The organism is Trichocoleus sp. DQ-U1 (assembly GCF_039961925.1).
Classification (GTDB): domain Bacteria; phylum Cyanobacteriota; class Cyanobacteriia; order Cyanobacteriales; family FACHB-T130; genus FACHB-T130.
Genome location: NZ_JAMPKB010000041.1, coordinates 1 through 54331 on the forward strand (window position 1 = coordinate 1; position 54331 = coordinate 54331).

Below are 54331 nucleotides of genomic sequence, written 5' to 3' on the forward strand. Positions count from 1 at the left end.
AAAATGGTTGATACTTTGCTTGCTACTGCACTTGATTTAGTCAATCCAAAACACCTACGCAACTGGTTCACAAACTGCTGCTACTGTACTTCATGAACTTGCAATCTGCTGTATTGTCGGCAAGCAGCAGAAGCCACTTGCAAAATTCCTTGAGCGTGTTGCAAACCCTGCTGAATATTTACTACTTGTTGCCCAATTCCACCTAAACGCTGGTTAACATCAGCTAATCCTTTTCCTGTAACAGCAGCGTTAGCTACTGAACCAGCCAAACTCCCTCCAGAGAAAATAAGGTTGAGTAAATTGGGAGAAGAACCAGTTGGCGTTGGTATTTGAGAAGAATTTGCTCCCACGTCACGCAACCATGTAACAACGTGTTTCGTCCCCACTTCCCGGATCACACCCCCAACGCGCTCAAAGGTTCCATCTGCAAGTCCTTTGGCGATCCAGTCAGCAAGCATAAACGTTACTGTAACTGTTAAACTCATGATTTTCTCCTGGTTTCTAAAACTTAAGAGGCGCGATCGCATTCTTTCTCAGTATTCCCACGACACAGCTAGCGCTAACAATTTAGATGCATCACAGAAAACGAGCGATCGCGTCCTTACACGCTAAACCTGACAGAAGCAGAGTTCAATAGTCCGCGCAGGCGGACTTTGTTTGTGTAGCCGCGATTTCCAATCGCCAGGTATTATTTGCTTTTCCTCATCACTAAAACGTTGAACAATTCATGGACAGTAATGCTTTCAGGCGTTCAGCATCGTGGATAGCATGACCATCTGGGTCGTTGTTGAAATACACGTACACGTCAATCTTTTGTTGAAGAAATGAGCGGATATGGGAAGCCCAGGTAGACAATTCTTCATCGCTGTAGCCAACGCCCCATTGCCCACTGTGCATCCGGATATAAGTCCAGGGCGCAGTCAAACGAATATCTAGCGGAACCGTGGGACTGACTGGCAAACAAAGGGCTGCACCCGCACGTTCTAATAGTTCGTACACCTGTGGAATTAGCCAACTTTGGTGTCGAAATTCAAATGTATAACGTTGTTCTGGATAAGAAGAAAGCAATTCTAAAAATGGCTGAAGGCGCTCCATATTAAGGGGCCAAGTATGAGGAAATTGGAACAGAATTGGGCCTAGTTTTTCTTGCAAACCGCCCGCTCGTTCCATTAAGCGAGATAGCGGTTCATCTGGCTCTTTTAACTTTTTCATGTGGGTAAGGTAACGGCTACCTTTCACAGCAAAAAGAAACCCTTCAGGCGTTTGTTCTCGCCACGTTTCAAATACAGACCGCTCTGGCAGACGATAGAAAGAAAAGTTAATTTCTACAGTCGGAAAGTGCTGTGCGTAAAATGGTAGTTGTTGGCTTCCAGGCATTTGCGCTGGATAGAAAATGTTCATCCAGTGCTTATAAACCCAACCGCTAGTACCAATTTGCAGCAGCGGAGCTGCCGTAAAAGGTTGAGATTCCTGCTCTTGTTCTTCACTCATTCAGTTGTTCCATTTGAACTAAATCATTATCTCTGGTAAACCACCAAGCCCAAGTGACTAAAAGTGCTTGAAAAGGAAGCCGCAACCAAAGTCATAGCTACTATTGCGAGTCACATTTGCCAGCCGCATTTGCCATTAGCTTAGTTTGAGTACGTCCCAACCGTGAGACTTATTCATAAGTTCCAAAGTTTTTGGTGATATGTTTAGCCAGTGTCAGCGCGATCGCCTATTATTCCCCAATATTATTCTCCAAGTACCTTATTGGCTTTCAGAATCAGAACGCAGCTTGGTGCATGAGTGATTACACTATCCATGACCATTTGCACCGCTTCACTTAAGGGAATCCGAACTGTTTCTATCGTTTCTGTTCCTTCTTGATGGGATTGCGTGAATGTTAATTGCTTTGCTAAAAATAGACGCACCGGACAGCAGACAATTGATGTATCTAAGTCAAAAACTCCGAGATCGAGCCATTCCGAAGCCTGAATTCCCAGTTCCTCTTCAATTTCTCGTTGTGCAGATTCCAGGTGCGGTTCATCCTCCTCAATAGCACCAGCGACAACTTCAATGCTTTCTTTGCCAAGCGCATAACGAAATTGCCGGGTAAGATAGACTACGCGATCGCTATCTATTGGCAAAATAGCAACGCCAGATTTCATTGTGACGGTAGCATACGTACCCGGTTGTCCATCAGGTTGGAGAACTTGGTCTTCACGAACATTGATAAATGAATTTTGGTACTTTCGATTTGTTTCTTGGATTGTCCAAGGGCCATGTTTTTGTGTCATGTTGCGTTCTCTCCTATTTGAGTTGTCAGATGCGAGATCAGATACCCGACTTCTCCAAGAAGTCGGGTATCTTGCGTTCAGGAATCATTTATGATTGCTATAATTTCCCGTTGACATAGGAAGGTAAGATTTCTCCCTCCCCCTTCACGGGTAGGGGTGGGGTTCTAAGTTGCATATACTCGACTCTAATTACTCTAAAGCTGGTTTAATCCGCTCATAAGAGGAGAGAAATAAACTAAAGAGAATCGCAAAGGTAAGGTCAATGACACCCGGAACTAAATAAAATGGGTGAAGACCACCGATCAAGGTGTGATAAGCCAAAACGATAAAGACAGAAACTTGGGCGCAAATTCCAAATCTTATAAGATCGTGATTTCGAGAGATATCCTTACCAACCCACCAATAACCAATCCCGATTGTAAATACCAATGCGCCAAACAGATGTAAATATTCAGGATTGGTGAGCGGTTCTTGACCCAGGATTTGGCGAATCCATTGGTCAGATAACAACAAAGCTACAGATTCGACCCAGTTAATGATAGCTTTGGTTTGAAATACGTACTTCCACGTTATTGGATTGTTCATCATTGCAAATAGTGTGTGAATTCTTGTTTGCTTAGCTTGCTGGTTCTTGACTTAACTGGGTGTCCTATACACTCGATCCCCCCTCTCCCCAGAGGGAACCCCGAATCCCCCTTAAAAAGGGGGAAAATGCTTATAACCCCTTTTTAAGCGGGGGACATTGCCAAAAATAGACACCGTAATTACTGGCTTCTTGTCACATTTTTATTAGTGCGGTTGTGAAACTGCTTCATCAACCAGTTGCACCATCCGCTGGCGTAGGGTCTCCAAACCTAAGCGTTGAGTAGCTGAAATAAACACAGCTTCGGGATACTGTTGTTGAGCGAAGGCTAGCGTTTCGCTATCTACTTGATCGACCTTGTTAAAGGCAATCAAAGCTTTACCTGGAAGGGCAGGCATTTCTCCAAGCACTTCCATGACCGACTGGATGTGGCTTTCCCAAGCGGGATGGGATAGATCGACGACATGAAGCATGGCATTCGCCTCCGTTACTTCCTCCAGGGTGGCTCGGAAGGCATCCATGAGCGGTGGCGGGAGTTCGTGAATAAACCCGACCGTGTCTGTCAGAAGAATCGTCCGCCGCTCTTGGGTTTCGGGGTTTGTAATGACTAGCTTTCGAGTTGTGGGGTCGAGGGTGGCAAATAGTTGATCTGCCGTATAAACTTCGGCGTGGGTTAACACGTTCAGCAGGGTGGACTTCCCAGCGTTGGTATAACCAACCACGGCAATCGAGGGAATTTCTTGCTCTTGCCGTTGTTGTCTAATCCGGGAGCGATGCGCTTGTAATTGGTTGACTTCCTGCTGGAGTTGGGCAATTCGGCGCTGAATGGTTCGCCGCTCTGTTTCTAGCTTGGTTTCACCCGGTCCTCTCGTACCAATCCCGGCTCCTAGTCTGGACATTTCCCGACCCCGACCCCTCAGCCGAGGCAGCATATATTCCAGTTGCGCCAATTCCACTTGCAATTTACCCGCTTGGGATTGAGCGCGTTGAGCGAAGATATCGAGAATTACTTCAGTCCGGTCTACGACAGGGATACCGATCTCGGTTTCTAGGTTACGAGCTTGAGAGGGAGAGATATCTCGGTCAAAGACAATGATATTGGCTCCCAGTTGATGAGCGCGTTGTGCAATTTCTTCAACTTTTCCATGACCAACGACCGTTTGAGGATGAGGACGCGATCGCTTTTGTTGCATTGTCTCTAATACCTGTCCTCCGGCACTTTCAACCAAGCGAACGAGTTCCTCCAGACCATCTTGAAACCGCTGGGGAGAGACGTCTTCTGTCATCAACCCAACCAGCAGAACGCGATCGCCTTTTGAGTTATTCTCGTGGAATTGCGATGTTTCAAAGCCTGACTCGGAGAACTCACTCTCCCATTCATCTACTAAGTCGTCAAAGCCTTGCTCTGTCAGGTCATCTAAGCTAAGGGGACGAGAAATAACCCAGGGCTTTTCTGCTTCGGGAACCAGGTGAGCCAGATAAGCTTCCTTGACATCGCCTGCGGCTTCACCATTTCGTCGCGCTCCATCGCCCTTTGGAACTAACACTGCTAAGGCGTCTAGGCGCTGCTGTGCCATTGCCCTGAGTGCCGCTGTATCTGGTGGATCGGATTTGAGTTGAGTGGCAAGACAGCGAATTCCACTCAAGTGTTCGCCCTTATGCCGGGGCAACTCTTGGGGCGGAATTTGCGTTTGGCTGGGAGTACCGACGGCGATTCGGATTGGGTGTCCACGTCGATTGATGTAACAGCATACAGGGTGATGAATGGACGTACTAATTTCGGCTAGCGCTTGAGCGAATTCCGGAGTCGTCAGGCGATCGCTTGGTTGGCGCTGTTCGTAAAGCCGCTGTAGTTGCTTGATATGGCTCGATTGTAATCCTTGAAGATTTCCGTAAATAGTTTGCATAAGACGCGCTAAAAAACTGGCGTATTGAATCCTTTGCTTCAATATTTACTAATCTTCTTTCTTGACTTAATCTTCCTTTTGGACTAAGTCAAGGTTAAGAACGGCGACTGGCAAAAATGGGAGATGGGCGGACAAGTGATTTACAGCGTCTACGACAAAGGCTATCGCTTAAAGTTTGAGCATGAGGATAGCGGCGTTGGAGTTTGCGATCGCTAGTTATCTTGTCGGCGCTCTTGAGGTAAAAAATGCAACATTGACAAGGGTTTAAGGTAGAACGACAAACACTTTCTTCAGGCTATAAATAATTTAGTTCGTCCGTTTACTGAATAAGGAATAGATTATTGAGTTTTATCCTAATCCCCAATTACCAATTATTCACAAATTCTTGTTTAGGCATAAAATAGGATTGCCTCCGCTATTTTTCTGCTTCCCAAAGTTCAAACTTGTAGCCTTTGAAAGCTATTTTTAAGTTGTAACCCTGTGTTTTCTCAAGTTGGTTTCGTAAAGTATCTGAGGAATCAAATAAAAATATCTCGCTGAAACCATCAGCAGCTAGAAATGTTTTTGGTTGGCTCACCAACTGTAGCTGTACTTTCGGACTGAGTAGGCGGCTGAGAGATAATACACTTCCCGGAATCTTAGTATCGCTAATCACAAGTGGATGAGAAGCTTGGTTAACGATGCGAGCCACTTGAGGATTATAAGTGTCCATAAACTTGTTCCACCATACGTCTGCTGGAAAGCTGATTGCACAGGACAAAACTCCGCACGAAAGTAGAACAACTATCACAAATTGCCACAGTTTTTGTTGCCGGATGGAATTGAAATTCCAAGTAATTTTACTAGCCAGGAGGTAAGCAACAGCTATCTGGATTCCTAAATAAGATGGGATCAAATATCGCGGTGCTGTAGATAAAAATCCCCCAGTCATTAAGTCTCGTAGCATGAGGGGGATAACCGCAATCCCAGTAAAAGTAAAAATAAATAGCCAAATTTTCGCTGGGGTATGGCGATAGAGAAAATAAATCGAATAACCAACTAAGATTAAACTAAGAGGAATAGAAAAAGGATCGTCATAACCAATCGGATCGAACCAGTAACCGCTAGGATCTACATCTAAGAAAATGTTGCTGAGATTCCGAGTCCACCATTTAACTAAAGTAAATAAATTGGGTGGTTTTGGAGCTGATGCCACTCTGTCAATGATGCGATCGCTACTCAAAACCACCCAAACCCAGGGTACGAAAGTTAGAAATGCTGCTATCGATGCCAGTAAATAAGCAATAACTGTTTTATTTTCTCGATGGGCTTTAGTTAAAATGGCATAAATCCCATGACCGATTAAAGTCAGCCCAAAAAATAAGTTTGAATAGAGTCCCAATGCCGCAGTAACTGCATAGATCGCCCAACTTAGCTTAGTTTTAACCCGGATAGCTCGTAGCAGTGCTGCACTCGATAGCAAGACAATTGCCGTCCACAAGCTATACTGCCGCGCTTCCTGCGCGTACAGTACGTGTAAAGGTGAAATAGCGATGATAGCGATCGCTATCCATCCCGTCAACGATGACTCAAATAATTCTCTGCACAGCCAATAAATGCCAGGAAACGCTAGTAAACTAATTAGGGCACCCAAACTTCTTGTCACTGCCACCGAGCTGCCAAAACACTGCACCCAAAATCGTGCCATCACGTAATATAGCGGCGGATGTTCTGGGTATTGCGCTAGCACCTGCATGGTATCGATTAAGTCTTTTTCTGGATTGGGACGCTGATACCTTTGTAAGTCTTCAACACTGATGACACGACCATCAAAAAGTTGCTGTTGCACTTCTGGTTTGGAATAGCCAGAAATCCGCATTGAGGTAAAAGCTTCGTCGTGTTGGTAAACTTTTCGATCCAAATTTGCAAATCGAAAAAATATGCCTAAAACCAGTACGCTGATGACTAAAAATTGTAGCCAAGTTGGAGGAAGTTCCCAGGAGTAGGAACCTCGGCTATTTAGTTTAGTATTAGTTTTAGCCTGAGTCCCAGTTTTTGGCATATAGATTTTCCTATATCCTCTTCCAATCCACAAATATCAAGTACTTAAACCCAGTTTCAAAAGGCTCTATGTTCTTTTGATTAGCCTCTGCACGCTTTTCAGAATCACAAGCCATCTAATTTTGTAGATGAAAATTTAAGGTTCTCGTAAAAACACGTAACTTGTGGAAATCAGTTTCTTGCTCGTTTTGTATATATAAGCCAAAAATTAAGTAAAAATACCCAGCTTCTTAGGAGTGCTTCCGCTATATCCTAAGCAATCCCTAGGGGAAATACTGACTCTCCAGAGAGTCTTTACAGAATCTTTACAGAAAATTCATCTTTTCCTAGCAAATAACAAAGACTTAGTGAAGTGTTGTCTAAGCTACAGGCAGGTAAGGGATTTAGCAGTATGTACGCCAATCCATCTTTTATTAAATCTCAGTAATATTACGGTTTAGCGTTGAAAAAGTGGAAGTTTGATAGTGTTTAATTGAAGATACTGCTAGTTTTACTGAAGCCCTAGCGACTGGAAGCCACGGCTAAATAAACTAAGTCCGGCTTGCGGGGACTCATGGAATCATAAGTTTTGAACCGGAGAAGGGAGGTTTTGTCTGTATCGCGGTGGTTTCAACCGCTAAGCCAATCTTAAGTTGACACCTGACGGGTTCTGATATTAGACCGAATTTCCGCTTTCTTCCAAAATGGCGCATTGGCAACCTAATTCTGGATGGCACGACCGAACCGGAATTTTAATCATGAACTCCGCCCCCTGTCCTGGTGCTGAAATACACGTCATCTGACCACCATGTTTGTTGACTACAATCTGGTAGCTAATCGATAATCCCAAACCCGTACCTCTACCCTCTGCTTTCGTCGTAAAGAAGGGATCGAATAGGCGATCGCGTACTTCCTCTGCTATACCGGGGCCAGTATCCCCAATCCAAATTGTCACAAACTCATTGTCCGTTACTTCGGTGCGAATCCGAATCGTACTGCGGCAAAAGAAAATCTCCTCAGGCGATCGCTTTTTGTCATACTCCTCCAAAGCGTCAATTGCATTCGCCAGTAGATTCATAAACACCTGGTTGAGTTGACCTGCATAACACTCCACCAGAGGCAGATTGCCATATTCTTTGACAAGTTGAATACCTGGATGGTTAGCGCTATCTTTGAACCGACTATGCAAAATCAGCAGCGTGCTATCTAGCCCAGCATGAATATCCACAGGCTTCATTTGGGTTTCATCCATGCGGGAAAAAATCCGCAACGACAAAATAATCTCGCGGATGCGGTCAGATCCAATTTTCATCGAACTCAGCAATTTGGGCAGGTCTTCAATTAAAAATTCTAAATCTATTGCCTCAGCGTGTTCCTTAATTTCAGGTGGCGGTGCAGGAGTGTACTTCATATAGAGGCTCAAGAGGTCGAGCAAATCTTGGCTATAGTGATGGGCGTGAGTGAGATTCCCATAGATGAAGTTAACGGGATTGTTAATTTCATGGGCGACACCCGCTACCAGTTGCCCCAAACTAGACATTTTTTCACTATGAACCAGTTGGCTTTGAGTTTCTTGAAGTTGGCGGAAGGAAAGTTTAAGCTGATGCGCTTGTTCTCGATAGCGTGCTTCTGATTCTTGCAAGGCTGCTTCAGTAGAGATGCGCTCTTGGATCTCCTGTTGCAGATGCTGATTTGATTGGGTCAACAGCTGATTGGATAGGAAAAGTTCAGCCGTCCTTTCTTTTACCCGCCCTTCTAACTCAGATGTAAGTTTTAAAAGTGCTTTCTCTGCCTTAGTTCGCTCTTCAATCTCCTGTTCCAGATGCACATTTTGTTTCTGCAATCTTTTAGTCAGATTTCGCAAGCTTAAATGGATTTTGACTCGGGATAAAACTTCTTCATGTTGAAGCGGCTTAGTAATGTAATCAACCGCCCCAAGATTCAATCCCCGGATTTTATCCACAGTCTCAGAAAGCGCCGTCATAAAAATTACGGGGATGTCTTTCGTTGATTCCTTCGCTTTCAATTGCTGACAAGTTTCAAACCCATCTATACCGGGCATGAGTACGTCTAATAAAATCAGATCGGGCGGGGAATAATCAACCTGAGCAATTGCATCCTCGCCATCCTGCGCTACCAATACTTGAAAGCCTGAATTCACTAAAAAATCGAACAACACTCCTAAATTTGTAGGGTTGTCATCAACGATTAAAATTACCCCATTTTCAATATTTGAAGGATTCATTAATTTTTTCCTACAGTCCTTAAAAATTCGCGGATCTTTTTAACTTGAAAGCTTTTAGCTAATTGACGCAATTCGCCTGAAAAAGGTGCATATTTAATATCTAATTTTTCTAGTTGATCGCTTCGCTCTACAATGCCTTTGAGATCGCCCTTCATTGCTAAATCAAATAAAGCTGCAATTTCCTCTGCTGATGGAGTAGCTAATGAATGCTGATTGCTTCGGTTTTTGGGCTGATAATTTTCTTCTTTATAGTCTTTTTCTAGTTGATTTTCGTTTTCTTCATAAACCCACTCCAGCCCTAAGTGAAGTCGTAACTTTTCTAAAAGCTCTGGTATTCGGATTGGCTTGGGCAAAAAATCATTGCAGCCGGCTTCCTTACTTTTGTTCTGATCGAAATCAAAAACGCTGGCAGAAGTTCCAATCACTATCACATCTTTTAGTTCGGGCGATCGCCTAATACGCCGAGTCGTTTCAAAGCCATTCATTTCAGGCATCATCAAGTCCATTAAGATGCAATCGGGATTAAATTCAGCCGCTTTCTTCAGGCAGTCTTTGCCATCTATCGCTTCCAAAATTTCAAACCCTAAAGGCAATAGCATCTTGAGCAAAATTGAGCGATTTTCTCGCTTATCGTCTGCTACGAGGATTTTCCGCTTATAGCCTTTAAATCCTACGATATTTTTTTGATCTTGTTTGACACCTTCAGCATATTGAAAAACTTCAGGCAAATCTAAATCAAAGAAGAAAATACTGCCTTTTCCTAAAATACTTTGGACTTGAATTTCGCCACCCATCATCTGAACTAATTGGCGGGTAATTGCCAATCCTAATCCGGTTCCCTCAGATTTGCGATGGTTTTCTCCCACCTGCTGAAACGGCAAAAATATCTCTTCTAATTGCTCTGGTGCCATGCCAATTCCTGAATCTTCCACATGGAACCGGATTTTGCCTTTGTAATAGCCGACTTTAAAAGCCACGCCTCCAGTTTCAGTAAATTTGACAGCATTGCCGAGTAAGTTTAGCAAAGCTTGCCGCAATCGTTTCTCGTCAGCCCTAACACCTGTGGGAAGTTGAGTAATCTGCTCGTAAATTAAAGAAATGCCTTTTTGTTCGGCACGGATGTTACAGATTTCGGCAATGCCTTCTAGAAACTCTGGAAAATGAAAATCTGTTGGGTGAAGTTCCATTTTCCTGGCTTCAATTTTGGAAAGGTCTAAAATGTCATTAATCAGGTTTAGCAGATGGTCGCCGCACTGGTGAATAATACCTAAACCATCTTTTTGTAAATCAGTTAAACTTTTGTCTCGCTTGAAGATTTGGGCATAACCTAAAATGCCATTGAGCGGTGTCCGCAATTCATGGCTCATATTTGCGAGAAAATCACTCTTAGCACGGTTGGCTGATTGAGCAATTTCCTGGGCTTTTTGCAAATGGACATTTTTTTCTTGTAACTCCAGGGTTCGCTCTTCTACTTTCGCCGCCAGAGTATTGCTGTATTCTTCTAGTTGTTGGTTGGCAGATTCTAAATGAGCATAGAGTCGTGCATTCTCTAGAGCGATCGCAGCCTGTCCCGATAACATCCGCAATACTTGCACCCGTTGCTGAGTGAAAGCTCCCACAACCAGATTATTTTCTAGATAAAGAATAGCAGCGAGCTTACCTTGATTGAGAATCGGAGTACAGAGCAGTGACTTGGGTTGATGTTGGCTAATGTAGGGATCGGCGTTAAAGATTTGCTCGTGGCTGGCATCATTTAAAACAACATCTTTTTGGGTTCTAGAAACATAATTCAGTACCGAAATAGGCAACTGCTGACTGGTTAATTGTGCCTGGGATTCCAGCACTTGTATCTCATCTTTAGTCCCCAATGCTTCTAGGAAGAATTGACCGTCTCTTGATAAAATCAACGCTCCAGTTTCTGCACCAGCATTCTCTATCAAAATTTTCATCAACTTATCGAGCAAGTTGGCTAGCACAATTTCGCTAGAAATCGCTTGGGATGCTTTCATCACTGTTGCCAAATCTAGAACCTCTGAAACACCGGAAGTGCTAGAACTAATGGTTTTTTGGCGCGTCTGTTTAATCGTAGTGCCTGTCTTTTTGCTCAATTTTTGGTTAAGGACAGAGGCGAGTAATTGGGAGTAGTGTTTTGCTAAATCCTCAACTTTGGCTGTTGCTCCCCAGCGCATATAAGCGTAGTAGGCATTTGTCATGTAAGTTTGAGCAATAGTTTCTTTACCCCATGACAGATAGAATTTAGCAGCTAGTTCGTGAGCCAATGCTTCTTCGTTGATATACTCGTTTTCTTTAGCGAGTGCGATCGCCCGATCGTACATCTCCATCGCTTCTATTTTTCCGCCTAAAATCCGAAGCCGCTCTGCCTCTACTAGATAGAATTTGTGCAGATGATTGATTGGGGCATGATGCGCCCATTTTTGCATTTTTTCTTGATTAGCTTGTACTCGATTAAGAATATCCTGTTGTTCAGACTGTGAATCAGAATATACAGCTAGCCGTACTAAAGAATCATAGAAATAGAAGATAACAACAGTTAGCTGTCCTGTAGACGAACCGAAAGAACTTTCTATCTGAGGAATAGTTTTTAAAGCTTCCGCGTAATTTTCAAAAACATAACTAATCGCAAGCTTGTGCAAGTATAAGTAATGAATTGCTAGTTGGTTGTTGGTTTGCTGATATAGCGGTAGCATTTTATCTTCGTCATAGGCTTCCCCCTTTAACTGGTATACATTTTGGGTTATTCCCATCATGTTTAAGACGGCTTGCCAACAAATTTTTGTATTATTAAGTGCTGTTTTTTGGCTAATTTTATGAAGGGCATCCGTGTAAGTTGCTATCTCTCGTTCGAGTTGCATTAGTTCCTTGCCAACAAAAAACGAGTAATGACTCCACACCATGATGGCATAGCCAGCATATTCTAAATCTCCGGTTTCCAACCCGCTAGAGAAAGTTGACAGGAAAAGTTCTAGAATATTCCTGACGTGTTCCTTCCAATGTTGAACGGCAGCATAGACCAAGTGGCACGTCTTGGCCTCGATTTCTTTAGCATTTAACTTAGATACTAAACGCAAAGCTAATTGACCGAATTCATAACCCCCTTCAATATCTCCTACAGCCCCGCAAAGAAGAAGACTATATACGGCATATGCAAAGGGAGACACAGAAGCATTGCCATATTGAACGGATAAATCGACCTGTTTACATACTGTTAAAGGCACCAGTGAGGGCATCGCAGAATAGCAAGCAGAAAATATACTTGACAGAATCCTTATCGCTGCTAGTTGATGAGGATCGGTCATTTCAGGGAGATCGATTAATTCCTCAGTTCGCTTTCCGCTCAAAATTGCCGCAGTTTCCCCCAGCGCCTGCCCAATATCAGACGGGTTTGGCGAGTCAGGAAGCTCTACCCCCAAATGCTTTAAGACTTGCAGCCCCGTATTCAGTGCTTCTAGCAGCTTGTTCTGCCCCATATAAGCTTGAATCTGGACTTCGGATATCTTCACTTTGTCCAATAGCGTTTTGGCGCAGTTTTGCACGATTTCAGCCAATCTCTGCATTTGAGCAAAGTCACCGCTTAAGTATGCTGCTTCTGCTGCTTCGGTATGCAGCGCTAATGTTAGGTCATACTGACTCTTCCAGCTAGAATCTGCCAACAGTCCCAAACCTACGTGCAAGTATTTAACAGCCGAGTCATACGCTGTAGCTGCTTTGGCTCTCTGACCTGCAATCAGGTTGAGTTGGGCTAGTTCATATTTTTTTGCTTCAGTTTTTAGTAAGTCAGTACCGTAATTGAGTTGGTTAACTAAAGCGAAGATATTTTCTTTTCGTTCTTCTGGCGTTGTGGAGTGTAGCAGTAATTGACCAATCCTCAAGTGTGTTGCTTTCTTCTCTTCATCTGGAATCAAAGAATAGGCAGCTTGCTGCACTCTGTCATGTAAAAACTTGTAGTCAACTTTGACATCAGTTAAAGTAAATTCCCCGGATTCTTCTTGACTAAATACCAACGGAATTTTGTACTCATTGCTCAAAGGTAAAATTAAACCAGCCTGAAGCGCTGACCACAACTGTGCCGCTGTAACCAAGGAGGATTCTTCATTGATAACGCTCAAAACTTCTAAATTAAAAGTGTTGCCAATACAAGCAGCCAGTTTTAACACTTTCTGGGTGTCTGAATGCAGCTTGCGAATATTTCTAGCGATCAGTTCGACAACATTATAATCGGTGATGCCGATCGCTTGAATTTGCTTAATATTCCAGCGCCATGTTCTAGAATATAAATCATAAGTTAATAAATCTTCTTGATAAAGGGTTTTGAGCAGTTGATTTAAGAAGAAAGGATTTCCCTGAGTTTTGTTGAAAAGTAGAGAGGCTAAATTTCGCGTTTCTACTGATTCATTTAAAGTATCGGCAATTAATTCTTCGACATGAACCAGGTTTAAGGGTTGAAGGACAATATCATTTACTGCCGCCCCAGTTTTGCGAATCTTGTCAATCGTTTGAATTGTTGGATGCGTGGGGAAAACTTCGTTATCTCGATATGCCCCAATCAGCAATAAATACTTGTTATCGGTATCGATCATTAGCAGTTCGAGCAATTTCAGCGATGCTGAATCCGCCCACTGCAAGTCATCTAGGAAGATAACTAGGGGATGTTCAACAGTTGTAAATACGCCTATAAATTGTTTAAATACACGGCTGAAACGATTTTGAGCTTCAGTCGCCCCTAGTTCTGCTACGGGTGATTGTTTGCCGATAATCAGTTCAACTTCGGGAATTACATCAACGATTATTTGCCCGTTAACGCCTAAAGCACCTAAGAGTTTCTCTCTCCAAAGTTGAATTTCTGCTTCGCCTTCGGTTAGAAGTTGTTGAGTTAAGGATTGGAATGCTTGAATCAAGGAAGCATAAGGAATATTGCGCTTAAACTGATCGAATTTACCTGCAATAAAATATCCCCGTTGTCGAACGATAGGTTTGTGAACTTCATTGACTAAAACAGTTTTACCAATGCCGGAATAACCGGAAACAAGCATCATTTCCCCAGTACCATCGGAGACGCGCTCAAAGGTATTTAACAGGGTAGTAACTTCCGCCTCACGACCATAAAGTTTTTGAGGAATCAGTAATTGACCTGCTTTGTCAGCACTACCGGGAATAAAGTCAGAAATTCTTCCGGTAGTCTGTAGCTTCATTAGACAGATTTCCAAGTCAAACTTTAAACCTTCTGAACTTTGATAGCGGTCTTCAGCATTTTTAGCTAACAGTTTCATTACAATATTGGAAATTGCCTCTGGAATTTCCGTATTTAGTTGATGAGGTGGAAGTGGCATTTTGGCGATATGGCTGTGTACCAATTCCAGAGGCTCGCTAGCATTAAAAGGCAATTCACCTGTGAGTATTTCATAAAAGGTGACACCTAGAGAATAGAAGTCGGTGCGGTAGTCAAGTGACCGATTCATTCTCCCGGTTTGTTCCGGTGACATATAGGCGAGAGTACCTTCAAGTAAGGCGGGGTTGCCAAGGGTTTGGTTTTCTCTTTCTAGACGAGAAGCAATGCTAAAGTCGATTATTTTAACTTGCTTTGTCTCTGGATTAATGATGATATTTTGAGGTTTAATATCTTTATGAATAATTTGGGCTAAATGCAGTTGAGCAAGTGTGGATGCTAGCTGAATGGCTATGTTTAAAAGTTCGCTTAAGTCTAAAGAGCGATCGCTAATATAATTTTTTAGCGAGATTGCCCCAAAATCTGACAAGATAAGTGCTAGACCATTCTGATAGTTTTCTAAAGCTAGGGGCTTGACAACTCCTTCTATATCTACTAGCGTTTCTAAAATTTTATATTCATGTTTTAGCCGGGTCAGCTCTTCTAAGGTGGGATACTCGGCTTTGATCGCTTTAACGATCGTTGGTGTTTTATCCAACTTCCTAGAAGCACGATAAATAACGGTATCGGTGCCTTCATGTAGGGCTTCAACGAGTTCGTAACCGGGAAGGGGAAGAATCATTTTTATAAGAGTGTGGGTAGCGTTAATTGGGAATAAATTTATGGGAATCCCTAAAAATAAGGATAATTCGCCAGTCGATTTATCGTTCCCAAACCCCCCTACAAATTCTCGAATCCTAAATAAAGCTCAATATTCAGACATACAAGTTAGTATTTCCACACTACCCAGCTTGATGACGCAAGGGATTGGATAAGATGAACCATAAAGCTACTCAGACATTCAGGAAACACGAAGTTCTTCAGCTTGGTGTCTGAGTGCCTTTGTGGTTTAAAAAAGCAATTTTTTGGCAAAAGGATTTAGAAATGGAGTTTCTGCTCGCTTCTAAGTCGTTACTTTACGTAGCAGAGTTTACCGCCATAAATACAAATCTCAGTACAAATACTCCAGCTAAAATCCACACAGCTAAACTGACTTCGTGCGCTTTTCCTTGAAATGTTTTTACCAGTGGATAAGTCATAAAACCAATTGATAAACCTTCGGCAATTGAGTAAGTCAAAGGCATCAGGAGAATCGTCAAAAAAGAGGGAATTGATTCGGCAGGATCGTCCCAACGAATTAGACGGACATTTCCTGCCATCAAGACGCCAACAACGAGCAGTGCGGGTGCTGTAGCAAAGGCGGGAATTGCTGCCAACAAAGGGATAAAAAATATTGACAGAGTAAATAAGGCGGCGACGACAACGGCAGTAAACCCGGTGCGTCCCCCTTCCGAGACGCCAGCGGCTGACTCGATATAGGTTGTGACGGTGGAAGTTCCCAGAATTGCCCCCACAGTGGTTCCCACGGCGTCTGCCATCAGCGCTTCACTCGCGCGGGGCAGTTCCCCATTTTCATCAATGTAGCCTGCCTGGATGCCGACACCGGCGAGGGTGCCGATGGTGTCGAACAGATCGATGAACAAAAAGACAAAGGTGACAGCGATCAAATTCCAGATATTGGTTTGATTAATCTGACTCAACCCCTGGAAAGCTTGACCGAGCAAAGCTCCTGGCCACTGGGGAAGTGCGATAATTCCAGAGGGCGGGGGTGTAATGCGAAGAATCCATCCCAACAAGGCAGTGGCGAGAATTCCCCATAATAGCGCTCCTTTGACACGGCGAGCGACAAAAGCAAAGGTGATGAGAATCCCCGCGATCGCTACCAGTGTTTGCGGCTGTTGCAAGTTTCCCAAGGCGGTTTTCGTGACGGGGTTCGCCACAATAATCCCCGCACCCCCCGTTTTCGGATCGCCAGCCAAGCCAATATAAGCGATAAATAAACCAATTCCCGCCGCTGTCGCTTGTTTGAGGCATTCAGGAATGGCGCGGATAATTTGGCTGCGAATACTTGATAGGGTCAAGGCAATGAAAATTAGCCCCTCGATCAAAACGGCGCTGAGGGCAACTCGCCAATCAATTTTCAGTGCCAAAACGACAGAAAAGGCAAAAAAGGCATTGAGTCCCATTCCCGGTGCCAAGGCAAACGGATAATTAGCCGTTAATCCCATCATCAAGGTCGCAATGGCGCTGGAAATCGCGGTTGCGATCGCCAACTCCCCAAATAAATCTTGCGGTTTTTCCAGAAAAATGGCATTTGACAAAATTCCCGGATTGACTGCCAGAATATATGCCATTGTCATAAACGTGGTCACGCCTGCCAACACTTCGGTGCGAAAGTTGGTGTGGAATTCCTCAAATTTAAAAAATCGCGCGATCGCACCCTGCCACCCGGTCGGCGGGGGCGAAGATCCTTGACTGGCAACGACTTCAGTTTTGCTCAACTCATCCTTGTTCATTTTTTTGTCTGACACGCACTCTACTCAGAGTAAAGTTTTATTGAGAAATTTTTGGGATGATGCTACACAGTTTGGAAATGCCTTGAAGCGTTTGAGCAGGTTTTTATGTTCTTGTTTAACAAACGTTCTATCAGCCAACGGTGGTTCTGGATTGGAATGGCTGGCGTATTCTTGGTTTCGCTTGCCCTGCGTTTTTGGGGGCTGGAACGATTTAATACTTTAGTGTTTGATGAAGTTTACTATGCGAAGTTTGCCAACAACTATTTAACCCGGACTCCCTTTTTTGATGGGCATCCCCCTTTGAGCAAGTACATCATCGCCGTGGGGATGTGGATAGGCGATCGCTTACCCTTCGGGAAAGATACGATGAACGGGCTGACGGGTTCTCTGCATTCGCCTTGGAGTTACCGTTGGCTAAATGCGCTGACTGGCTCATTTATTCCCTTAGTGCTAGGGGGAATTGCCTATCAACTCACTTATCGGCGCAGCTATGCGTTAATCGCTGCTATCTTTGCTGCCGCTGATGGTTTATTCCTTGTAGAGTCGCGCTATGCCCTAAATAACGTTTATCTAGTTATTTTTGGACTGATGGGGCAGTGGTTTTTCTTATTAAGTCTCGCGAATCAAGCGATGCAACGCTGGTTTTGGCTAGCGCTCGCCGGTATTTTTTTCGGGGCGTCCGTGGCTATCAAGTGGAATGGCTTGTGGTTTCTGTTAGGTGCCTACTTTATGTGGGGTTTTGCCTGGGCGCTGCAATGGGCGCAACAGGTATTCGATAAAAGGAGCAAAAAAACCGGAGAACCTGGGACTCAAGGATCGGAGGAGCAGAGGCGATTTTTTCCTGATTCCTCAGTCGTGACTCCTGACTCCTCAGTCCTAAATCCTAGCTCCTCAGCCCTGACTCTGACCCCGTTACAAAACCTGACCCAGCTAAATTTACTTCACATTTTAGTGAATTTAGCAATCATCCCATTCCTTTTTTACGCCGTTATCTGGATTCCTCACATTCAACTCAACCCAGAATTTGGATTTTGGGAGGTGCAAAGGCAAATTCTGGCATACCATCAACGAGTGGGTGATGGGCCGACAATTCATCCTTACTGCTCCAGATGGTATACCTGGCTGTTGATGCTGCGCCCGGTGGCGTACTTTTACCAAACGGCTCAAAATACGAACACGATGGTACCCGCACTTCCGCCTTTACCGAAAGGGGTGGGTAACGTGATTTACGATGTCCACGCGATGGGAAATCCAGTGCTGTGGATTCTTTCAACGGCGGCAATTTTACTGCTGCTGTTTTTGCTAGCTCAATACTTCTTGACTGGGAAAGGATGGAAATTTACTCCAAGCGTTTCAACTTGGATTGCCTTGTATTTGGTTCTAAACTGGCTGGCGAATGTGCTGCCTTGGGTGCGGGTAACTCGCTGCACGTTCTTATACCATTACATGGGAGCGTCTGTGTTTTCGGGGTTGGCGCTTGCCTGGATTGTCGATAGGTGGCTGCAAAGTCCAGCGCGTGAATTAAGAGCGATCGCACTGACGGTAATTTTTGCGATTTTGGCAGCTTTTGTGTTCTGGATGCCAATCTATTTAGGTTTGCCCTTATCTCCCAGAGATTATCAAATCTTGATACCGCGCTTCAATATTCGGTCTGTGCCACCTTGGTTACGCCAGTGGGTGCCGAATTGGATTTAGGAAAGTCTGAAAGGTTTAGGGTTGAGTAATGAGTTTGAAAATGCTCTCTTTTTCTAATCATTAAAAACTCAACCCTCAAAATTCAAATTCTGATAAATAAAGAGCGATAAACGGGTTCGCCGCGAGAAAGAGTAGTGATTTCGCGTTCGGTTGGCACTGGCAGGGGATTCGTGTCTAACCAAACGTCACCTCCCTGTCTTTGGAAAGCTGGGGAAGAAGAGAAGCGATCGCGCATTTCCACTGCGATCGCCTCAACATCTGACTGAACAAAAACCACTCCTCCAGTAACCAGGTACTTTGCCAAAACTTCGAGCATTTCTGGCTGCACCACGCGGCGTTTGGCGTGTCGATTTTTAAACCACGGATCGGGAAATTGAATGGTGACGCGCTGCAAGGTGCCGACTGGCAAAGAACTCAAAATAGGATTTAATGAGTTATTGGCATTACAAAATAAGTAGTGAAGATTTTCTAATTGCGCCTGCTGTTTCCATTCATTGGCTTCTTCTACTAAGGTTTCTCGAATTTCCAAACCCAGATAATTCCAATCGGGTTCTACCGTCGCCATTTTCAATAAAAACCGCCCCTTAGCACACCCAATATCTAAATGCAGCGGCTTTGTCGGATCGACATAAATAGTCTGCCAGTCGGGAGGATTTACCGGCGTTTGATACTTGGCGGAAAGTGGATTAACGTGTTGGCGAACTCGGACGGGTGACAATATGAAACTCCTTTTTTGGATGTTAGCGATTTAGTAACTAATATCATTCAACACAAAGTTTTTCCCTCTCCCTAACTCTCTCCTACAAGGAGAAGAAACAGGCATATTTTAGCCTCCAGAGCGCATTTCGCTCCCTTTCCTGGTAGGGAAGGAGGTTGGGGGTTAGGTTTTGATGCGAACTTGGCGCACTAACTGCTTCGCGTGCGGAAGAGAATGTACCAAAGGTTATGATCGACGGGGATTGCTATTATCACATTCCCTCATCCATTTTTGCGTTGGCGCTATGAGTCTCAATTTTCGTTTTGCTGTCATCAGCGACTTACACATTGCACTTCCTGACACGATTACGGATCATCCCAGCCGTTTTCACATGGTAGAAGTCAGCATCCCAGCATTGGAGATTGTACTGAGACATCTGGAACAACTTAACTTAGATTTTCTGTTGATACCGGGAGACTTAACGCAGGATGGGGAACCAGAAAATCATGCTTGGCTGCAAAAACGCCTCTTGAAGCTCCCTTTTCCCGTCTACGTGGTGCCGGGGAATCATGATGTACCCAGTTTACTCCCTACTGATAGCGCCATTGGACTCCAAGAGTTTCCCCGCTATTACCAACAGTTTGGCTACGAGCATCCGGAGCAACTGTATTACACGACTCAAATTCTACCCGGAGTGCGTTTAATTGGGCTGAATTCCAATAATTTTAGCGATCGCGGGAAACAGATAGGGCGTTTGGATGATGCTCAGTTGGCATGGCTGCAACAACATCTCAAAGAGGTTGATGATGAGTTAGTGATGGTGATGGTGCATCACAACGTCGTCGAGCATCTACCCGGACAATCCACCCACCAGCTAGGGCGTCGGTATATGTTAGAGAATGCGCCAGTGCTGCTGCAAATGCTCCGCGAGGCGGGGGTAAATCTAATTTTTACAGGGCATTTGCATATTCAGGATATTGCTTGCGATCGCGGTGTTTATGAGATCACCACAGGTTCTCTGGTTAGCTATCCTCATCCCTACCGGATCTTGAACTTCCGCACCGATAAGCAAGGCAAAAAATCCTTGCAGATTGAGTCGCATCGGGTGGAATCTGTCCCCCATTTCCCAACGCTGCCACAATTCTCACGAGATTGGATGGGCGATCGCTCGCTTCCCTTCATGCTCAAGTTGCTGACTGAGCCACCCTTAAATATCCCGATGACAGAGGCAGAGGGACTCGCCCCCAATTTACGCTATTTCTGGGCAGATGTTGCCAAGGGGGATGTTTTATTTGATTTCTCCCACTTCCCCCCAGTCGCAAAGCGTTATTTCGAGTCATTTGGCGCGATCGCTCCCGATGGCACCCCCGCCCTCATTGACAATTACACAACTTTATCTCTATAACCTAATTCATCAGCTCTTTGATCTATCTTTAGTAAGATGCTGTTCAATCTTTACCTTCAGTAAAGTGTCTCTAAAGTGCCATAGCATTGCTTAAGCTCATTCTCAGTCTAGATACAAGTCTCTAAATCCACGCTCTACATCGTGACCTTAGTAGTAGACCAACGAAACTGGATAGAAGAAAGTCGTCATAGCCATCGCGGAAGTGCCATGTTGTTTGCACCGATGGTGGAATTCAATGTGATGGCTGAAGTTGGAGATACTCCTCCTTAGTTAAGGCGGTTTAGAGGCGAAGCCAGACGATTAGGCGATCGCAGTGAAAAGAAACTAAGCTAGTTTCCTAAAATTTTCAGGATTTTAGTAAGCATAAGTGAAAATTTTGCTTGCTCATAGTAACTATCTTTAAAGCCTATAGCTTAGGCTTCTAAGCTTCCTTGGGTTTGGGGGCATTGAAACTAACACGAGTAAGAGTCTGTTGTATCGAACGGGCATTACTTTTGAAATGACTGTAAGTTAACAACAACTCCAGCTTTTTCATAGAATTTTACCTCTGCTCGCTACCTTAGGTTGATGGCTTGAAGTCAAAGACAAGCTTGCTGAAGCTGTACTGATTTCGTTCAAGAGATAGTTACTCCTACAAATCATCAAATGTTAGTTTTCCTTAGGATGATTTTGGAGTGCATTTACCATGACTAACAACATAAGTACTGAAAAATTTCAATCTTTATCACATTCCCGGTGGTCGCGGATGAACGAATTCCTCTTAATTACCTTAATAGGAGGAATTCGGCGACCGTTGGGTACGATGCTGCGAAGACTACTCTACCCAACAATTTTAGGTCGGGTAGGTAAAGCTCTATACATTCAAAGTGGAGTTGAATTGTTGAATGCTTCTTCTATTGAAGTTGGAGACAATGTCAAAATTCTTCGAGACGTTCGCCTAAACGCTAGCGGCGAAAACAGTAAGATTTCTCTGGGAGATTTAGTATGCCTCGATCGAGGCGTTGATATTAATGTTACCGAACGAGGTAACTGCAATATTGTAATTGGGGAACGAACGCATATTTCTCCCTATACCTGTTTAGGCGGTCCAGGTAATATCAAAATTGGCAAATTCTGTTTAATCGCATCACACGTAGGAATTTATGCCAACAATCATAACTTTGCAGATCCTACAGTTTATATCTGGAAGCAAGGTATCACTTGCAAAGGAATTGTGATTGAAGATGACTGTTGGCTAGGCAGTGGAGTCAAAGTCCTCGATGGAGTCACCATTGGGAAGGGAAGCGTCATCGGCGCAGGCGCGGTTGTAACCAAAGATATTCCCCCTTACTCAGTTGCAGTTGGCGTTCCTGCTAGGGTTATTTCTCAGCGAAATAGCGTTTGCGAACGCGAAATAAAACAGGAAATTTTAGTTGCGGACTCTTAACAATTTAATAGAGAATGCTATTTTAAATAGTCTTCCTGCTGCTGAGCAAAAACTCAATTCCTGTTACAGATCGCTTGATATCTGTTATTACCAAAATCAGATTTGACAGAAACAGCCATGGACATTCAAAATTACCGCTATCCTTCCCAATGGAACCGTCAGAAAGAATCTTTATTCATTACATTTTTTGGGTGGTTCCCCTTATCAATCGGTTTAAGACTGCGAAACTTTTTTTATCGGAGTATTTTAGGACGTATAGGTAAGTCTGTTCTGATTCAACCAGGTGTTGAGTTTATTCGCGCTTGTTGTATTGAAATTGGAGATAAAGTTAAAATTTTTCGGGGAACTCTCTTAGAAAGCGGCGATCAGAATAGTCGAATTTATCTTGAAGAGGAGGTGTCCCTAGGCAGAAATATTTATTTATATGCTGGTGGTCAAAACAGTAAAATTTGTCTGAAAAAGCGGGTTAGGCTCGACCGTGGCGTTGATATCAAAGTTATGCCTGGAGGTTGCATTGAAATTGGAAACAATACGTATGTTGGTCCATACACTTGTTTATCTGGCAGTCAAATCAAAGTTGGCAGAGACTGTTTAATTTCTTCGCATACCACCATTTATGCTAGCAATCATAACTTTGCCGATGCCACAAGTCCGATTGTCAGCCAAGGTGATACCTGCAAGGGAATTGTGATTGAAGATGATTGTTGGCTGGGAAGCAAAGTAACCGTCGTGGATGGAGTCACGATTGGTAAGGGTAGTGTCATCGGTGCAGGCGCAGTCGTAACTAAAGATATTCCTCCTTATTCGGTTGCTGTAGGTGTACCGGCTAAGGTTGTTTCCAAACGCAATGGTACGGCTGAGAATTTAGTAAAAGTTGGGGGTCTTAAACTTACCGATTCCAGCAACATTTAATCTAACTGTGCCGGAATTGTGAAACAAATAGTTTGGGAACTGGTAATCGGTAATTGTTTTTTCAGGAATTACCTGTTCCCCGTCTTGAGGTATAAAGTTTCCAAACTGTAATCAATTTATTTTTGGCGACAAATACCAAAGACTGAAGTGTATCCATGCAGGAAGGTACTTCCTCCTACAGGGCCAATTTCACCATTACAGAAGAAACCCGCCAGGGGGATGTCTTTTAGATAGCGACGAAATAGCTCGGAGTCAAAGTTAGGCTGCCCATAAAGCCCTTCTCCTCGCCCCAGGCAGGAGAACATCAAAGCACCGGCAGATGGAGAATCGTTAGGTGCCTGTTTTTGATAGCGCTGGAGGAGGAGTTCTAAGTCTTCTGCGGAGGTTAGGGCGTCTCGGAGGTGGAATTGGATGCGCTGACCGGGGCGGACGCGATCGCCAATTGCGATCGCCCCCACTCTAGGATCTACGCCCAGTAAGTTGCGGATCAAAAAATCTCCCGGCTCCAGGTTTAACTTAAATTCATCCCGCACCAAGCCTACAAACAGCGAATGCTGTGCCAGCTGTCGGTCTGCCTCGCTCAAATTCTCGATTAATTCCTGTAAGATTTCCAGAGGCGTCCCAGACTTTCCGGCACAGTCATTCACATTGGCACTATCCTCTTGGGGAGTCAGTTCCAGAAGAATATTTCGTTCTCCTTTCGTGATTCGATAAGGCTTCCCAATCGGGCGACAGCCCTGTGCCACAATTGTTTCCATTACAATATTGCCGCTTAAAGCGACGCCAACCGTTCCTTCGCGGTAGAGCTGGTAGTTACAAAATAAACCCGTATTGCTGCCCAAACTGCCAGCGCTAGCCAGTCCTCCCACTTTCACTGACCCTGGATAAGCAAAATCCAGTCCTTGAAGTAAGTCATTAATCTTGGAAGAGAAAGGATCGGCTAACAAAATGAACTGGGGTTCATCAGCCGGTGATACGCCAATCAGGTCAACCCAATTATCCGGTGAGCTATCTAGGTCGGGCAGAGCATTGCTAGAAATCTCAAATGCGCGAACATTGACTCCAGGAAGATGAACCAAGCTAAGGCTTAATGCGGGTTCTTGTTCGACTTCTTCCACTTCGTCCTGCGAATTCATGCCAATGATGCCGCCGCCACCACAGCCAATCAGCGCTTTGATATTAAGTTGTTCTTGCAACAATGGCATCAGCCGTGAATATTCACTCGCATAGGCAGACGAGATGAACACCAGCCCCAAGTCAGCCGATGCCTGCAACGCCAGAGTCGTACGTTCAACCACTTCTGCCACTGCCGCTTCCAAAGACGGACGGGTTGATAAGGCGTTCGTCCACTTGATCTGCTTAGCCATAGGGATTACACAAAAATGCGCTTTTGTAAGCCAATGCTCTTGGGCGGATTGGCAGGGTATCAAAGCCTTATCATTACCCTAACACTCGCAAGGCACAGGTTGTAGAGTCCCTTACTTCAACCCTAGGGGAGGAGTTGGCGAGTGGCAGTAGCGCCTTAACATTAGTTAATATGGTGAAGATAACCATAGATTAGCCGGTTAAGTGTATACTGGCACCTCGGTGAGTCAGAAACGACCAAATCTTAAAAGATAAAGATCGATCCTGTTCAGGTGCTGTCACTTGCTGATATGACAAAGAAAGAACGACTGAAAACTTAGAGTCAGCGAGCAGAACACCTGATTGGAGATTACCGATAACGGTCGAAATTCACCAGGTTTCCTGAATTAAAACAAGAAACGGGGACGAGAATTATGAGCAACATCCAAGACCAAATTGAACAAGAGCGCGAGCAAGCCCGGACTGTGTGCGATACAAAGGGCGCAGGTTCCGGTGAGTGTGCCGCTGCCTGGGATGCCGTTGAAGAATTGCAAGCAGAAGCATCCCATCAGCGGGAAACCAAGCCGAAGAATTCTCTGGAGCGGTATTGTGACGCTAATCCAGGAGCCGATGAGTGCCGGGTCTACGAAGAATAAACTTAATTCAGTGCTAAATGCCGCCAGTCCAAGCTGGTTTTCGCTGCACGAATTCACCGGATAAATTTCTGGCACTTACAAGCAACAAGAACCTGATTGAAGTCGTTCGAGTTGCTTGTTTTTTCGTTTTGCGTAGCTATCTATACCGATATTTGTTTTGATGCGACAGATGCGATCGCTCTGAAGCGGCTTCTCGCGTAAGCCAAAAAAGTAGCGCAGGGGTTTCCCTACCCCTACTGAGCAATCGGGAAACGAATCTAAGCTCCCTGCCCCCACAAGTGAAAAAGAAGCAGTTTTGGAGCGGGAAAGTAAAGATAAGGGAAAGAGAAAAAATTCCCTTTCCTCAAGTGTAGGGAGCTGTTGCAGGCAATTAGAGCAACGAGATTCGTTGAGTGGCAGTTGCACCTAGACAGTTAAAATGAGTGGGTAAAATTCCCCTTTCTGCCATACACAGCCAATGGACAATGACAACCTCTGGTTTCGACCGTTAGTTTGGATGGACTACCGACTAGCGCTACTATTTACTGTTATCATTCCGCTGATTCTGCTGATCTGGGCTTTTATCCAGAAAGCCGATGCAATGGTGCGCTTGTTAATCATCTACTGGCGGGTTTCTAGTCTACTGGCGATTACAATTTACTTGATGATTGCTGGATGGCCTATTTCCTACGTGTCGTCTTTCTTTGCCCGCCTGTTGATTCCCATATCACTCTGGTTTTGGGTAGATATCAACGATGAAATTGACGATCAACCACTGCGTCCTCTAAAGCTAGTGCTAACAGCGTGGCGTTGGGCTGTCAGTGTTTATTTAACATTGGGCGCTTTAGCTTTCCTTCCTTTCCTGTCTTGTGCATTTTCCCCAGGAGCAATCCAGAAACCATTTTGTGACGTTTGGTTAGAAGCACCTAGGATGTACAAACAGTATTTCCATCCCAGTTATACACCTCGATTTTTAGGCTTTTTGGCGATGGTGGGATTGGTGATTTATGTACTTTACTTGAGTTATTTTGTCTTGATCCGGCTGGGCAAGGAGGGACGCTCAGCAATGGAACAGTAAAAACAATTAAAAATTAAAAATTAAAAAATATTGATTTTTTAATTTTGGCTTTTTAATTGTTTGTCCTTAACCTTTTACACCCCGCATCAAATATGAGTAATGCTGTTGGGCAGCGTCTAGAGCGATACACCGCCAAGCGCCCTCATGAAGTCCTGGTTGTCACGGCTGAAATTGCTGGAGAAGAAGACAAAATTGCCATCTTTAAAGGATATTCTAGTTCTTTGATGCGCCCAACAGCGTTCGATCCGGATGTGCCGGTGCTACCAGATAAGGCATCGATTATCTCTATTGATAGAGTTCTTTCCCCTTACAATCCGGAAGCTCCCCATTATATAGAGCAAGGATTAACTTGGGAGGCAATTCAACCCTTGTTGTTAGAGGCGGGAGTTTAATCAACTAGTTAGTTTAGGTTTGCGAAAGCTAAGGAAGTAGGTAAGAAATAAACATTAGCGGCTTAGGTCAGACAAAATCTAATATTTATCTATTGTTAGATTAAATATTTTTAAGGGAAAACTATCATTGAGTATCCCACTGGAATTTCGACTATGCCATCTCCAGACGCTAGCTTTACCCCACACGAACGGGTCGTTGCTGCTAAGTCTGAGCCACAAAGCCAACTCAGACCCCCAGAACCTTCTCCAGACTGGGCAAACCGATTGCTCCATCGTCTCAGTATCCGAAAGAAAATTGGTTTTGGATATGCCCTAACTCTGGCTGTGGCGATTGTAGGAACCGCCATAGGACGTACGGTAGGAGATTATTACTATGAAGATCAATCTAGGGAGAATCTAGAGAGGGTACATAAGGAAACACTTCTTTTCAATGACTTGAGGTTTAACGTCCTAGAGGCACGAAACCACCAGCAACAATTTATTTCTTTAATATCGCAACCAGAGGTATTTAGGGAACACTATGCTCATTTCATGGAGCATAAAGCGGAGGTTGAGAATCGGCTATCTGAAATCAGAGCTTTAGCAGATAGGACTAATCGCCGGGATTTGAAGCAATTTCTTCAAAATAACCAGAATCCGGTAGAAAGTTACTTTCAGCAAGTAGAATCTCTCCTTAAAAAAATTAATGAGTTGAATTTAAAAACGCAGGATGTTTCAGCCGCACAGCAGGTACTGATCGCTTTTACGAATAATAAAGTAGCTACTGAGTTTGACAACTTTTCAGAAGACGTAGAAATCTTAATTACAAACGCTCACAAGGCAGAAGAAGAAGCCTATGAGGGTCTAGAAAAGGCAGAAAAGGTAGGAACCCAGGTTACGATCGCTGCCATGCTACTGTCGAGTGCGATCGCAACCGCGATCGCCATTTATACCAGTCGCGCGATCGCTCATCCGATTGAAGCAGTTACTAAAGTAGTGACTCAAGCGAATGAGGAAGCTAATTTTGACCTGCAAGCTCCTGTCCTTACTCAAGATGAAGTTGGAGTATTAGCGATTTCCTTCAACACCCTCATTCAACGAGTTGCAAATTATACTCAAGAATTGGAGTTCGCTCGCCAGACTTTGGAAAGACGGGTAGCAGAACGGACTGAAGAACTAGAGGGCAAAAATGAGCAGCTAGAAGCAGTTCGTGCTCATTTGCAAGAACTGAATGCTGAGTTAGTGTCTCAAGCTGGTGAACTCAGCCATACTTTGCACGATCTCCGGCAAACTCAAGCCCGTTTGATTCAAACGGAAAAAATGTCTAGTTTGGGTCAAATGGTAGCAGGAGTGGCTCATGAAATTAATAATCCAGTTAACTTTATCTACGGCAACTTGAGCCACGTCAGCGAGTACACGCAGGATTTACTCGCTCTGGTCGATCTTTACCAGCAACATTATCCCAACAGCGCCCCGGAAATCCAAGCTCAAATTCAAGCATTTGACCTGGAATTTGTCGCTGATGATTTGCCGAAAATACTCTCTTCGATGAAGATGGGAACTGAGCGCATCCGTCAAATCGTGCTGTCTTTGCGAAATTTCTCTCGCCTAGACGAAGCGGAAATGAAACCTGTTGATATTCATGAAGGAATTGACAGCACTTTATTGATTCTCAACCATCGCCTTAAACGCGGCATTGAAGTAACTAAGCAATATGGAGAGTTGCCTTTAGTTGAGTGTTATCCAGCACAACTTAACCAAGTATTTATGAATATCTTGAGCAATGGAATTGACGCCTTGCTTGAGCAAAGCCAGCAAACCAGCCCGCAGATTTTGATTCAGACGGAAATAGAAACAGAAAATCCCGGGTTTGTACGAGTGCGGATTAGAGATAACGGTCTCGGTATTCCCCCAGATATTCAAAACAAACTGTTCGATCCCTTCTTCACGACTAAGCCTGCGGGAAAAGGTACCGGGCTAGGACTGGCAATTTGCGCCCAAATTATGGAAAAGCATCAAGGCAAAATTGAGGTGAATTCGCAGCCGGGGAAGGGAACTGAGTTTGCACTAGTCTTGCCCAGCAAACATCCGAATGCGATCGCACTCAGCAGCCGCCTTGAGCTAGAGCAAGCCAACGGCAGACCCTAAGAGAGGTTTGGGTTATTCCGGAAGGTGCTATCCTCCACTGTAAGTGTGTTGTGTGTTGGAGTGGTTTAAAAATATGGTTTCATCCCCAAGCCGTCCTCAGCTCTCTAGTCCTGTGACTGAGGTAGAGCAACCAGGCATCCGGATTGGTAATAATCCTGCTTCCAGTTTCCTCGCGTTGCCAACGACTCCCCTGTTTGGCACCGATGGCATTCGCGGAAAAGCTGGAGAATTGCTGAGTGCATCCCTAGCCTTGCAAGTGGGCTTTTGGGCAGGTCAAGTGCTGCGGGCATCGGCAACCACCTCAGGGCCGGTGATTTTAGGGCAGGATTCTAGAAACTCCAGCGATATGCTAGCAATGGCGCTTGCCGCTGGTTTAACGTCAGCGGGACTGGAAGTGTGGAATCTAGGGCTATGCCCGACTCCCTGCGTGGCTCATCTCACCAGCGCCTCCCAAGCCGTAGGCGGGGTGATGATCTCTGCTAGCCACAATCCGCCAGAAGATAACGGAATCAAGTTTTTTGGATCGGATGGTACAAAGCTACCCCCCGCGTTGCAGCAGGACATTGAAGCGGCTTTAAGAGGAAGGGCGAATTTCGCCACGTTGAATGGTAGCTGGGGACAGCATTATCATCGACCGGAGTTAGTGACAAATTATCTGGACTTGCTGAAGCGATCGCTCGCACCAGGGATCGGGCTAAAAGGGTTGCGAGTCGTGCTGGATCTGGCTTGGGGCGCAGCGGTTCATCTAGCACCAGCGGTGTTTCAAGAGATGGGGGCAGAAGTCATCTGCTTGCACGATCGTCCCGACGGCGATCGCATCAATGTAAATTGCGGTTCGACTCACCTCAGCTCCCTCCAGTCAGCCGTCAAGCAGCACGGTGCCGACTTAGGCTTTGCTTTTGATGGAGATGCCGACCGAGTCATGGCAGTCGATGCCCAAGGTCGCGTCGTTGACGGCGACTATATCCTCTATTTTTGGGGCAATACCCTGAGGCAAGCTGGACAGTTGCCTGGAGATTTGATCGTGGCGACCGTTATGGCGAATTTGGGCTTTGAACGCGCCTGGAAACAGCTAGGCGGTTCTTTCGTGCGGACAGCCGTCGGCGATCAGTACGTACAGGCGGAAATGCTCCGGACTGGAGGAAAGCTGGGTGGCGAGCAATCAGGACATATCCTCTGCCACCATTACAGTCTCACTGGAGATGGCTTGCTGACCGCTTTACATATAGCAGCACTGGTGCATAGCACTGGGCAATCCCTCTCGGAACTGATCGATGGAAGCTTTCAGACTTATCCGCAGCTGCTGCGAAATGTGCGGGTGGAAGACCGCGAAAAGAGACGGCGCTGGCAAGAGTGCGACGCAGTGACAAATGCGATCGCTCAAGCGGAAGCAGCGATGGGAGACCAAGGAAGAATTTTAGTTCGCGCCTCTGGCACCGAACCCGTCATCCGAGTTATGGTGGAAGCCGCCAGTGCCGACTTAACAAATCACTGGACAGAACAGCTGGTTCTCGCCGTCGAACAACATCTGGCGTGATTTTGAGAAAGAGATGCGTGGATAGGTGGATGCGATCGCTAATCCACGCATCTCAAATCATGTATGCCAAAATCGATGGGTACCGGCAGCTTCAAGCTCCCCCATGCCGAAATCAAAGCTAAAATCCAAAAAGTCTAAAAATACAAAACAGCAGTCTCAAACGCCAACCCTAAGTCTTAAGGAGCAGTTAGCCCAAAAGCGCAAGGCGCAGCAGGCGCGAAAAGAATTCACTCAATTTGCCTTTGCCAGCGTGGGGATTGCCGCCGTTCTTGCTATCTTCCTATTTCTCGCCGCTGGACCAAAAGCAGCCTTAGCCTCTTTAGCAATTCCGGCGCTGGGGTTTTCCTACAAATATCCCCGCAAAGCCCTATGGGCATTCCTCCTTTACCTACCGATTAATGGCACCGTCACCTACTGGATTGGTGGCGGAAATCCTGTATTCCAGCTGGCTAAAGATGGAATCTATATTCCCGCATTGATTGCTCTAGTAAAGGACTGTCAAAGGAAAAAGCTACCCATCCTGATTTCTAAAGAGATCAAGCCGAGCTTGTACATTCTGTTAGTCTTTTCTGGGCTGACGCTGTTTCTTGTTAACGGCTTCCTACAATTTTCGGGCGGTAGGTCGGGACAACCCTTTTTGCAGGGAGTTTTGGGTCTAAAAGTTTTTCTGGGGTACGTTCCCCTGGCTTTTTGTGCCTACTATCTGATTCGGACAAAAAAGGAATTGCTCTTCCTGACACGAATGCATCTGGTTCTCGCCATCATCTGCTGTATCCTTGGCTTTATTCAGTACTCGATGCTGACTAGCGGTAGATGTGCTGGTACCAGAGGACTGGTTGCTGATGCTTTGTTTAAGGCAACCCTGGATGCCAAGTGTTTTGTCGGTGGCGCTTTGGTTTACAGCCCGGAAGTCGGGATGATTCGCTTACCAGGTACGTTTGTCTCTCCTTGGCACTGGGCATGGTTCCTGATTTCCAACGCCTTTTTTACCTTTGCAACTGCCTTCTGTGACACTTCGTTTTTCTGGCGGATTGGTGGTTTAGTCGGTATGGCACTTGTCTTTGCCAATGCGGTGATTTCCGGTCAAAGAATTGCCCTTTCGCTGGTTCCCGTCGTCTTCGTACTGCTGCTTGTGCTTACAGGACAAGTAGCGAACCTCAAACGGTTTATCCCCGTTGGAGTCGGGCTAGGTGTGGTGTTGAGCATCGCCGCCGCCGCTAACCCAGCTTTAATTCAGGAGCGGATCGATAGTTTTGTCAGCCGCTGGAATGCTTCACCTCCCCAAGCATTTATTGTGGAGCAATTTAATTGGGCAATGAAGAAACAGCGGGGATTTTTGGGACGCGGTTTGGGAACGGCTACCAATTCCACCCGAATTTTTGGTGATGCAGCGCTGGTTGAAACTTACTACCCTAAGGTTCTATACGAAATTGGCCCGGCAGGCACGTTGGCGTTTCTAGTTTTCGTGACTTGCTTGACAGCGATTACTTTCAAAATTTACCGCTCGGTGAAAGACAAAAGTTTACGCAGTTTTGGTGCCAGTTTTTGGGTTTTGATTTTAGTGCTAAGTTATAACACTTACTGGTATCCCTTGGATACCGAGGTGGCAATTTATTACTGGTTTTTTGCCGGTGTTATTTTTAAATTGCCAGAAATAGATAAGCAGGAACAAGAGAAGCGATTGGCAGAGGAGGAAAATGATGAGGCTAAAACGAAGAAGAAAGGACGCCGCAAATCATCTGGAAAGCGTACTGTCGGCAAAACAAGCCCGGTACCTGCCACATAATTAAGGCAGCGATCGCTCACTATTCAATTGCATTTCGGAGCAGTAAACCGTGAAGCCTTTGATTTCGGTTATTATCCCCACTTACGGACGTGAAGAACCTTTGCGAGACACGCTCAAAGATGTCTTGCTGCAAGACTACCCAGCCTTTGAAGTGCTAGTGGTCGATCAAACCGCCACGCACCAGCCCGAAACTCAAGCGTATCTTGAGGAGTTGGCAAACAGCGGTAAAATTCGTTGGTTTCGCGTAGATTGGGCAAGCTTACCGGGTGCCCGAAATTATGCGGTACGGCGGGCAGTTGGGGAAATTGTGTTATTTCTGGATGATGATGTCCTGCTAAAGCCTGGATATTTAGAGGCTCATGCTCGCAATTATTTAGAGCGTCCGGAAGTGGGTGCGGTGGCAGGGCGAGTATTTGACCGGATGAAGTTGGAAGATTCCGGCAATAAGTTGACGATTGAGGATTTGCCCCCAGAAGCGATGGACCCTGGAATTGCCTGGTACCACATTGACTTAGTGCATACCGTGAAGCCGCAGCGCGTTCTGACTGCCAGAGGCTGCAATATGTCTTTCCGGCGAGAAATTTTTACGAAGCACGGACTGCATTTTGATGAGCGGTTTCGAGGGAGTGCGGTGCGCGAAGAGTCAGATTTTTGTCTAAGGTTGCGGCAGACAGGGTATCAGATTTGGTACGACCCCGATGCTGATTTAGTTCACCTAGGAGAAGAAACTGGCGGCTGTCACGATATTAGTACGCGATCGCTCCAGTACCAACTTACCTTCTATCACAACCACTTTCTATTAGGCTTCAAAAACCTCACCCCAGCTCAATGTCTGCGATTCTTTGCCAAGCTATTTGACTGTCACGTTTTAGGTCATCCCCCTTGTTACAAAAGCGGTTCTCCCATCAAAATCCTTAGTCGCGGTGTTTCCTACACTCTCGGATTCTTTAAAGCATTGGGTACAGTTATTCAATCTAACTGGGCAGATGGTCAAATATACACCCAGCTCGACAAAAAAGAGGCGTAGCTATGGAAAATAAAACAACACCCGATCTTCATGTGCTTCCCCTTTTTCTAAAAGCTTTGCTCATTCTCTCTTTGGTTTTAGGCATTTTTTTGAGGTTTTATCACCTCGACCAAAAAATTTATTCAAATGATGAGACTTTTAGCACCACATACATATTCGGTCAACGATTCTTAGCGGTTGATGATTCGGTAGTTGGAGTTGACGAGCTACAGAAGTATCAGTGGATAAATCCTGATATAAGTTTCAATCAATCTATTCAAAGATTGGTAGTAGAACCCTATGTATTTCCACCTGTTTTTTCAGTGGGAATGCGAATCTGGTCAGAATTGGGAACCCATATATTTAGTAATCCGTTAATCATTCAAAGAAGCTTTTCAGCATTTATTAGTCTTTTTGTTTTAGTAGGTATTTATTGGCTATGTTGGGAATTATTTGAATTTCACCTTGCCGCCTGGATCGCCACAGCTCTAGTCGCTGTCTCTCCATTTCATTTACAATATGCTCAAGTGGTGCGACCGTATAGTTTACTGGCAGTCGTCACTTTATTATCCAGCGCGGCTCTTTTGAGAGCGATGCGAACCAAGACAAAACTTAGTTGGGTAATATATGGAATAACTGCTATTGGTGGTTTATATTCTAATGTACTATTTGGATTTGTTTTAATTGCACACGGGGCCTATGTTTTTCTTACCGAAAGATTTCGATTTAACAGAAATTTAATATGTTATCTACTTGCCTCGGCTTGTAGTGGATTAATTTTTTTGCCGTGGTTTTATCTTTTTATGGCATCGGGTATGTCTTCGTATTCAGTCGATCAGGTATCAAGCCGCATCCCTTTGCTATCACTGATTAAGGTCTGGATAGACAATATAGTAACTACTTTTGTTGATTTTTACGATCCTTGGGCTGGTCTTACTCAAAATTTACGATATTTACAATTATTTTTTACTCCTTTAATCTTAATAATTACTGGCTTTTCTTTTTATCTACTTTTCAAAAAAAATCTAGAACGGGTATGGTTATTTATTTTGACATTAATTGGGATGACAGGAGTCCTACTAATGCTCAAGGATATAATTACCGGAGGTTCTATTACGACCCGTTTTAGATATTTAATCCCTACCGTTTTAGGTTTAGAAATAGTAGTTTCGTACTTTTTAGCTAATTGGTTAACTTCCAAACAATCTTGGCAAAGAACATTTGGAAAAGTAGCAGCATCAGCCGTACTTCTAAGCGGAATTATATCCTGTGTAATTATTGCTCAAACTCCTTCTTGGTCGGCTTTTGGCAGCCCACACTATCCAGCGGTAGCTCGTACAATCAACCAAGCAACTCGTCCTCTAGTAATTACTGATAATTTAGGCCGTGCATTCACGCTCAGCTATCTACTAGATTCAAAAGTACAGTTTAAAATACTGACTAAAAAAGCTAGCTCAGTCAATGTACCAGACGGTTATAGCGATGTTTTTTTATTGGAAGTGTCTAAAGGACTGCTTCAGAAACTAAAGCAAGAGCAGAACTATAAAATAGAACCTGTTTTGGTAGCACAGAATAATTCACCTAAAATACAGGATATTTGGCGTTTAGAAAAAAACTAAAGCTAATAGCCGAAATCTAAACATTCAAAAATAGTTCTTGATATTCGCAATGAAAATTTTAGTTGCCAGTCACACTTATATCGTTGACCTCAACTGCGAGAAACTAAGGGCGTTAGCTCAACTGGAACCCGGAATTGAAGTAACTGTAGTCGTGCCGCGCCGGTGGCAGCCTGGGGGTGTCCAAAATAAGACGATTGAAACTCAGCTGCGTCAAGAAGGCTCTTTTCAAATCGTGCCAGTTTCTAATTTCAGCCAGAACAACCAGGGAATGCTTACCTTTGGGGCTGACTTGATTTCATTGTTGCGCCAGTTTCGACCCCAGATTATTCAAGTGGAACAGGGTTCAAAGGCTTTAGGGTATGCTCAGCTGATTACGCTTAATCGACTGTTAGGGCTGAAGGCCAAAAATGTGTTTTTTACCTGGTGGAACTTACCCTACGAACTAAAATTTCCTGTTTCCTTGCTAGAAGCTTATAACCTACGACACACTCACGGAGTGATTGCCGGAAATCAAGATGGTGTGGATATATTGCGGCAGCGTGGCTACGACGGCCCTAGCAAGGTGATGCCGCAGCTGGGTGTAGATGAAAGATTGTTCTCACCAACACCCCAGCCAGAATTGGCAGCAAAACTGGGGATTCAACCGGATGAATTTGTGGTCGGGTTTGTGGGGCGGTTTGTGGAAGAAAAAGGTCTGCTGACGCTGTTGCAAGCGTTGAAAGGCTTGCAGTCACGCCCCTGGAAATTGCTTTTACTCGGTCGCGGCCCCTTGCAATCGGTACTACTAGAACAAGCCGCTGAGGCGGGGATTAAAGATAAATTGATTTTGGTGGAAAGCGTTCCTCATGACGCAGTTCCCTGCTATATCAACCTGATGAATACGCTAGTGTTACCTTCAGAAACAACTTATAAGTTTAAAACTTTGACTGCCGCTGGTTGGAAAGAACAGTTTGGTCATGTGCTGATTGAAGCGATGGCTTGCCAAGTTCCTGTAATTGGTTCTGATTCCGGGGAAATTCCGCACGTCATTGGAGATGCGGGGTTAATCTTTCCAGAGAAAGATGCAGTAGCTTTGCAAAATTGCCTGGGGCAATTGATGGAACAACCAGATTTAGCCCAGAAGTTGGGTAAGCTGGGTTATGAACGAGCGATCGCGCAATATACAAATACTGCATTAGCTAAGCAGCAATTAGATTTTTATAAACAGTTAGTCAAGAGTCAGTAGTGCTTACAATTGACAACTGACAACTGACAAACAAAATGAAAATTTTACAAATTGTCCCTTCAATTTCTTTAGTTTATGGGGGTCCCAGTCAGATGGTTCTGGGGCTATCGGAGGCACTGGCGTCTGAAGGGGTGGAGGTGACGGTACTAACAACAAATAGCAACGGAGATGTCGGTCAGCCGCCCTTGGATGTGCCTCTCGACCGCCCGTTGGAACAAAACGGCTATCAGGTGCGTTATTTCCCCTGTTCCCCGTTTCGACGCTATAAGTTTTCCCTAGATTTGTTGCGCTGGTTAGCGGGACACGCGACTGAATTTGATTTAGCTCATATTCATGCTTTATTTTCGCCTGTAACCACAGCAGCGGCGACTGTGGCGCGATCGCGTCATTTACCGTATTTAATGCGTCCTCTGGGGACGCTAGACCCCTCAGACTTACGCAAGAAGAAGCAGTTGAAGCAGATTTACGCGGCACTGCTAGAACGTCCCAATTTAGCAGGTGCGGCGGGAATTCACTTCACCAGCCCCCAAGAAGCTAAGATTTCCGAACGCTTCGGAACTTCAACGCCGGACGTGGTGATTCCCTTAGGCGTAAAGCAGCCAGCAATCCTCCCGAAAGGTCAAGCTAGAAAGGAATTAGGCATTCCGGAGACTCAGCCTTTGCTGCTGTTTATGTCTCGGATTGACCCGAAAAAAGGGCTAAATTTACTGATTCCAGCCTTGGAAAAACTTTTAGAAGAGGGTGCTGATTTTCACTTTGTGCTGGCAGGTGGAAATCCGCAAGATCCAGCTTATGAGAACAAAATTCGAGAACAGTTGCAAGCGTCACCTTTACGCGATCGCACGACTATAACCGGATTTGTAACTGGTGAGTCGAAAACTGCTTTACTACAAGATGCCGATTTATTTGTCCTCCCTTCTTACTACGAAAACTTTGGCATTGCTGTAGCCGAGGCGATGTGTAATGGAACCCCAGTGGTAATTTCTGACCAAGTTTATATCTGGGAGGAAATTCAACAAGCGGAAGCTGGCTGGGTTTGTGCCTGCGATGTAGGTAGTTTAACCGAACAATTGCGCGAGGCGCTGGCTGATGCTTTGGAACGACAGCGACGGGGAATCAATGCCCAAGAGTATGCTTTGAAAAATTACAGTTGGAAAGCGATCGCTCAAACAACCATTAAAGCTTACCAACAAATTCTTACAAGCAAAAGTAGTAGCGCGTCCAGTCTAGTTTAGTGGGCTTACTCAGGCCTGAAAAGCTTGAAATGTAAGTTTTCGGACATTTATTTAACCAAGCATTCTAGCCTAGACGCGCTACTACTAATAAGCGGCGTGACCTAATGCCAAACCAGCAACTAGCATTCCTAGAACTAGGAATGGTTGAGCGCTTGCCTGATATTTCACATCATTTTTCAAGGGATCGCGCAGAAAATACATATCCTGAAAAGTGATTTGGGGGATGATGAGTAATATCAAGATTGCCGCATAAAGATTTTGGTGGATGCTAATTAAATACGCGGCAATTCCAGCTTGAAAGATATCAATCATCAGCACGCATATCCAAGCAGCCGTGCCAACGCCAAACATCACCGGAAGCGATTGTAGACCAAGTTGGCGATCGCCTTCAACGCTTTTGAAGTCATTCACCACCGCAATTCCCAACCCCGCCAAACTGTAGAACAGGGTCAGAAGCATAATTGTAGGGTTTAACTCGCCAAACAGCGCGTGACCAGTCCACCAAGGCAGAGCAATGTAACTGGCACCCAGAGCGTAATTGCCCAGCCAGCCATTTTTCTTCAGCTTCAGCGGTGGCGCAGAGTAAATATAGGCGAGAAACGTACCGCCCAAGGCAATGCAGGTGATGGTAGGAAAATCATGCCCCGCCCATCTATCTAAAACGTAGGAAAGCCCTAACCCCGCAAATAACAGTACCAAAATTTGCGTCACCACTTGGGGAACAGAAATGGCACCAGAGGGAATCGGACGGTAGGGTTCGTTAATCGCGTCGATATCGCGATCGTAAAAGTCATTTAAAGTTTGGGTATACCCAACTAAAATAGGTCCCGACAGCAGCATACAAGTAGCGGCTTTCAGGACATTTTCCAACGTCCAAGTGTATTCACCCGAAGAAGCCGCACCGCAGACAACGCCCCAAATCAAGGGAATCCAGGTAATCGGCTTCATCAACTGCAAGCGAATTTTCCAGATAGAAGTCTCGCCAGGAGCCGCACCTTTCATGCCCAGCAGTTGCCGAGTTTTCGCACTCCGCTCAGATGGGTTGTTATCGGTTGTTTGTTGTTTGTCGGTTGTCATTTGCTAATGGGTAATAGGTAATAGGTAATGGGTAACGGGTAATGGTCATTATCAAGTACCCATTACCCATTACCAATTCTCAATGACCAATTAGAACGAAATCGCCAAGTAACTATTTTGAAATTTAGCGCCTTTGACGGGTTGACCGCTCAACTGGGGGGGCAATGAGATATTGCGCCGCTGATCTCCGGCTTCGATAGTAACTTCAGGGCCGTACTGGGTGAGTTTTACCTGCTTTTTATCAAAACCAGGCAAGAATAGACGTACCTGACGACCTGGAATGTCAATCTCGATAGGTTTGGGCAGCCCCGATACTTGGCGCAAATCTGGGAGGGCGTCTATCAGTGGTTGCCAATCACCCGATGGCGAGCTGGGAAGGGCACTGACCGCAAGTGGAGTAAAGTTTTCCGAAATACCTTCTGCGACCGATTCTTGGTTGAGCAGAACACCTCCTACGGTCAGCCCGACTTGTTGGGCACTGCCCCAAAAATACTGGGCGGTGGCAACAGCAGTTGGCGCACCCGTCGTTACCAAATAGGCGGCAACGCGGTTGGGGTCAGCGACTGCGGCTCTCCCTCGCTCTAGCAGATTGTTCACCTCATTGGTGGGCTGTTGGGCAAAGTTATCCCCAGTCCATGACACATTGAGAACAGCGCTGCTAATGGGTTGAATAAAGGGCGAAACGGTTCTCCACAGGTCGGAATCTTCCACGACTTTTCGGAACCGGCGAATATACCAGCTGAGTATCTCTGGCATCCCCAGCATCCGTAGGGTAGTCTGGTCGCCGCTGCCGTCGTAGATGATTACGTCATACTTGCCACTGGCTTCGTACTCGCGGATGGCGTTGAGAGCCAAGGCGCTGTCCATCCCTGGCAGAACGCCCAACTCCTGACCGTAGACATTTTTTAGCAGAGGCGTCCGTAGATACTGCGCTTCCAGTTTTTTGACTTCTTCCCAGCTGCGTTCGAGTAGCACGGCAGACTGGAACTGTACTACCTGTAAATTTTGAGCCAGTTCCTGGGGATCAGGGCTAGGGGACGCCCCCAGGAGCAATCCGAGGGTGGGGCCGGGGTCTTGTCCGGCAAGTAGCACTCGCGCTCCCTTGCTTGCCAGTTGTTTGGCGGCGGCGATCGCGACTGTGGTGCGACCCGTGCCGCCTTTGCCCAAAAACGTTAAAATCAGGGCCATCTGTTCTTACTGTACGGGTTTCAGTTCATCTTCAAAAAACCAAGTGGTCGAGTTGTCGTCAAATTGCACAACGACCCCAACGCCACTACCATCCGTCATTTTGTAGCCTTTGATGGTGCCGACTTTCCCCAGTTTATTAGCAACAGCGGGAGAAACCCTGTCTCTGAGGCGGTATACTTTAACTTTTTGACCGATCTCCATTACTGCTCCGATGCAAATGAACCATTCCGAATCATTCCACAGTTTAGGGCAAAACCTCGCAGATTGGTTTGATCGAGCAGTGGCGAACCGAAGGCCGTCCTCTTAGGACATCGCTTTCTTCCGGTTCAGATGACTTCTGAATCTACGCCCAGGGCAGGTATTTAGACCCAAACTCTTTGCTCTACCGCTTTGGCGTAGCACCAAGATGACTTTGAGGTTGCTAAGCTTTACCTTGGCAGAAGCTGTCACTCGTGAAACTTCTGCTTGTATTGCAGCAAATTTCCTATATCATCTTTAACTGAATAGACTAGACTTGTTACAAAATCCAACAAATGCCAAAAATCGACAATGGGAACTCTAAGGTTTGACTCAGCTTCATAGGAAAAGGTGGCTTCGTGGTTCGGTTGTGAGAGAGTAGCGGGATTTGTTGAAGTCGATGAAAGCAGTTGTTCGCAAGGCTGGCAGGGTGAGGCGTTGGCTTCCGGTAAGTGACCTGTGGTGGGCAAAGCTAGATTTGTTGAGAACCTTAGTGCGGCGGGATTTAGAAGCGCGATATAAGGGTTCGATTCTGGGGAATTTGTGGCCTTTGGTCAATCAGCTGTCGCAGTTGCTGATTTACACCTATGTTTTCTCGATTGTCTTGCAGGTAAAGCTAACTTTAAAGGGTTTGCCCGCGAACAATATTACCTATGGTTTATGGCTATTTGCGGGGTTGCTTCCCTGGATTGCGTTTAACAGTGGACTTACCCAGGCAGCGAGGTCAGTGATAGGGCAACCAAACTTGGTCAAGAAGGTAGTGTTTCCGCTAGCTTTATTACCGCTGGTGCCGATTTTATCGACGTTTATTGAAATTTCGCTTGGCTTGATGGCGTTGATTGTGTTGGTGGCGATATCAACTGGAACTCTACACACTACATTGGCGCTGTTACCTTTAGTTTGGCTACCACAGTTGTTATTGACAGCAGGGTTAGGCTATTTAGCGTCAGGTCTGACAGTATTTTTGCGGGATATTCCTCAGACACTGACAGTTATCTTAAATCTTTGGTTTTACATGACACCAATTATCTATCCAGCTTCAGCAATTCCAGAACAATGGAGATGGGTGTTTTGGCTGAATCCTATGGCAGCGTTCGCCGAAGTATATAGAGATTTGGTGTTGGTAGGAGAGGTGCAGCACTGGCGAGAATGGATGGTCGTCACAGTAGTTTCTGGTGTGATATTTTCGGGAGGGTTATGGATATATCGAAGACTGCGTCCAGCGTTTGCTGATGTACTCTAGACTCGAATGGAATCTGGGATTTTTGGTGTTGGCAGTAGTAGTGTGATGAGTGAAATTGCCATTTCTTTGAAGAATGTATCGAAGTGTTTTAAGCGTTATGTACATCCTGTAGATCGATTAAAAGAGATTGTGTTACCAGGTCGCACTTATGCTCAAGAATTTTGGGCTTTGCGAGACATTAATCTAGAGGTTCTCAAGGGACAAACTGTTGGGATTATTGGTCGGAATGGCTCTGGGAAGAGTACCTTACTGCAAATTATTGCAGGCACTCTGACTCCAACTTCGGGCAGCATTGAGGTAAATGGCAGGATTGGTGCATTGCTAGAATTAGGCAGTGGCTTTAATCCTGAGTTCACTGGTCGAGAAAATGTATTCCTCAATGGAGCTATCCTGGGGCTGAGCCGCCAGGAAATGGAGCAGCGATTTGATGAAATTGCTGCTTTTGCTGACATTGGTGATTTTATAGATCAGCCAGTTCAAACCTATTCCAGCGGTATGGTAGTACGGCTGGCTTTTGCTGTGTCTGTCAATATAGAACCTGATATTTTAATTATTGATGAAGCGTTAGCTGTGGGCGATGCTGCTTTTCAGTTTAAATGCTTTGAAAGATTAGAGCATTTAACTCAATCTGGAGTCACAATTCTATTTGTTTCTCACGATATTGGAGCTGTTAAGCTGCTTTGTGAAGATGTGCTTTATCTTGTCAATGGGCAAGCGAGAGGGTTTGGCTCCCCTGATGATCTGGCAGAGTTATATTTTTTAGATATGCGCGATGAGCAAAGAAAATTGCTCTCAGGAAGCTCACCCGTAAAGAAGAAACATTCGTTAGCTGGCGATAAAGGAATTGCGTTTGGTACAGATGAAGGAAGAATTATACAAGCAGAGTTTATAGATATAGACTGTTTACATGGCACTTTCACACTGGGAGATGAAATAAAAGTTAAATTACAAATAGAATTTTTAAGTTCTCTTAATCATCCTTCTCTTAGCCTATTTGTTCAAGATCGCAAAATGCTTCCTATTGGAGGTCAATATTTAAGACTTTCAAAAACCAATCAATCAGAAAAAATAATTAGGCAAACTGTAATATTTTCATTTAAAGTATCCTTAGCCGCAGGAAATTACTTTTTAACAGCACTTTTAGAAGAGCGTCAATCAGATAATCACTTTTTTCCAATAGACAAACAGTCAAAAATCCTAACTTTTGAAGTTTTACCATCTGGCAGTAAAAAGTTTTTAGGGATTGTCGATTTAAAAATGAAAATCCTGGAAGTATCTGTGGATGAAATTGAATCATAAACCTAGAGAAAAAATTTTATTGATAACTAAGAAACGTTCGATAACAAAAACATATTTTCGCTTAGGTTAAAATTTAAAATTTAAAAAAATAGAGATATCTATGTGGAACTATCAACAACTAATAACCAGATTTATTCAAGTAGAAAACGACACTCCTTTGATAACAAGTTTGACGGCAATTGATGAAGCGATAAAACTGATAGAGCCTGACGAGCATATTTTGGCAGATTGGTTTCAACTTTATGCGCGCGGGCATCGAATGCGGCTAGCATTTGATATTGATTATTTAATGCAGTATGTACCTCAGGAGCATAATATATTAGAAGTTGGATCAATACCGCTAATACTAACTAGCGCATTAAACAAATTTGAATACAATATTTATGGAGTAGATATTGCGCCTACTCGCTTTCAAAGTGCGATAACTAAACTTAATTTAAATATAAAAAAATGTGATGTGGAATTGGAGAGTCTCCCTTTTCCAAATAATTTTTTTGATGCAATTTTATTTAATGAAGTTTTTGAGCATTTGAGAATTAATCCGATTTTTACTATGAATGAGGTTTTAAGAGTTTTAAAACCCAATGGCCTGTTATTCATATCGACGCCAAATTTAAAATCTTTAGAAGGAATTATTAACTTTAATTTTCGAGCTAAAGCTTATTCTTGTGCTGGGAACGTTTATTCAGAATATGAAAAACTCCAAACTCTCGGACACATGGGGCATGTGCGCGAATATACTACATTAGAAATATCTCAGTTCATCCAACAGGTAGGCTTCAATATTCAAGGTTTAATTTATAGAGGACAATACAAATGCAATCCTAGATGGAAACGTATAATTACTAAAATGATTCCTAACTTAAGCCCATTTGTAACAATCATCGCTACTAAAAGTTAGAAAAATAATTAAAATTTGTGTTAGTTTAAAAGCTTTAAATTGTAAATAATAACCTTAGTAATTTAGAGGTTAGCTGATTTTTTTATTAATACATAAAGCTTTAATCACATCTTGAACCGTTCAACCAAAAGAAATGAATTCCAAATAAATCTAGGCTTTACCAAATAAAGTTGTTGATGAGATGTTTCATCAAAAATGTTTTTTTGAATTAATAGTGATAAAATTCATAAAGCACAGTTTTAAATTGATTAAACTACTCAAGTGAGTAAGCTGATGTTTTTTATATTGAGTACAGGTAGATCCGGAACAACAACAATTGCTAAAACGCTTTCTACGCTAAGCGGCTGCGTATGTCTACATGAACCACATCCAGAGTTGATTGGAGAATCATCTGCCTATCGCTATGGACTTGTCAAGGGTGAGGAAATAAAAAAAATTTTGTTAGAAACTCGTAATCTTACAATTAATAATTCTATATATTGTGAATCCAATCAGACCTTATCTCTAATTATTCCAGTTTTAGTAGAAGCATTTCCTGAAGCCAAATATATATGGTTAATTCGTAATGGATTAGATGTAGTGGCATCAACATATCAAAAGCAATGGTATACTGGTCACTCAGAAAATCACGATCATTATGAGAAATGCTCACTAATTGAGCAAGCATGGATAGACGGTCGAATTGAAGGTGATCGCTGTGGCGATATGAGTCCTGATGAATGGAGCCAACTCGATCGTTTTGGACGTTGCTGTTGGTATTGGAGCTATGTTAATCGGATTATTGAAGCTGACCTAAACGAACACGCTGCTGAGCGCTTTAAAATATTACATTTAGAAGAAATTAACTTAAAATTGCCAGAAATTATCGACTGGATAGGTTTAAAAACGGCTGTTATTCCCCAAGCTAAACGTCATAATGTAGCCAAACGTGACCCTTATCACTGGACTAGATGGACTGAGCAAGAACGAGCAACGTTTGATCATTGGTGTGGAAGCTTAATGGATCGCTTTTATCCAACTTGGCGAACAACTACAGAAGAGAGGAAAGGGATAGAGTATTTCGAGAGTAGCGGGGTACATAGCTTTTCTAGCTTGAAGGAAAATTCTTTAAAAATATCAGTTTATATTACATCCTATAATCAAAAAGAGTATTTGATTGAGGCAATTGAAAGCGTTTTAGTTCAAACTTTGCCTCCAAGTCAGGTTATTATTGTTGACGATTGCTCTAGTGATGGTTCTCAAGAAGTGATTTCTGCTTACGCTTCTCGTTATCCTGATTTAATAACACCTATTTATCATACTTGCAATCAAGGCGTAGTGCAGACTCGAATAGATGCCCTACAAGCAGTAACGGGAGACTACGTTACATACGTTGATGGTGACGACAGGTATCTCCCTACCAAACTTGAAAAAGAAGCGAAGTTGCTTCAAGAAAATCCAAATGCACAAATCGCTTTTTCAAACAACTACTACATGACAGTAAATGGCACTCATTGTGGAGTTTGGGCAGAAGGAGAGGTGCCTCCCCACGGTGAGGTTTTTTGCCAAACTTTTGCTAGAAAATTCCCAAAACGCAATCTTTTTCGTATGGAACTAATACCATACGTAGCCTTGAAAAAAATTGGCTTTCACGATCCCAACCTAAAATTATATGAAGATTTTGATATGCGCATTCGTTTATCAAAACAATATCGAACGATTTACTACAACGAACCCTTGAGTGAAATACGCATTCATAATAAGGGGCTTTCTAGTTCAGATGCAGCCCAGCATTTAGCAGCTCTACAATATATTTATCGTAAAAATAAACCTCTTTTGAAAGATATTAATGTTAAAAATAGAAGAGAAGTTCAAAAGAAATTAGAAGAGTGGATAGCTAATATCGCTAAACGTGCAGCCGAAGAAGCTATAGAAGACATTCAAGGTAAAAGAAGAAGTAGGAAGCAAGCTTTAAAATGCTATTTTCAATTTCTACAATATAAACCAAATAAATTTGATTGCAAATTTGTTTTAAAAATTATTTTGCCAAACTGAATGTATAAACGGTAACAAATTCAAAGATTTCCTTTTTTTGATTTTTAGTATCTGAGCCATGAGAAAAACATAACAAATTACAGGCTTGCATGTCTAATTATTGATTTTTGAAAAAATCATGCTAACACCTACAACCTTCCCCGTAATATATGCTTTTGCTCGTTCTGGCGGCACCTTAATCAACCGTTGTTTGGGCTGTATACCAGGTAATATTGTTCTCTCAGAAGTGAATCCTCATGCCTCAGTTGTCCCCATTGAAGTTCAGGCACGAGACTGGTTTAAGTTGCTGTCACCTATAGATTTTCCTGAGTTTGCTAAGAAAAGCTATGCAGAAAAAATCCAGTGGCTAGCAATATTTGTGCAACAGCAGGGCAGCCATTTAATTATTCGAGACTGGGTAACTTTGAACTTTTTGGCTCAGGCCAGCAATGACATATACGTCCCTAGCGTATTTTTAGAGCAAGAACTGTATCTCTCACATTACGGTTTTAGTTGTCGTCCTCTAGTGTTAACACGTCGTTCTGCTGATGTTTATGAATCTATAACACGCACTTTTGAACAGTTCCGAAACTTATCCGTTCAAGACTTTGGGACTTATTACTTAGCTTATGCACAAGCAGTATCGAGGTATCCAGTCTTTCACTACGAAAATTTTTGCCGAGAACCGGAAAAAGAGCTGAAACGAATATGTGATACTCTTGATATTAACTATAATGATTCTTTTCTCACCGAATTTAGTAAATTTGAGTATTGCACGGGAGATAACACTCTTCTCACTTCTAGTAGAGGAAATAAACTGGAGAAGATAACTGTCATGAAGAGCAACCATGAGTGTGAAGCCTATCTTGCAGCTAGTTTAGATGCAGACTGCCAGCAAGCAGATAAGTTGTTAGGTTATGAAAATATGGAAGTTGAACAAAAAGTCGATGCTCTTTGGAAAATCATTGAGTTTCGTGACAAAGCGCTTAGCCAAGCAACTGATTTACGGCACCAGATTGAGGAACAATGGCAGCAGAATCAGTCCCTCCTCGAGCAGACTCAATCACAACTAGAGCAGACTCAGGCAGAGTTAGAAAATTTTCAATCTCAGTGGCACCAATCTCAAGTAGATATAGAATACCGTAGTCAAGAGCTGCAACGTTTAGACGTAGCTTTAGCACAGGAAAAGTTTGCTCGACAGGAGTTACAGGATAAAAACTCTACATTAGAAGTATCCTTAGCCGAGCAAAAGCAGTTAGTTAGTCAACTAAAAGAACAGCTGCACTCACTTAATGTGGTGCGAGCGCGCCTAATCGATGAATTATATCAGTCGAATAACCACTTAAAATATACAATTGCTCAGCTACAAGATTCTAACAACCACTTGCAGAATACAGCTAATGGATTGCAATTTACTAACAACCATTTACTAGAAGAACTTGCTTTTCTAACAACTAATAAAGCAGCTATTAGAAAACTAATTAAGACATTTTTGAATAAAACTGGTTTATATAATTTTATTTACCGAAATTATAACTTATTTGTTCCTATTTATAATCTGTTATTCCGCGATCGCTGGAAGCCATCTACAATTTTTCGTTCCAACGCCTCTATCAGTATTTCCCCATTTTCCGAAGTTCAAACTTCCGGACAAGACCTAGTGAATGCTAGCATTGAGACTGACTCACCTAGTATTGAAGCTTTTATAAATGCCAGGATTCTTGGAGAGAATGTTAATTTAGAAACATCTGAGTTTTTATCTAACTGCTTAGCGGAAATTAATAAAGTTCTTTGTATCGATCCATCAGAAGAGACTTTACATTTTTTAAATCTACTTTCAAAAACCAATTCGAAGGTAACATGTATAAATTCTAAAGGTTATCAAAACAATTTTCTCGCCTATGGTTTTGAAACCCTCTCTATAGAACTAAGTGAGTGGATGATTGCAACAGACAGAATAAATTTTGGTGATTATGACTGCTTGTTGCTAAATACACAGATTCCAGAAGAAACTCTCCTGCTGCTTAAAGGCCGTTTGTCGCCCAAAAATAAAGTTATGGTTTTTGGTGTTACTTCAAACGATCGCCTACTTAAATTAGGATGGGAATCTCCACATACTATAGTCAAAGGATTACACCTTTATGACACCCCCCCAGAGGCTTGGCTAAATGCATTTCGTGAAGAATCAACCTTAGATGCACAGTTGTTACAGTGGCCTTGGAATTACTCCGTCCCTCAAGTTCCTTCAACCTTGCCGTCTGGAAAACCTTGGCCCAAAATATCCGTTGTTACAGTCAGCCTCAATCAAGGAGCTTATCTAGAAGAAACCTTGCGCTCTGTACTTTTGCAAGGATATCCCAACCTTGAATACATAGTGATTGATGGTGGATCTAGCGATAATACTCCGACTATTCTAGAGCGATACCGTTGTGAACTAGCTTATTGTGTAAGCGAACCCGATCGAGGGCAATCTCATGCTCTTAATAAAGGTTTTAGTCGTGCCACTGGTAATATCTTGGCATGGCTTAATAGTGATGATCGATATTTACCGGGGGCGCTTTTCCGAGTAGCTATGGCTTTTGACACTTATACTACAGACATAGTAGCTGGAGGCTGTCTGCTTACTCTAGGAAATAACCAAAGACCCTTCAAAACGCATCATAACGCTATGCCAGTTGGCAAGGTAGTTTCTCTGCCTCTTGAGCGACTACTAGACATTGATGGTTCTTGGCAAAAAGCAGACTTTTTCTATCAACCAGAAGTTTTTTTTACACGAGAAATTTGGGAACGCTCCGGTGCCCAAGTTGATGAAAGCCTGTTTTACAGCATGGACTATGAACTTTGGGTGCGAATGGCCTATTATGGAGCTAATATAGTTCACATTCCAGATTCCCTGTCACTTTTTAGACGCCACGAACAGCAGAAAACATATGGTGATCATCTACCTTTTATAGATGAGCTAAAAGAATTCAATGCTAAATTCAAACAAAATCTTGCAAGAGTAAAAAAATATGACTAGAGAGGAGTTAGACTTTGGGAATTATATACATCGTACTGGAGCAGTTAATACAAGCAACCAAAGTGAGCCTTTTGAAGATAGTCCAGTAATACCTCTATTCTCCGAAGAGAAATTAGAAGAGGCTGTAGTAACCCTTAGGAAAATCTTGGAAAAAGATGATTTTCCTCAAACAAAGGAGGCCCTAAAAGGAGAAATAGCAAGACGCATTCAATCTTTTTGTCCTCATTGGTTTCAAAGAATCGATTATCCAAATCACAACATAACGTCCACTTCCAATCATAATTGGGCTTTTATAGATGAAGGGGGTGTTAATACTCTAGGGAAAAAACTCACTAGTCAGGAAGCTTCTATTTTGCGTCCTTGGCCTAAATGGTTATACATCAAAGATATATTGCCCAATGTTGTCGGAAAATCGATACTAGAACTAGGTAGTTCAAATGGATTTTTTAGTTTTCGATTTGCTGAGCTGGGTGCATCTCACGTAACCGGAGTAGAAATCATTCAGCGTCAATATGAAAGTGCCGTATGGTCAGCCGATATACTAGGACACAAAAACGTTTCATTCATTAATACAGATGCTTTACTAGACTTGACTATTCCCAAGCACGATATTGTTTTCTTATCAGAAGTGCATAACCATTTTTTGTTTCCCTTTTTCGGGTTGCTCCGAGTTATTAACTTAGCCAAAGAAATGGTCATTTTTGATACAGGTGCTGTAGACATAAACGAGCATCGTTTGGATCTCCACTCGGGTTGGAAAAGCCAAAGTGGCAACCTAGTTTATCACAGCTTTCAGATGACAGATGGGCTGATAATGGATTTTCTCAATTTAGTAGGAATACCGCCTTACAAAGTCAAACGCTATAAAGCTCCATCTGACCATTATCATATTCTTTACGCAATTGACACGACAGAGATCGAACAGAATCGTCAAAAAATTGGCTATCCAGAATATCTCAGACAAATAGTTGAATTAAAGTTTAAAACGCCTACAAACCTCAGATGAAAACCCAAAAACACTGAAGAAGAGAACGTGCCGTTTATCTCAGCTAAAACAACCGGTTCTTGGCTAGATATGACTGGCTTACCCTACCTAAATGCTAATCAAGGTGTAAGTTAGTCTCTATATTTCCAGAAGGTGTCTTATCAGCCATACTTAGGCGCTCATTTTTACATCATGTAAATAATGTATAAAAAATATTCGCTCCTAGTGTGGCATTCTCCAAAAGAGGAATATTACTTTTTGAAGAACCTTGTATAGAGGGCTATATTAATAGAAGTAATAGCTCAATTTGTTCCTCAATTGATTGAATTAGCAGGCAACTCATTCAACCAGTATTAATATAAAAAAAATTAAGTCATTTATCAAGATTAATTATAAAAGTTTATAGCTTAAGGGAATCTTAAATTAAGTTATTACTCTCATTTTCTTTGAAAAAGAACAGGATATCTAACTGAATGATGAGCCTACAGAGTATTAAAAATAAACTTTCGAGTGGTCAGAGTCTGCGTATACTATTCATTAACGATTTAGGTTTTCAGTATGGAGCAGGGCTTGCTCTCTTACGTCAAATTCAATCGTTTCTTCTAATGGGTCATGATGTTGCAGCTCTCTGCTGGACGCCTGGTGCTGAAGAAGAGAATGTGCCTTTTATCCCAGCTAAAGCAACTGGTTCTTGGCTAGGCATGAGTGGTTTACCTTACCTGCACTCCCATTACGGTGTAAGTCAGTCATCGATTATCGATAGTATTGTACTGGAAGCAAGTCTTAGATATCCTGATGTGATAATTTTAGGGAACCTTCACGGTGCTGGGTGGTCGCTTAGGCTACTTCCCGCACTACAATCACTTGGGTGCGTAGTAATTGCATTTTTGCACGACTGTTATCTAATGACGGGTCGATGTGCCTACCCTGGAGAGTGCCATCGCTACGAAATTGGTTGTAATGACAACTGCCCTACCTGGGAGCAGTACCCGTCTCTTGCTCCAGACAAAATTTTTGATGAATGGGTTTTGCGGCGAGAAATATTTTGCGGTTCTCAGGGAGTTCCTTTAGCAGCCAATAGCCAGTGGACTCTCAAGATGGCACGACAAGCTCTGACAGGGCTTCACTATGCTGATTGTGTCTACTATGGATTGGATGAGCAGCTGTTTAGGAAAATAGATAAGTCCTTAGCTCGTCAGTTACTGGGGATTCCCCAAGACTGCTTTGTTATTTTGGGTGGAGCAGTCAATATGAGTGACAATCGTAAAGGTGGACAGCTCTTTTGTGAAATAGTATCCCAACTTCAACAGAAAGCACATTTTGTCGTTTTTGGTGCTAAATCTCATCAAATTAAGGGTGTTCAGGGCACTGGCCTACTACGAGACTACCGAAAAATGCCGCTCATTTACAGTGCTGCTGATATTTTTGTGGGAACTTCTTTGGAAGAAGCATTTGGTCAAACTTTCTGCGAAGCGGCAGCCTGCTCCTTACCTGTAGTAGCCTTCAATATTGGGGGTATACCTGAAATAGCGCGGCATGATGTCAATGCACGATTAGCAGATGAGATTAGCGCCAAAGCATTGCTTAATGAAATTGATTTTTTTATGAAAAGTCCAGCTAAATGTCAAGAATTTGGTAGGGCAGGAAGAACGATAGTAGAAGAGGAGTTTACGCTTAAAGCTCAGGGTGAACGTTGGATAGATTACCTGAAACGTGTAGTACAACTTGAGAAAACTGATGCATTAGGCGTTGCGGCAAAAGCTTCAGCAAGGGAGGAATCTTTTGCTAAATTTGATTAAGACAATAAAGAGTAAAATAATTTTCGGGACAATGATGAACACCCTAATTGATAGAAAGAGCGAAGATTTTAGCAACCTCAGCTACTCTATTTAACCCAATTCCAAGTAGTATCAAAGTTTAAACCATGATCTCAAGCATTAAGAAGATAGGCAAAAAAATTAAAGATTTAGGCCTAACAAGAAACCCTACAAGCTCAGAAATTTTCCTGAATAGATTCTACGAAAACTATTTTATTTGTGATTGGCTGCCTAATTCCAAATATAGTGTTTTCACGCAGTACGATCAAGAATACTACTTAAAACAAGAAGAAGCTTTTAAACACAAGTATCGTTGCTTTTTTGCTGTTTCCAAAACAATATTGCCTGAAAAGATTTTAGAGATAGGAACGCATGCTGGTTCCAGTGCTGATGCTTATATAAGCGCTAGTCCTAGTGCATCGTATATTGGTCTTGATATGTTTGGGAAAGGTATACGGCACGATAACGGCTTACCTTGGCAACCTTATGAGGTCGCCAAGCAGTTATTTCAAGAGCGAGGATTTAATAAATATGAGCTAATCAAAGTAAATCTACGAACATTAGTGCATCTGCCTAGTTTCTCTGATTTTGTAGTAGTTGATGCTGCTCATGATTTTGAAAACCAGTATGCAGATTTGAAGTTAGCTCTTACAGCTAGACCTGAATTTATTTTCGTTGATGACGTGGAAGGAGATGAAGTAAGACTGGCGGTAGAGAAGTTTTTAAATGAAGATTTGAAAGGTCGAGTGGAATATACTGTTAAAATCAACTATATAGGGGGAGGATTAGTCATTAAGCTTAATAAAGTTTAATATTTTTAATCAGTTGAGAATTGAATCCATGCTAGTGGGTAAAATTTTTAACAATTAATTTAGGAGTTAGATCATTTATCAATAACATAATATGAAAATTTCGATTATTACAGTCTGCAAAAATTCTGAAGAATCCATAGAGCAAACTATTCAAAGTGTAATATATCAAACTTATAAAGATATTGAATATATTGTTATTGATGGTGATTCAGAAGATAAAACTAAAGAAATCCTTGCTCGTTATGATAGTAGCATTACAAAAATCATCAGTGAACCTGATAATGGATTGTATGAAGCCATGAATAAAGGAATCAATTTATCCACAGGTTGCTTTATACACTTTCTAAATTCAGATGATTACTTATACGACGCTAATGTAGTTAGTGATGTAGTAGATTTTATCTCAGCACATCCTAAGTGTGAATTTCTTTATGGGGATACACATCTCCGACCTAATCCTCAATTACATACAGAGACAGCGACTAGCGTTTGGAAGTCTCCGCTTCCAGACGATATTCCTGAAGCAATGATATACGGCGCTTTATTTCTTCAAGGTGCTATTTTTTTTAATGCAGATTTATTTACAAAATTAGGCTTGTTTAACGAAACTTACAAGATATCAGCAGATTATGAATGGTTTGCTAGGCTTATACAGCATACAGAAATAAATGTATGTTACTATCCTAGAACAATTTTCTCTTATTATCAAGGAGGATTATCTAGCGATATAAAAGCAACGCTTAGTGAAATGTTTAAAATTCAAAATCAAGTTCCATTATTTCAAACCGATTACTGGGTTAAAAAGAGAATTTCAAAATTACAAGATGGCATTATAGAATTACAAGAATTTATTCATAAAATCCAAGAACTTTCCGAGCAGCGTAGGGTTTTAATTTCTGCGCTAGAAAGCAAGATTACAGCAATAGAAATAAAAAATGCTGAGTTGGAAGGTAAAATAGAAGGCATGGAAAGTAGCAAATTCTGGAAGTTAAGGAAGGCCTGGTTCAAATTTAAAAGCGCAATTTAATGAACCAGAAAATATCATAATATCTAGATTAAACAAACTCATTCAAAAATTTAAAGTTCTATTTGCTTATAATTTGGTGTTCAAATGAGAGTTTTTATAGACTGCACCCATACAGCTAATCATACATATAAGAATACGGGTATCCATCGAGTAGTTCGCCAACTTACATTAGAGTTAACAAAACTTAGTTTGGCTAACTCTGATGTAAAAGCGATTTCAGTTAAATTTGACGGGAACTTTATTAGTAGAGTAACTTCTCTATATCCGGAAAATGACAGTCAGCCTGCTGAAAGCAATCAAGCTAGTAGCGCAATTCTTAGTAAAATAATTAATAAATTTAATTTTTTAGTTTATAAAGCTAATAATAAAATTAGAAGAGTGTGGCCTTTTAAATATTTGCTTTACAAACCTTCAATTTCAACATCAAAAGAACCTGATGAATTTGAAGGAACTAAGCTTTCGCCAGAAGATGTTTACCTGATTGTTGATTCAAATTGGGATTTACCTAATTCGTACTACAACTTTTTGCAACGGTTGAAAAGCCACGGTGTAACTATTATATTAGTATGCTACGATTTGATTCCAATAAAATTCCCAGAGTTTTGCTCAAAGGATTTTTGTAAAACTTTTAGTGAATTTTTTATTCAGTATTCTCCTTTATTCGATAAAGTTATAGGTATATCTAGACAAAGTGCTAAAGATTACATTGAGGCAAAGGAAAAAGGTATACTGCCTAATACGAATTCCAATCAAGTAGTAACAAGTTTTCGCCTGGGAGCCGACTCTATTAAACATCAGAAATTTCAGAATATGGATGATAACGATAACAACAGTGAGAATACACAGCTTAAGTCTGTTCTGAATAAACGATATATTCTGGTAGTGGGTAGCTTAGTTCCTCATAAAAATATCAAAACTACTATTACAGCTTTTGACTTATTAGTAGAATCAAATGAAAACGTCCATTTAGTCTTTGCAGGAAATCGGGGGTGGGATTTAGAGACAGACAGACTAATTGAATCAAATAAGAACTATGGAAAACTTATACACATCTTCGGTTCAATTAGTGATTCTCAGCTACGACTTCTATATGAAAACTGCTACTGTCTAGTTCAAGCATCTTTCTATGAAGGATATGGATTACCGGTCGTAGAAGCATTGCAAAATTACAAACCTGTAATTGCAAGCACTGGTGGATCTTTACCCGAAGTGGGGGGAGACTTCTGTATCTACTTTGACCCAAATCAACCAGAAGAACTGTATAAATCTTTAAGCCAACTGCTTAGTTCAGACACGTACTACAATCAGTTAGTAACTCGGCTCAGGACGGAGTATAAACCTTTCTCTTGGCAAGAATCGGCCAAAGAATTACTTTCTCATCTATATGGGTAAAGCATTTATCTGTAAAAAATAAACCTGATTTTTAAATAAATATGTAAAATAAATTATAGCCAAGAGGGTAAGTATATATGCACAATTACTTGTACAACATTTTCTTGCTAAATAAGTCTTTCAATAGCATTTAGTGTGTAATTTAGTTCGCATATTTACGTAATATAGGAAGACAAGCTATGCTATTGGTAAAGCATTACCTACACCTAGTTTCAACTTCAGTCTTTTTGATTTCATAATTATTATTTTCCTCATTAGACCTCTTGCAAAAGTCGTCGCTGGGGTAATATGAGGTCTGAAATTATGCGCTCGCTCACCTGTCTTCTACGCTCACCCCTGGTAATTCATAAGTAAAGCTAATGAAATACG

39 protein-coding genes are annotated in these 54331 nt (G+C 43.0%); 25 read left to right on the top strand and 14 right to left on the bottom strand.

Going from position 1 to position 54331, the window contains the following annotated elements; all coding sequences use genetic code 11:
- Positions 1 to 80 precede the first annotated feature (80 nt).
- The 9 genes from NDI34_RS17385 to NDI34_RS17425 form a co-directional block, all read right to left on the bottom strand.
- Complete coding sequence (locus NDI34_RS17385) at positions 81 to 485, bottom strand: hypothetical protein (RefSeq protein ID WP_348233292.1); 405 nt, start codon at positions 483 to 485, stop codon at positions 81 to 83.
- A gap of 223 nt (positions 486 to 708) precedes the next feature.
- A complete protein-coding gene (locus NDI34_RS17390; protein ID WP_348233293.1) occupies positions 709 to 1491 on the bottom strand; it encodes a DUF72 domain-containing protein in 783 nt (260 codons plus the stop codon).
- Positions 1492 to 1733: 242 nt separating this feature from the next.
- On the bottom strand, positions 1734 to 2279 hold the full coding sequence (locus tag NDI34_RS17395) for an NUDIX hydrolase (protein ID WP_348233294.1): 546 nt from the start codon (positions 2277 to 2279) through the stop codon (positions 1734 to 1736).
- Between the two features lie 189 nt (positions 2280 to 2468).
- Positions 2469 to 2867 (bottom strand): hypothetical protein, encoded by a 399-nt coding sequence (locus tag NDI34_RS17400; RefSeq protein WP_242029033.1) that lies wholly within the window; start codon positions 2865 to 2867, stop codon positions 2469 to 2471.
- 201 nt (positions 2868 to 3068) lie between these two features.
- Positions 3069 to 4769 carry a GTPase HflX gene (gene hflX / locus NDI34_RS17405; protein WP_190414814.1) on the bottom strand — a complete coding sequence of 567 codons (1701 nt, stop codon included), beginning with the start codon at positions 4767 to 4769 and terminating at the stop codon, positions 3069 to 3071.
- A 415-nt stretch (positions 4770 to 5184) separates the two neighbouring features.
- Positions 5185 to 6810 carry a glycosyltransferase family 39 protein gene (locus NDI34_RS17410; protein ID WP_190414815.1) on the bottom strand — a complete coding sequence of 542 codons (1626 nt, stop codon included), beginning with the start codon at positions 6808 to 6810 and terminating at the stop codon, positions 5185 to 5187.
- 654 nt (positions 6811 to 7464) lie between these two features.
- Positions 7465 to 9033 (bottom strand): response regulator, encoded by a 1569-nt coding sequence (locus NDI34_RS17415; RefSeq protein WP_348233295.1) that lies wholly within the window; start codon positions 9031 to 9033, stop codon positions 7465 to 7467.
- Positions 9033 to 15059: an AAA family ATPase gene (locus tag NDI34_RS17420; RefSeq protein WP_348233296.1), complete on the bottom strand. Its 6027-nt coding sequence runs from the start codon at positions 15057 to 15059 to the stop codon at positions 9033 to 9035. The genes NDI34_RS17415 and NDI34_RS17420 overlap by 1 nt, the downstream gene beginning before the upstream one ends.
- Positions 15060 to 15393: 334 nt before the next feature.
- Positions 15394 to 16833: an NCS2 family permease gene (locus NDI34_RS17425; RefSeq protein WP_348233317.1), complete on the bottom strand. Its 1440-nt coding sequence runs from the start codon at positions 16831 to 16833 to the stop codon at positions 15394 to 15396.
- 105 nt (positions 16834 to 16938) lie between these two features.
- Here NDI34_RS17425 and NDI34_RS17430 point away from each other — a divergent pair, with 105 nt between their 5' ends.
- Complete coding sequence (locus NDI34_RS17430) at positions 16939 to 18528, top strand: phospholipid carrier-dependent glycosyltransferase (RefSeq protein ID WP_348233297.1); 1590 nt, start codon at positions 16939 to 16941, stop codon at positions 18526 to 18528.
- An 82-nt stretch (positions 18529 to 18610) separates the two neighbouring features.
- On the opposite strand, the gene trmB is transcribed toward NDI34_RS17430, so the two are convergent.
- Complete coding sequence (gene trmB, locus NDI34_RS17435) at positions 18611 to 19246, bottom strand: tRNA (guanosine(46)-N7)-methyltransferase TrmB (protein ID WP_348233298.1); 636 nt, start codon at positions 19244 to 19246, stop codon at positions 18611 to 18613.
- A gap of 283 nt (positions 19247 to 19529) precedes the next feature.
- On the opposite strand from trmB, the gene NDI34_RS17440 reads away from it, so the two are divergent.
- The 4 genes from NDI34_RS17440 to NDI34_RS17455 all read left to right on the top strand — a co-directional run bounded on the left by NDI34_RS17440 (position 19530) and on the right by NDI34_RS17455 (position 22968).
- Positions 19530 to 20630, top strand: coding sequence for a metallophosphoesterase (locus tag NDI34_RS17440; RefSeq protein WP_348233299.1), 1101 nt, complete (start codon positions 19530 to 19532; stop codon positions 20628 to 20630).
- A gap of 141 nt (positions 20631 to 20771) precedes the next feature.
- A complete protein-coding gene (locus NDI34_RS17445; RefSeq protein ID WP_277877460.1) occupies positions 20772 to 20900 on the top strand; it encodes a hypothetical protein in 129 nt (42 codons plus the stop codon).
- A 475-nt stretch (positions 20901 to 21375) separates the two neighbouring features.
- Positions 21376 to 22056: an acyltransferase gene (locus tag NDI34_RS17450; protein WP_348233300.1), complete on the top strand. Its 681-nt coding sequence runs from the start codon at positions 21376 to 21378 to the stop codon at positions 22054 to 22056.
- 117 nt (positions 22057 to 22173) lie between these two features.
- Complete coding sequence (locus NDI34_RS17455; protein WP_190984822.1) at positions 22174 to 22968, top strand: acyltransferase; 795 nt, start codon at positions 22174 to 22176, stop codon at positions 22966 to 22968.
- Positions 22969 to 23084: 116 nt separating this feature from the next.
- Here NDI34_RS17455 and NDI34_RS17460 read toward each other — a convergent pair whose 3' ends face one another.
- Entirely contained in the window at positions 23085 to 24335 is a 1251-nt protein-coding gene (locus tag NDI34_RS17460) for an FIST N-terminal domain-containing protein (RefSeq protein WP_348233301.1), read from the bottom strand.
- A 411-nt stretch (positions 24336 to 24746) separates the two neighbouring features.
- Between NDI34_RS17460 and NDI34_RS17465 the strand changes: the two genes are divergently transcribed.
- The 10 genes from NDI34_RS17465 (at position 24747) to hpsP (ending at position 36952) form a co-directional block, all read left to right on the top strand.
- Positions 24747 to 24968 (top strand): Calvin cycle protein CP12, encoded by a 222-nt coding sequence (locus NDI34_RS17465; RefSeq protein WP_190410417.1) that lies wholly within the window; start codon positions 24747 to 24749, stop codon positions 24966 to 24968.
- 457 nt (positions 24969 to 25425) lie between these two features.
- Positions 25426 to 26025: a DUF3177 family protein gene (locus tag NDI34_RS17470; protein ID WP_190410416.1), complete on the top strand. Its 600-nt coding sequence runs from the start codon at positions 25426 to 25428 to the stop codon at positions 26023 to 26025.
- Between the two features lie 92 nt (positions 26026 to 26117).
- The gene (locus NDI34_RS17475) at positions 26118 to 26417 is read left to right on the top strand and encodes a hypothetical protein (RefSeq protein WP_190531479.1); all 300 of its coding nucleotides are present in this window, start codon (positions 26118 to 26120) and stop codon (positions 26415 to 26417) included.
- A gap of 153 nt (positions 26418 to 26570) precedes the next feature.
- The gene (locus NDI34_RS17480) at positions 26571 to 28544 is read left to right on the top strand and encodes an ATP-binding protein (protein ID WP_190984824.1); all 1974 of its coding nucleotides are present in this window, start codon (positions 26571 to 26573) and stop codon (positions 28542 to 28544) included.
- A 73-nt stretch (positions 28545 to 28617) separates the two neighbouring features.
- Complete coding sequence (gene glmM / locus NDI34_RS17485; RefSeq protein WP_190410413.1) at positions 28618 to 30081, top strand: phosphoglucosamine mutase; 1464 nt, start codon at positions 28618 to 28620, stop codon at positions 30079 to 30081.
- Positions 30082 to 30184: 103 nt separating this feature from the next.
- Positions 30185 to 31867: a hormogonium polysaccharide biosynthesis protein HpsL gene (gene hpsL, locus NDI34_RS17490; protein ID WP_348233302.1), complete on the top strand. Its 1683-nt coding sequence runs from the start codon at positions 30185 to 30187 to the stop codon at positions 31865 to 31867.
- Positions 31868 to 31916: 49 nt separating this feature from the next.
- Positions 31917 to 32894, top strand: a complete 978-nt coding sequence (hpsN, locus tag NDI34_RS17495) for a hormogonium polysaccharide biosynthesis glycosyltransferase HpsN (RefSeq protein ID WP_339380834.1) — start codon at positions 31917 to 31919, stop codon at positions 32892 to 32894.
- A gap of 2 nt (positions 32895 to 32896) precedes the next feature.
- The gene (locus tag NDI34_RS17500) at positions 32897 to 34492 is read left to right on the top strand and encodes a glycosyltransferase family 39 protein (RefSeq protein ID WP_348233303.1); all 1596 of its coding nucleotides are present in this window, start codon (positions 32897 to 32899) and stop codon (positions 34490 to 34492) included.
- 49 nt (positions 34493 to 34541) lie between these two features.
- Positions 34542 to 35717, top strand: a complete 1176-nt coding sequence (hpsO, locus tag NDI34_RS17505; protein WP_348233304.1) for a hormogonium polysaccharide biosynthesis glycosyltransferase HpsO — start codon at positions 34542 to 34544, stop codon at positions 35715 to 35717.
- A 35-nt stretch (positions 35718 to 35752) separates the two neighbouring features.
- Positions 35753 to 36952, top strand: a complete 1200-nt coding sequence (gene hpsP, locus NDI34_RS17510) for a hormogonium polysaccharide biosynthesis glycosyltransferase HpsP (RefSeq protein WP_348233305.1) — start codon at positions 35753 to 35755, stop codon at positions 36950 to 36952.
- 84 nt (positions 36953 to 37036) lie between these two features.
- Here hpsP and chlG read toward each other — a convergent pair whose 3' ends face one another.
- The 3 genes from chlG to NDI34_RS17525 form a co-directional block, all read right to left on the bottom strand.
- Positions 37037 to 38029: a chlorophyll synthase ChlG gene (gene chlG, locus NDI34_RS17515; RefSeq protein WP_190410408.1), complete on the bottom strand. Its 993-nt coding sequence runs from the start codon at positions 38027 to 38029 to the stop codon at positions 37037 to 37039.
- Positions 38030 to 38119: 90 nt separating this feature from the next.
- Positions 38120 to 39217: an ArsA family ATPase gene (locus NDI34_RS17520; protein ID WP_348233306.1), complete on the bottom strand. Its 1098-nt coding sequence runs from the start codon at positions 39215 to 39217 to the stop codon at positions 38120 to 38122.
- A 6-nt stretch (positions 39218 to 39223) separates the two neighbouring features.
- Entirely contained in the window at positions 39224 to 39418 is a 195-nt protein-coding gene (locus NDI34_RS17525) for a DUF2862 domain-containing protein (protein WP_348233307.1), read from the bottom strand.
- A 436-nt stretch (positions 39419 to 39854) separates the two neighbouring features.
- Between NDI34_RS17525 and NDI34_RS17530 the strand changes: the two genes are divergently transcribed.
- The 10 genes from NDI34_RS17530 (at position 39855) to NDI34_RS17575 (ending at position 53962) form a co-directional block, all read left to right on the top strand.
- Entirely contained in the window at positions 39855 to 40697 is an 843-nt protein-coding gene (locus NDI34_RS17530) for an ABC transporter permease (protein ID WP_348233308.1), read from the top strand.
- A 6-nt stretch (positions 40698 to 40703) separates the two neighbouring features.
- A complete protein-coding gene (locus NDI34_RS17535) occupies positions 40704 to 41996 on the top strand; it encodes an ABC transporter ATP-binding protein (RefSeq protein WP_348233309.1) in 1293 nt (430 codons plus the stop codon).
- Positions 41997 to 42096: 100 nt separating this feature from the next.
- Entirely contained in the window at positions 42097 to 42897 is an 801-nt protein-coding gene (locus tag NDI34_RS17540; RefSeq protein ID WP_348233310.1) for a class I SAM-dependent methyltransferase, read from the top strand.
- Between the two features lie 261 nt (positions 42898 to 43158).
- Positions 43159 to 44931, top strand: a complete 1773-nt coding sequence (locus NDI34_RS17545) for a glycosyltransferase (RefSeq protein WP_348233311.1) — start codon at positions 43159 to 43161, stop codon at positions 44929 to 44931.
- 118 nt (positions 44932 to 45049) lie between these two features.
- Positions 45050 to 47929, top strand: coding sequence for a glycosyltransferase (locus tag NDI34_RS17550; protein ID WP_348233312.1), 2880 nt, complete (start codon positions 45050 to 45052; stop codon positions 47927 to 47929).
- On the top strand, positions 47922 to 48935 hold the full coding sequence (locus NDI34_RS17555; protein WP_190684740.1) for a class I SAM-dependent methyltransferase: 1014 nt from the start codon (positions 47922 to 47924) through the stop codon (positions 48933 to 48935). Before NDI34_RS17550 ends, NDI34_RS17555 begins: the two co-directional genes overlap by 8 nt.
- Positions 48936 to 49519: 584 nt before the next feature.
- The gene (locus tag NDI34_RS17560) at positions 49520 to 50713 is read left to right on the top strand and encodes a glycosyltransferase (protein WP_348233313.1); all 1194 of its coding nucleotides are present in this window, start codon (positions 49520 to 49522) and stop codon (positions 50711 to 50713) included.
- 125 nt (positions 50714 to 50838) lie between these two features.
- Positions 50839 to 51543: a hypothetical protein gene (locus NDI34_RS17565; protein ID WP_348233314.1), complete on the top strand. Its 705-nt coding sequence runs from the start codon at positions 50839 to 50841 to the stop codon at positions 51541 to 51543.
- A gap of 91 nt (positions 51544 to 51634) precedes the next feature.
- Positions 51635 to 52570 carry a glycosyltransferase family 2 protein gene (locus tag NDI34_RS17570; protein ID WP_348233315.1) on the top strand — a complete coding sequence of 312 codons (936 nt, stop codon included), beginning with the start codon at positions 51635 to 51637 and terminating at the stop codon, positions 52568 to 52570.
- Between the two features lie 189 nt (positions 52571 to 52759).
- Positions 52760 to 53962 (top strand): glycosyltransferase family 1 protein, encoded by a 1203-nt coding sequence (locus NDI34_RS17575; protein WP_348233316.1) that lies wholly within the window; start codon positions 52760 to 52762, stop codon positions 53960 to 53962.
- Positions 53963 to 54331 lie beyond the last annotated feature (369 nt).

Excerpts from the sequence above, each read along its gene's own strand:
- NDI34_RS17450 (WP_348233300.1), top strand. The coding sequence starts at position 21,376 with ATGAACGAATTCCTCTTAATTACCTTAATAGGAGGAATTCGGCGACCG.
- NDI34_RS17410 (WP_190414815.1), bottom strand. The coding sequence starts at position 6,810 with ATGCCAAAAACTGGGACTCAGGCTAAAACTAATACTAAACTAAATAGC.
- NDI34_RS17455 (WP_190984822.1), top strand. The coding sequence starts at position 22,174 with ATGGACATTCAAAATTACCGCTATCCTTCCCAATGGAACCGTCAGAAA.
- NDI34_RS17550 (WP_348233312.1), top strand. The coding sequence starts at position 45,050 with ATGCTAACACCTACAACCTTCCCCGTAATATATGCTTTTGCTCGTTCT.
- hflX (WP_190414814.1), bottom strand. The coding sequence starts at position 4,769 with ATGCAAACTATTTACGGAAATCTTCAAGGATTACAATCGAGCCATATC.
- NDI34_RS17535 (WP_348233309.1), top strand. The coding sequence starts at position 40,704 with ATGGAATCTGGGATTTTTGGTGTTGGCAGTAGTAGTGTGATGAGTGAA.
- NDI34_RS17480 (WP_190984824.1), top strand. The coding sequence starts at position 26,571 with ATGCCATCTCCAGACGCTAGCTTTACCCCACACGAACGGGTCGTTGCT.
- hpsP (WP_348233305.1), top strand. The coding sequence starts at position 35,753 with ATGAAAATTTTACAAATTGTCCCTTCAATTTCTTTAGTTTATGGGGGT.
- NDI34_RS17500 (WP_348233303.1), top strand. The coding sequence starts at position 32,897 with ATGGAAAATAAAACAACACCCGATCTTCATGTGCTTCCCCTTTTTCTA.
- NDI34_RS17540 (WP_348233310.1), top strand. The coding sequence starts at position 42,097 with ATGTGGAACTATCAACAACTAATAACCAGATTTATTCAAGTAGAAAAC.
- NDI34_RS17530 (WP_348233308.1), top strand. The coding sequence starts at position 39,855 with ATGAAAGCAGTTGTTCGCAAGGCTGGCAGGGTGAGGCGTTGGCTTCCG.
- NDI34_RS17430 (WP_348233297.1), top strand. The coding sequence starts at position 16,939 with ATGTTCTTGTTTAACAAACGTTCTATCAGCCAACGGTGGTTCTGGATT.
- NDI34_RS17385 (WP_348233292.1), bottom strand. The coding sequence starts at position 485 with ATGAGTTTAACAGTTACAGTAACGTTTATGCTTGCTGACTGGATCGCC.
- NDI34_RS17555 (WP_190684740.1), top strand. The coding sequence starts at position 47,922 with ATGACTAGAGAGGAGTTAGACTTTGGGAATTATATACATCGTACTGGA.
- NDI34_RS17400 (WP_242029033.1), bottom strand. The coding sequence starts at position 2,867 with ATGATGAACAATCCAATAACGTGGAAGTACGTATTTCAAACCAAAGCT.
- chlG (WP_190410408.1), bottom strand. The coding sequence starts at position 38,029 with ATGACAACCGACAAACAACAAACAACCGATAACAACCCATCTGAGCGG.
- NDI34_RS17570 (WP_348233315.1), top strand. The coding sequence starts at position 51,635 with ATGAAAATTTCGATTATTACAGTCTGCAAAAATTCTGAAGAATCCATA.
- NDI34_RS17560 (WP_348233313.1), top strand. The coding sequence starts at position 49,520 with ATGGGTCATGATGTTGCAGCTCTCTGCTGGACGCCTGGTGCTGAAGAA.
- glmM (WP_190410413.1), top strand. The coding sequence starts at position 28,618 with ATGGTTTCATCCCCAAGCCGTCCTCAGCTCTCTAGTCCTGTGACTGAG.
- NDI34_RS17525 (WP_348233307.1), bottom strand. The coding sequence starts at position 39,418 with ATGGAGATCGGTCAAAAAGTTAAAGTATACCGCCTCAGAGACAGGGTT.
- NDI34_RS17465 (WP_190410417.1), top strand. The coding sequence starts at position 24,747 with ATGAGCAACATCCAAGACCAAATTGAACAAGAGCGCGAGCAAGCCCGG.
- NDI34_RS17470 (WP_190410416.1), top strand. The coding sequence starts at position 25,426 with ATGGACAATGACAACCTCTGGTTTCGACCGTTAGTTTGGATGGACTAC.
- NDI34_RS17395 (WP_348233294.1), bottom strand. The coding sequence starts at position 2,279 with ATGACACAAAAACATGGCCCTTGGACAATCCAAGAAACAAATCGAAAG.
- NDI34_RS17440 (WP_348233299.1), top strand. The coding sequence starts at position 19,530 with ATGAGTCTCAATTTTCGTTTTGCTGTCATCAGCGACTTACACATTGCA.
- NDI34_RS17415 (WP_348233295.1), bottom strand. The coding sequence starts at position 9,033 with ATGAATCCTTCAAATATTGAAAATGGGGTAATTTTAATCGTTGATGAC.
- hpsO (WP_348233304.1), top strand. The coding sequence starts at position 34,542 with ATGAAAATTTTAGTTGCCAGTCACACTTATATCGTTGACCTCAACTGC.
- NDI34_RS17420 (WP_348233296.1), bottom strand. The coding sequence starts at position 15,059 with ATGATTCTTCCCCTTCCCGGTTACGAACTCGTTGAAGCCCTACATGAA.
- NDI34_RS17460 (WP_348233301.1), bottom strand. The coding sequence starts at position 24,335 with ATGGCTAAGCAGATCAAGTGGACGAACGCCTTATCAACCCGTCCGTCT.
- NDI34_RS17475 (WP_190531479.1), top strand. The coding sequence starts at position 26,118 with ATGAGTAATGCTGTTGGGCAGCGTCTAGAGCGATACACCGCCAAGCGC.
- hpsL (WP_348233302.1), top strand. The coding sequence starts at position 30,185 with ATGCCGAAATCAAAGCTAAAATCCAAAAAGTCTAAAAATACAAAACAG.
- NDI34_RS17520 (WP_348233306.1), bottom strand. The coding sequence starts at position 39,217 with ATGGCCCTGATTTTAACGTTTTTGGGCAAAGGCGGCACGGGTCGCACC.
- NDI34_RS17565 (WP_348233314.1), top strand. The coding sequence starts at position 50,839 with ATGATCTCAAGCATTAAGAAGATAGGCAAAAAAATTAAAGATTTAGGC.
- NDI34_RS17425 (WP_348233317.1), bottom strand. The coding sequence starts at position 16,833 with ATGAACAAGGATGAGTTGAGCAAAACTGAAGTCGTTGCCAGTCAAGGA.
- NDI34_RS17390 (WP_348233293.1), bottom strand. The coding sequence starts at position 1,491 with ATGAGTGAAGAACAAGAGCAGGAATCTCAACCTTTTACGGCAGCTCCG.